This window comes from Paraburkholderia lycopersici, from assembly GCF_900096975.1.
Lineage (GTDB): Bacteria > Pseudomonadota > Gammaproteobacteria > Burkholderiales > Burkholderiaceae > Paraburkholderia > Paraburkholderia lycopersici.
Genome location: NZ_FMYQ01000015.1, coordinates 1 through 56,086 on the forward strand (window position 1 = coordinate 1; position 56,086 = coordinate 56,086).

Annotated in this window: 54 protein-coding genes and 1 pseudogene (1 of these 55 cut by a window edge); 25 read left to right on the top strand and 30 right to left on the bottom strand. The window is 66.1% G+C overall.

Annotated features, from left to right (window positions below):
- The 4 genes and pseudogenes from BLU17_RS17025 to BLU17_RS17040 all read right to left on the bottom strand — a co-directional run.
- Positions 1-437: pseudogene (locus BLU17_RS17025) on the bottom strand (electron transfer flavoprotein subunit alpha/FixB family protein); the annotation flags it as partial.
- Positions 438-451: 14 nt separating this feature from the next.
- A complete protein-coding gene (locus tag BLU17_RS17030; RefSeq protein ID WP_091998567.1) occupies positions 452-1,201 on the bottom strand; it encodes an electron transfer flavoprotein subunit beta/FixA family protein in 750 nt (249 codons plus the stop codon).
- Between the two features lie 26 nt (positions 1,202-1,227).
- Positions 1,228-2,367, bottom strand: coding sequence for an acyl-CoA dehydrogenase family protein (locus BLU17_RS17035; protein ID WP_091998569.1), 1,140 nt, complete (start codon positions 2,365-2,367; stop codon positions 1,228-1,230).
- On the bottom strand, positions 2,360-3,616 hold the full coding sequence (locus BLU17_RS17040) for a CaiB/BaiF CoA transferase family protein (protein ID WP_091998920.1): 1,257 nt from the start codon (positions 3,614-3,616) through the stop codon (positions 2,360-2,362). Before BLU17_RS17040 ends, BLU17_RS17035 begins: the two co-directional genes overlap by 8 nt.
- Before the next feature lie 108 nt (positions 3,617-3,724).
- On the opposite strand from BLU17_RS17040, the gene BLU17_RS17045 reads away from it, so the two are divergent.
- Positions 3,725-4,636, top strand: coding sequence for a LysR family transcriptional regulator (locus BLU17_RS17045; protein WP_091998573.1), 912 nt, complete (start codon positions 3,725-3,727; stop codon positions 4,634-4,636).
- Between the two features lie 121 nt (positions 4,637-4,757).
- Here BLU17_RS17045 and scpC read toward each other — a convergent pair whose 3' ends face one another.
- Positions 4,758-6,290: a succinyl-CoA:acetate CoA-transferase ScpC gene (scpC, locus tag BLU17_RS17050; RefSeq protein WP_091998576.1), complete on the bottom strand. Its 1,533-nt coding sequence runs from the start codon at positions 6,288-6,290 to the stop codon at positions 4,758-4,760.
- 168 nt (positions 6,291-6,458) lie between these two features.
- Between scpC and BLU17_RS17055 the strand changes: the two genes are divergently transcribed.
- Positions 6,459-7,373 carry a LysR family transcriptional regulator gene (locus BLU17_RS17055; RefSeq protein WP_091998579.1) on the top strand — a complete coding sequence of 305 codons (915 nt, stop codon included), beginning with the start codon at positions 6,459-6,461 and terminating at the stop codon, positions 7,371-7,373.
- Here BLU17_RS17055 and BLU17_RS17060 read toward each other — a convergent pair.
- The 3 genes from BLU17_RS17060 to BLU17_RS17070 form a co-directional block, all read right to left on the bottom strand.
- The gene (locus tag BLU17_RS17060) at positions 7,370-8,320 is read right to left on the bottom strand and encodes a LysR family transcriptional regulator (protein ID WP_091998582.1); all 951 of its coding nucleotides are present in this window, start codon (positions 8,318-8,320) and stop codon (positions 7,370-7,372) included. The two genes, BLU17_RS17055 and BLU17_RS17060, sit on opposite strands and share 4 nt — an antisense overlap.
- Before the next feature lie 320 nt (positions 8,321-8,640).
- Positions 8,641-10,239, bottom strand: coding sequence for a methyl-accepting chemotaxis protein (locus BLU17_RS17065; RefSeq protein ID WP_245746897.1), 1,599 nt, complete (start codon positions 10,237-10,239; stop codon positions 8,641-8,643).
- A 247-nt stretch (positions 10,240-10,486) separates the two neighbouring features.
- Entirely contained in the window at positions 10,487-11,497 is a 1,011-nt protein-coding gene (locus BLU17_RS17070; protein WP_091998589.1) for an AraC family transcriptional regulator, read from the bottom strand.
- A 142-nt stretch (positions 11,498-11,639) separates the two neighbouring features.
- Here BLU17_RS17070 and BLU17_RS17075 point away from each other — a divergent pair, with 142 nt between their 5' ends.
- The 5 genes from BLU17_RS17075 to BLU17_RS17095 are packed head-to-tail and all read left to right on the top strand — an operon-like array spanning position 11,640 to position 17,653.
- Positions 11,640-13,307: an acyl-CoA synthetase gene (locus tag BLU17_RS17075; protein WP_091998592.1), complete on the top strand. Its 1,668-nt coding sequence runs from the start codon at positions 11,640-11,642 to the stop codon at positions 13,305-13,307.
- A 13-nt stretch (positions 13,308-13,320) separates the two neighbouring features.
- Positions 13,321-14,088: a 3-hydroxyacyl-CoA dehydrogenase gene (locus BLU17_RS17080; RefSeq protein ID WP_091998595.1), complete on the top strand. Its 768-nt coding sequence runs from the start codon at positions 13,321-13,323 to the stop codon at positions 14,086-14,088.
- A 60-nt stretch (positions 14,089-14,148) separates the two neighbouring features.
- Positions 14,149-15,336: an acetyl-CoA C-acyltransferase gene (locus BLU17_RS17085; RefSeq protein WP_091998598.1), complete on the top strand. Its 1,188-nt coding sequence runs from the start codon at positions 14,149-14,151 to the stop codon at positions 15,334-15,336.
- A 34-nt stretch (positions 15,337-15,370) separates the two neighbouring features.
- On the top strand, positions 15,371-16,513 hold the full coding sequence (locus tag BLU17_RS17090; protein WP_091998601.1) for an acyl-CoA dehydrogenase family protein: 1,143 nt from the start codon (positions 15,371-15,373) through the stop codon (positions 16,511-16,513).
- Positions 16,514-16,549: 36 nt separating this feature from the next.
- On the top strand, positions 16,550-17,653 hold the full coding sequence (locus tag BLU17_RS17095) for a CaiB/BaiF CoA transferase family protein (protein ID WP_091998603.1): 1,104 nt from the start codon (positions 16,550-16,552) through the stop codon (positions 17,651-17,653).
- A gap of 39 nt (positions 17,654-17,692) precedes the next feature.
- On the opposite strand, the gene BLU17_RS17100 is transcribed toward BLU17_RS17095, so the two are convergent.
- Together BLU17_RS17100 and BLU17_RS17105 are read right to left on the bottom strand one after the other, a co-directional pair.
- Positions 17,693-18,841: a porin gene (locus BLU17_RS17100; protein ID WP_091998605.1), complete on the bottom strand. Its 1,149-nt coding sequence runs from the start codon at positions 18,839-18,841 to the stop codon at positions 17,693-17,695.
- Between the two features lie 305 nt (positions 18,842-19,146).
- Entirely contained in the window at positions 19,147-19,923 is a 777-nt protein-coding gene (locus BLU17_RS17105; protein ID WP_091998608.1) for a bestrophin-like domain, read from the bottom strand.
- A gap of 371 nt (positions 19,924-20,294) precedes the next feature.
- Between BLU17_RS17105 and BLU17_RS33200 the strand changes: the two genes are divergently transcribed.
- From BLU17_RS33200 to BLU17_RS33530, 4 genes are all read left to right on the top strand, one after another.
- Positions 20,295-20,447 carry a hypothetical protein gene (locus tag BLU17_RS33200; protein WP_176929122.1) on the top strand — a complete coding sequence of 51 codons (153 nt, stop codon included), beginning with the start codon at positions 20,295-20,297 and terminating at the stop codon, positions 20,445-20,447.
- 22 nt (positions 20,448-20,469) lie between these two features.
- Positions 20,470-21,120, top strand: coding sequence for a nitroreductase family protein (locus BLU17_RS17110; protein ID WP_091998923.1), 651 nt, complete (start codon positions 20,470-20,472; stop codon positions 21,118-21,120).
- Positions 21,121-21,191: 71 nt separating this feature from the next.
- Positions 21,192-21,632, top strand: coding sequence for a hypothetical protein (locus BLU17_RS17115; protein ID WP_091998611.1), 441 nt, complete (start codon positions 21,192-21,194; stop codon positions 21,630-21,632).
- A gap of 228 nt (positions 21,633-21,860) precedes the next feature.
- The gene (locus BLU17_RS33530) at positions 21,861-22,982 is read left to right on the top strand and encodes an RNA polymerase sigma factor RpoD/SigA (protein WP_091998614.1); all 1,122 of its coding nucleotides are present in this window, start codon (positions 21,861-21,863) and stop codon (positions 22,980-22,982) included.
- Here the strand turns inward: BLU17_RS33530 and ftsH are convergent.
- The 5 genes from ftsH to BLU17_RS17145 all read right to left on the bottom strand — a co-directional run bounded on the left by ftsH (position 22,961) and on the right by BLU17_RS17145 (position 29,517).
- Positions 22,961-24,949, bottom strand: coding sequence for an ATP-dependent zinc metalloprotease FtsH (gene ftsH, locus BLU17_RS17125; protein WP_091998617.1), 1,989 nt, complete (start codon positions 24,947-24,949; stop codon positions 22,961-22,963). The genes BLU17_RS33530 and ftsH overlap by 22 nt on opposite strands.
- Positions 24,950-25,094: 145 nt before the next feature.
- Positions 25,095-26,615: an efflux transporter outer membrane subunit gene (locus BLU17_RS17130; protein ID WP_091998621.1), complete on the bottom strand. Its 1,521-nt coding sequence runs from the start codon at positions 26,613-26,615 to the stop codon at positions 25,095-25,097.
- Entirely contained in the window at positions 26,593-27,678 is a 1,086-nt protein-coding gene (locus BLU17_RS17135) for an HlyD family secretion protein (RefSeq protein ID WP_091998623.1), read from the bottom strand. The genes BLU17_RS17130 and BLU17_RS17135 overlap by 23 nt, the downstream gene beginning before the upstream one ends.
- Entirely contained in the window at positions 27,675-28,376 is a 702-nt protein-coding gene (locus BLU17_RS17140; RefSeq protein ID WP_091998626.1) for an ABC transporter ATP-binding protein, read from the bottom strand. Before BLU17_RS17140 ends, BLU17_RS17135 begins: the two co-directional genes overlap by 4 nt.
- Positions 28,377-28,380: 4 nt before the next feature.
- Complete coding sequence (locus tag BLU17_RS17145) at positions 28,381-29,517, bottom strand: ABC transporter permease (protein WP_091998628.1); 1,137 nt, start codon at positions 29,515-29,517, stop codon at positions 28,381-28,383.
- A gap of 198 nt (positions 29,518-29,715) precedes the next feature.
- On the opposite strand from BLU17_RS17145, the gene BLU17_RS17150 reads away from it, so the two are divergent.
- Positions 29,716-30,558 carry a universal stress protein gene (locus BLU17_RS17150; RefSeq protein WP_091998631.1) on the top strand — a complete coding sequence of 281 codons (843 nt, stop codon included), beginning with the start codon at positions 29,716-29,718 and terminating at the stop codon, positions 30,556-30,558.
- Between the two features lie 27 nt (positions 30,559-30,585).
- On the opposite strand, the gene BLU17_RS17155 is transcribed toward BLU17_RS17150, so the two are convergent.
- Together BLU17_RS17155 and phbB are read right to left on the bottom strand one after the other, a co-directional pair.
- On the bottom strand, positions 30,586-31,530 hold the full coding sequence (locus tag BLU17_RS17155) for a 1-phosphofructokinase family hexose kinase (protein WP_245746898.1): 945 nt from the start codon (positions 31,528-31,530) through the stop codon (positions 30,586-30,588).
- 71 nt (positions 31,531-31,601) lie between these two features.
- The gene (gene phbB / locus BLU17_RS17160; RefSeq protein WP_091998925.1) at positions 31,602-32,348 is read right to left on the bottom strand and encodes an acetoacetyl-CoA reductase; all 747 of its coding nucleotides are present in this window, start codon (positions 32,346-32,348) and stop codon (positions 31,602-31,604) included.
- Positions 32,349-32,582: 234 nt separating this feature from the next.
- Here phbB and BLU17_RS17165 point away from each other — a divergent pair, with 234 nt between their 5' ends.
- The 4 genes from BLU17_RS17165 to BLU17_RS17180 all read left to right on the top strand — a co-directional run bounded on the left by BLU17_RS17165 (position 32,583) and on the right by BLU17_RS17180 (position 36,608).
- A complete protein-coding gene (locus BLU17_RS17165; RefSeq protein ID WP_091998636.1) occupies positions 32,583-33,401 on the top strand; it encodes a universal stress protein in 819 nt (272 codons plus the stop codon).
- A gap of 67 nt (positions 33,402-33,468) precedes the next feature.
- Entirely contained in the window at positions 33,469-34,260 is a 792-nt protein-coding gene (locus BLU17_RS17170; RefSeq protein WP_091998638.1) for a universal stress protein, read from the top strand.
- Between the two features lie 43 nt (positions 34,261-34,303).
- Positions 34,304-35,329, top strand: a complete 1,026-nt coding sequence (locus BLU17_RS17175) for an Acg family FMN-binding oxidoreductase (RefSeq protein ID WP_091998641.1) — start codon at positions 34,304-34,306, stop codon at positions 35,327-35,329.
- 154 nt (positions 35,330-35,483) lie between these two features.
- Positions 35,484-36,608: a PAS domain-containing sensor histidine kinase gene (locus BLU17_RS17180; RefSeq protein ID WP_091998642.1), complete on the top strand. Its 1,125-nt coding sequence runs from the start codon at positions 35,484-35,486 to the stop codon at positions 36,606-36,608.
- Between the two features lie 18 nt (positions 36,609-36,626).
- On the opposite strand, the gene BLU17_RS17185 is transcribed toward BLU17_RS17180, so the two are convergent.
- Positions 36,627-37,184, bottom strand: coding sequence for a hypothetical protein (locus BLU17_RS17185; RefSeq protein ID WP_245746899.1), 558 nt, complete (start codon positions 37,182-37,184; stop codon positions 36,627-36,629).
- 133 nt (positions 37,185-37,317) lie between these two features.
- Between BLU17_RS17185 and BLU17_RS17190 the strand changes: the two genes are divergently transcribed.
- The 7 genes from BLU17_RS17190 (at position 37,318) to BLU17_RS17220 (ending at position 44,091) form a co-directional block, all read left to right on the top strand.
- A complete protein-coding gene (locus BLU17_RS17190) occupies positions 37,318-38,748 on the top strand; it encodes an MBL fold metallo-hydrolase RNA specificity domain-containing protein (RefSeq protein WP_091998928.1) in 1,431 nt (476 codons plus the stop codon).
- Between the two features lie 213 nt (positions 38,749-38,961).
- Positions 38,962-41,046, top strand: coding sequence for a PAS domain-containing sensor histidine kinase (locus tag BLU17_RS17195; protein ID WP_091998647.1), 2,085 nt, complete (start codon positions 38,962-38,964; stop codon positions 41,044-41,046).
- Positions 41,046-41,699, top strand: a complete 654-nt coding sequence (locus BLU17_RS17200) for a response regulator (protein ID WP_091998931.1) — start codon at positions 41,046-41,048, stop codon at positions 41,697-41,699. Before BLU17_RS17195 ends, BLU17_RS17200 begins: the two co-directional genes overlap by 1 nt.
- Before the next feature lie 125 nt (positions 41,700-41,824).
- Positions 41,825-42,238, top strand: a complete 414-nt coding sequence (locus BLU17_RS17205) for a response regulator (RefSeq protein WP_091998650.1) — start codon at positions 41,825-41,827, stop codon at positions 42,236-42,238.
- 49 nt (positions 42,239-42,287) lie between these two features.
- On the top strand, positions 42,288-43,037 hold the full coding sequence (locus BLU17_RS17210) for a helix-turn-helix domain-containing protein (RefSeq protein WP_091998934.1): 750 nt from the start codon (positions 42,288-42,290) through the stop codon (positions 43,035-43,037).
- A 261-nt stretch (positions 43,038-43,298) separates the two neighbouring features.
- The gene (locus BLU17_RS17215; protein ID WP_245746900.1) at positions 43,299-43,697 is read left to right on the top strand and encodes a c-type cytochrome; all 399 of its coding nucleotides are present in this window, start codon (positions 43,299-43,301) and stop codon (positions 43,695-43,697) included.
- Between the two features lie 25 nt (positions 43,698-43,722).
- Entirely contained in the window at positions 43,723-44,091 is a 369-nt protein-coding gene (locus BLU17_RS17220) for a DUF3564 family protein (protein ID WP_091998651.1), read from the top strand.
- A 37-nt stretch (positions 44,092-44,128) separates the two neighbouring features.
- Here the strand turns inward: BLU17_RS17220 and BLU17_RS17225 are convergent, their stop codons facing one another.
- From BLU17_RS17225 to BLU17_RS17240, 4 genes are all read right to left on the bottom strand, one after another.
- Positions 44,129-44,479 carry a hypothetical protein gene (locus tag BLU17_RS17225; protein ID WP_091998654.1) on the bottom strand — a complete coding sequence of 117 codons (351 nt, stop codon included), beginning with the start codon at positions 44,477-44,479 and terminating at the stop codon, positions 44,129-44,131.
- A gap of 71 nt (positions 44,480-44,550) precedes the next feature.
- Entirely contained in the window at positions 44,551-44,790 is a 240-nt protein-coding gene (locus BLU17_RS17230) for a hypothetical protein (protein ID WP_091998657.1), read from the bottom strand.
- Between the two features lie 346 nt (positions 44,791-45,136).
- Positions 45,137-45,970, bottom strand: a complete 834-nt coding sequence (locus BLU17_RS17235; RefSeq protein WP_091998660.1) for a universal stress protein — start codon at positions 45,968-45,970, stop codon at positions 45,137-45,139.
- 178 nt (positions 45,971-46,148) lie between these two features.
- On the bottom strand, positions 46,149-46,583 hold the full coding sequence (locus BLU17_RS17240; protein ID WP_091998662.1) for an Hsp20/alpha crystallin family protein: 435 nt from the start codon (positions 46,581-46,583) through the stop codon (positions 46,149-46,151).
- A gap of 252 nt (positions 46,584-46,835) precedes the next feature.
- Here BLU17_RS17240 and BLU17_RS17245 point away from each other — a divergent pair, with 252 nt between their 5' ends.
- Both BLU17_RS17245 and BLU17_RS17250 read left to right on the top strand, forming a co-directional pair.
- The gene (locus tag BLU17_RS17245; RefSeq protein ID WP_091998664.1) at positions 46,836-47,675 is read left to right on the top strand and encodes a universal stress protein; all 840 of its coding nucleotides are present in this window, start codon (positions 46,836-46,838) and stop codon (positions 47,673-47,675) included.
- A gap of 54 nt (positions 47,676-47,729) precedes the next feature.
- Entirely contained in the window at positions 47,730-48,230 is a 501-nt protein-coding gene (locus tag BLU17_RS17250; RefSeq protein ID WP_091998666.1) for a universal stress protein, read from the top strand.
- A 214-nt stretch (positions 48,231-48,444) separates the two neighbouring features.
- Here the strand turns inward: BLU17_RS17250 and BLU17_RS17255 are convergent, their stop codons facing one another.
- The 8 genes from BLU17_RS17255 to BLU17_RS17290 form a co-directional block, all read right to left on the bottom strand.
- Positions 48,445-49,134, bottom strand: a complete 690-nt coding sequence (locus BLU17_RS17255) for a CBS domain-containing protein (protein ID WP_091998669.1) — start codon at positions 49,132-49,134, stop codon at positions 48,445-48,447.
- Positions 49,135-49,223: 89 nt separating this feature from the next.
- Positions 49,224-49,532, bottom strand: a complete 309-nt coding sequence (locus tag BLU17_RS17260) for a DUF1488 family protein (RefSeq protein WP_091998672.1) — start codon at positions 49,530-49,532, stop codon at positions 49,224-49,226.
- Between the two features lie 37 nt (positions 49,533-49,569).
- Positions 49,570-50,043 (bottom strand): hypothetical protein, encoded by a 474-nt coding sequence (locus tag BLU17_RS17265; RefSeq protein WP_091998675.1) that lies wholly within the window; start codon positions 50,041-50,043, stop codon positions 49,570-49,572.
- A 37-nt stretch (positions 50,044-50,080) separates the two neighbouring features.
- On the bottom strand, positions 50,081-51,016 hold the full coding sequence (locus tag BLU17_RS17270; protein WP_091998678.1) for an LOG family protein: 936 nt from the start codon (positions 51,014-51,016) through the stop codon (positions 50,081-50,083).
- A gap of 6 nt (positions 51,017-51,022) precedes the next feature.
- Positions 51,023-52,060 carry a zinc-dependent alcohol dehydrogenase family protein gene (locus BLU17_RS17275; RefSeq protein WP_091998681.1) on the bottom strand — a complete coding sequence of 346 codons (1,038 nt, stop codon included), beginning with the start codon at positions 52,058-52,060 and terminating at the stop codon, positions 51,023-51,025.
- A 124-nt stretch (positions 52,061-52,184) separates the two neighbouring features.
- The gene (locus BLU17_RS17280) at positions 52,185-53,519 is read right to left on the bottom strand and encodes an ABC transporter ATP-binding protein (RefSeq protein ID WP_245746901.1); all 1,335 of its coding nucleotides are present in this window, start codon (positions 53,517-53,519) and stop codon (positions 52,185-52,187) included.
- Positions 53,520-53,544: 25 nt separating this feature from the next.
- The gene (locus BLU17_RS17285; RefSeq protein ID WP_091998684.1) at positions 53,545-55,287 is read right to left on the bottom strand and encodes an ABC transporter permease; all 1,743 of its coding nucleotides are present in this window, start codon (positions 55,285-55,287) and stop codon (positions 53,545-53,547) included.
- 69 nt (positions 55,288-55,356) lie between these two features.
- Positions 55,357-56,086: the end of a PHA/PHB synthase family protein gene (locus BLU17_RS17290; RefSeq protein WP_091998944.1), read on the bottom strand. It continues 1,115 nt past the right edge of the window; the window shows 730 of its 1,845 coding nt (coding positions 1,116-1,845); its start codon lies off the right edge, out of view — the gene reads right to left on this strand; the stop codon is at positions 55,357-55,359.

The window sequence follows — 56,086 nt, forward strand, 5'->3', positions numbered from 1 at the left end:
GTGATGACCTTCACCGCATCCGCCGATTGCACCGTCGCGATCGCGTTGCCCGCGTAGATCGGGCGCTCGAACGTGTCGGGCGAATCGACTGCCGTAATGTCGCTGATCTGCGCGACGTCGAGCTTCGCGGCGATGCGCGGCGCGACGTTCTTGCCCGCCGCCGTCGCCGGAGCGAGGATGTGCGAGTAATTCTTCGCGATCGCGAGAACCGTCGCTTCGACGTTTTCCGCGAGACCCGCTTCGAGTTGCGGCGCATCGGCCAGCAGCACCTTCGCCACGCCCGCGATCTTCGCGGCCGCGTCGGCTGCGCCCTGTGCGTTGTGGCCCGCGACCAGCACGTGCACGTCGCCACCGATCTTCTGTGCTGCCGCAACCGTGTTCAGCGTCGCGGCCTTGATCGACTGATTGTCGTGTTCGGCTATTACCAGATTCGTCATTTTTTCAGCTCCCCTTACAGCACCTTGGCTTCCGTCTTCAGCTTCTCGACCAGCGTCTTCACGTCCGGCACCTTCACGCCGGCCGAACGCCTGGGCGGCTCGGCAACCTTCAGTGTCTTCAGACGCGGCGTCACGTCCACGCCGAGGTCCCCGGGCTTGATCGTTTCGAGCGGCTTCTTCTTCGCCTTCATGATGTTCGGCAGCGTCACGTAGCGCGGCTCGTTCAGGCGCAGGTCCGTCGTGACCACTGCGGGGAGCGTCAGCGACAGCGTTTCCGCACCCCCATCCACTTCGCGCGACACGGTGGCCTTGCCGTCAGCCACGACCACCTTCGACGCGAAGGTGGCCTGCGGCAAGCCGGCCAGCGCGGCGAGCATCTGGCCGGTCTGGTTCGAATCGTCGTCGATGGCCTGCTTGCCGAGGATGACCAGCGAAGGCTGCTCCCTGTCGACCAGCGCCTTCAGGAGCTTGGCGACCGCGAGCGGCTGGAGGTCTTCACTGGACTCGATGAGGATCGCGCGATCCGCGCCGATGGCGAGCGCCGTGCGCAGCGTTTCCTGCGCCTGGGCGACCCCTGCGGACACCGCGATCACTTCGGTCGCGACACCGGCTTCCTTCAACCGCACTGCTTCTTCCACGGCGATTTCGTCGAACGGGTTCATCGACATCTTCACGTTGGCGATGTCGACGCCCGTGCCGTCCGACTTCACACGGACCTTCACGTTGTAATCGACTACGCGTTTGACTGGCACAAGGACTTTCACTTTCTCACCCCTTCCATTGGCTGCCGTTACGCCAGGATCGATCGGGCAATGACCGTCCGCTGAATCTCCGATGACCCCTCGTAGATGCGCAGAATCCGTGCATCGCGCACCAGCCGCTCGATCCGCATCTCGCGCGTGAAGCCGTAGCCGCCGTGCATTTGCAGCGCGGCATCGGCGACGAATCCCACCATCTCCGACGCATAGAGCTTTGCCATCGACGCTGCTTCCGTGAACGGCTCGCCTGCCGCGCGCCGCACGGCTGCCTGCAGCGTCAGGAGCCACGCAGCCTCGAGGTGGGTTTTCATGTCCGCAAATTTCCATTGCAAGCCTTGCTTGTCAGCCAGCAATTCATTGCCGACATGCCGCGTCTTCGCCCACTCCACGGCATCGGCCAACGCGGCCTCCGCAAGGCCGAGACTCGTCGCCGCCACGTCGAGGCGGCTGTTGTCGAGCACTTTCATTGCCGTACGAAAGCCTGTGCCCTCTTCGCCCAGCCGGTTCATGGCCGGCACGAAGCAGTCGAGCGCGACTTCGTGCGCGGGCGCACCCCTGATACCCATCAGCATTTCCGCGGACGACACCGACACGCCCGGCGTATCGCGGTCCACCACAAAGGCGCTGATTCCCCGTGTGCCGAGTTCGGGCGCGGTCTTCGCATAGACCACGATGAATTGCGCCGCCGCTGCGTTCGAAATGAAATGCTTCACGCCGCGCAGGCGATAGCCATCGCGCTCGCGTACTGCCAGCGTCGTCATTCCCGCCGGATTGGAACCGGCTTGCGGTTCCGTCAGCGCGAATGCGCCGAGTTTCACGCCGGTCGCCGCGTCCGGCAGGTAGCGCGCCCGCAGTGCGTCGTCGCCGCCGATCAGGATCGAATCGGTCGCGAGATAGTGGGCGCCGATCATGGATGAAGTGGACGCGCACGCGGCCGCAATCTCCGCCAGCGCGAGAACGATCGCGGCAGGCGACGCGCCAACGCCGCCCCACCGCTCCGGCAGATTCATGCCCATCACGCCCAGATCGGCGAGCGCGGGAACGTAGCGTGTCGTGGAAATTTCTTCCCGGTCGATTTCTGCCGCATGCGGCGCCAGTTCCGCTTGCGCGAATCGCCGAATGGCTTCCGAGATCTCGACATCGGCGTCGGTAACACCCATTCTCTTACGCATTATTCGCGTTCCTGATCATTTCGCTTCGCGCACCTGCTGCGTCCGCGTGCTCATGGCCGAGCACGCCGCTTTCACGCAAGGCAGCGACACGTTCGGTGTCCAAATCAAGGTATTTTTCCAGCACTTGCTGCGTGTGTTCCCCAAGTCCTGGCGCACGCGTGGTTCGCGTGCCGGGCCACGCCGAGAAGTGAACCGGTTGCCTCGGCAGACGCAATGTGCCGCCGTCGGCGCTCCTCGTTTCGATCAGAAGTCCACGCTCACGCGCCTGCTCGCTTTCCAGCGCCTCGCTGATATTCTGGATCGGCGCGACCGGAATGCCCACGTCGCTCAGCCGCGCGTTGACCTCCGCAACGCTATGGAGTTCGGCCCATGACTCGATGCACGCGCGCAACGCGGCTTCGTTTTCACTGCGCATTGCATCGTCGGCAAAGCGCGCGTCGTCGATAAGTTCAGGATGACTTATCGCGTGAGCGAAGCGCTCGAACAAACGATTGTTGAGCACGGCCACCACGAAGTAGCCGTCTTTCGCACGATAGGCGCCGAATGGCGCCGACGAAGCGTGCCGGTTGCCCACGCGCCGCGGTGCGACGCCGCTGGTCGCGTAGCGGGCGACCATGCCGGCGGTGAGGCCGAGCGTCGCGTCGAACATCGCCACATCCACGTGCGTGCCCTTGCCGGTGCGCTCGCGTGCAAGCAGAGCGGCCAGCACGCCCCACGAGGCGAACAGGCCGCTGACCGCGTCCGAAATCGAATCGCCCACCAACGTCGGCGCGCCGTCGGGCGAGCCGGTCACATCCATGAGACCGCACATGGCTTGCAGGATGATGTCGTACGCAGGACGATGCGATTCGGGGCCGGTCTGGCCGAAGCCCGAAACGCTTGCGTAGACGAGCGCGGGATGCCGCGCGGAAAGTTCCGCGTAGCCGATGCCAAGGCGTTCGGCTACGCCCGGCCGAAAGTTCTCCACGACCACGTCGGCCTGCGCGCAGAGCGCCTGCGCGAGCGCACGACCTTCGTCGCGCTTCAGGTCGATCACGACGCTTTGCTTGTTGCGGTTCATCGCGTGAAAGAGTCCGCTTTCGCCCCCGGAAAATGGGCCAATCGCGCGGTAGTCGTCGCCGGTGGGCGGCTCGATCTTGATAACCTCGGCGCCCAGGTCGCCGAGCAGCGCGGAGCATAGCGGCCCCGCGAGAACACGGGAAAAGTCGATCACACGAATGCCGTCGAGCGGCAGCGCGGGCAGTGTCACAGCGTCTTCCTCCAGTACGGCCAACCCGTTCGGTTGGTGAGCTGATTCTGAGCTGGACAGGCAATAAGATAAAATACTGGAATAAATTAAGAGCTATATGAAAAACCTATGGCTTTGTCGCTCAGGCTCCTGCGCTACTTCGTCACCGCGGCCGAAACGGGCAGCACGACTACCGCCGCGAAACAGCTGAACGTCTCGCAGCCTTCGATCTCCGTGGCGATTCGTGAACTGGAAGCGCTATTCGACGCGCCGCTTTTCACGCGCGGCGCAGGCACGCGCATGACGCTCACGCAATTCGGGCAGCGTAAGCTGGACGAGGCTCGGCACCTGCTCGCGTCGGCCTCGGCCTTCGCTACCGACGACGTGGGGGAAGGCGATCGGGGTCTCGTGCAGATCGGCGTATTCCGCACGATCGCGCCCGTCTATCTGCCGCGCGTGCTTAAACTCGCGCAAACGCGCTATCCGGGTCTCACCGTCCAGTTCCGGGAGGGCGATCTCGCGCAACTCGACGAATGGCTGCACAAGCGTCTGATCGATTTCGCGCTCATGTACGACGTGGGCCTGCCCGGCGATATCGAGCGCGAATGTCTCGCGGAACTCAAACCCTATGCGCTCTTGCCGGGCGACTCGCCGCTGGCGAAGCGGCGCCGCGCGGTCTCGCTGCACGAGCTCGCTGCGCAGCCTTTTATCCAGATTGATTTGCCGCAGAGTCGCGACTTTTTGATGGCGCCGTTCTGGCAGCATGGCCTCTCGCCCGACGTACGCTATCGGGCTGCATCCATCGAACTCGTGCGTGCGATGGTGGCGGCCGGCCTCGGCGTGTCGTTGCTGATCACGCAAAGTCCGACCGTCGTGCAGACGGCCCTCGTCGTCGAGCGGCCGTTACGTGAAGCGACCGTAATCCAGCCGCTCGTAATTGCGCGCCCGGCACGCGTGCCCCACACACGCGCTTCCGAGTTGCTGACCGCGTGCGTGCGCGATGCGGTGGCGCAAGCCATGCGCGAGCACGTGGGCAGATGACCAAACGATGGGCGCGGGTTCCTTGCCGGTCCGCCGATCCTGCCCGCTGCGGCGAAACCGTATGTGGGATGCCTGGCTATGGTCCACCTACGGCCGCCCAACTACGCCGCGCCATTTACCTTCAGGCGGGTTCGGCGACCGGTTGCGAAGCCTGAGGCAAGGTCTGATCAGGTCGCATGCTGTGGCGCTCACGATAATGCGCGTGCCATGCGAGCGCTTCTTCGATCAGATGGGGTGTTTGTCCGCCGCGCTTACTTGCCTTTGCCACGTAATCGCGCAGTGCGTCCCGGTAGAGCGGGTCGGCGCAATGCGTGATGATCTGCTGCGCGCGTTCGCGCGGCGCGAGGCCGCGCAGGTCGGCCAACCCGTGCTCGGTGACGATGACGTCGACATCCTGCCCGATATGGTCGACGTGCGACACCATCGGGACGACGCTCGAAATGTCGCCGTCCTTCGCCAGCGACTTCGTGACGAACACCGACAGGTAAGCATTGCGCGCGAAGTCGCCCGAGCCCCCGATGCCGTTCATCATGTGCGTGCCGCCGACGTGCGTCGAGTTCACGTTACCGTAGATGTCGCATTCGAGCGCGGTGTTCACCGCGATGATGCCCAGCCGGCGAATAACCTCCGGATGATTGCTGATCTCCTGCGGCCGCAGCATGACGCGCGAGCGGTAGCGGTCCAGCCCCTCGAAAAAGCGGGTCTGATATTCGCTCGACAGCATGATCGCGGACGCACACGCGAAGTCGACACACCCCGCATCGAGCAACTCGATCGCTCCGTCCTGAAGCACCTCGGAATACATGCGCAAGCCGCTAAACCCCGAATCGACGAGACCGTGCAGCACCGCATTTGCGATGGAGCCGACACCGGCCTGAAGCGGCTGCAACGAGGCGCCAAGCCGACCCGCGCGAACTTCGTGCGCGAAAAAGCTGCTCAGGTGCCCGGCGATCTGCGTGGTGTCGGCATCCGGCGGAAGCACCTTGTTGGGGCTGTCGCCCTTGCGCGTGACGACGATCGCGGCAATCTTTTGGGGGTCCAGTGGAATATACGGAAGGCCGATTCGCTGTGCAGCGTTTGTCAGCGGGATAGGCTCGCGATTGGGACGGGACAGCGGCAGATAAACGTCATGCAGTCCCTCGAGTTCGAGCGGCATGTCCAGGTTGATCTCGACGATAACCTTCTTCGCGAGCGCGGCGAACACCGCTGAATTACCGACTGACATCGTCGGCACGATCCCGGCTTCGCTAACCGCCACTGCTTCGATCACCGCGACGTCGACCGGTCCGAGGTATCCGTCTCGCAGCTGCTCCGCCATTTCCGAGAGGTGCAGGTCGATGAACATCGCGTCGCCGGCGTTGATCTGCTTACGCAGTGTCCGGTCCGATTGAAAAGGCATGCGCCGACGAATCGCGCCTGCCTCGGCAAGCACGCCATCGACCTCGTACCCCACTGATGCACCCGTCATCAGCGTAATCTGCAGCGACTGCTTGCGGGCCCGTTCAGCCAGCGCAAGCGGGACTGCCTTGCAATCACCGGCGGCGCCAAAGCCGCTCATGCCGACGGTCATGCCGTCAAGAACCAGCGATGCGGCCTCCTCTGCCGTCATTATCCTGTCGCGAAGCTGCGCCAGGCGAATCCGCTCCTCAAGCACTTCTGCCTCCTTTGATATAGGACTTGTTGCCGATACGACGCTATCCGTACGATGAATGACGCGCGACCGGCTCCATACACCATGAAGTTTAATGAAGATTCATCGATGCAGAATGTGATTTAATGTCATAGATTCCAGTCGTTTTTTTCATACCATGGCGTTAGTGACATGCCCATCGATATCCGCGCGCTGCGCTACTTTGTCGAAACCGTTCAATTGGGCAGCTTCACCCAGGCGGCGGCGGCTGTCTTTGTCACCCAGTCGACAATCAGCAAGATGGTGCGGCAGCTTGAGGACGAAGTCGGTCAACCGCTGCTGATCCGCGATGGCAGACAGGTCCAGCTCACCGACGTGGGGCGTGTGGTTTACGAGCGCGGGTTGCAGGCGTTGTCGGTGATTCGCGAACTGCAACTGGAAGTCGCCGACGTCGCGCAGCTTGGCCGTGGCCAGCTAACCGTCGGCATGCCGCCGATGGGCAACCTGTTTTTTCCGGCTGCGGTCAGAGCCTTTCAGCAACGTTATCCGAAGCTCGAACTGCGGCTCGCCGAACATGGTGGGCAGTTGCTCGAGCAGAAGGTCGTCGCGGGTGAACTGGAGGTCGGGGCGACCGTGTTGCTGCCGGGAAGCAGCCAGGAAAAGCTCGCCACGCGCGTGATTGCGCGCTACACGATCTGGGCCGTGGGGCCGCGCGAGGTGCCGTGGGCGGGGCGCCGCACCGTCCGGCTCGCGGCGATGAAAGGACAGCCGCTAATCCTTCTCGACGACGGATTTGCCCTGACCCGCCGCCTTCATGCGGCATTTCGCGAAGCCGGCATCGAGCCGCATATCGTGGCGAGGAGCGGGCACTGGGACTTTCTTGCCGCGATGGCGGCGGCTGGGCTGGGCACGACATTCCTGCCCGAACCGTTTCTCGCGCGCCTTGACGTCAGCAATCTCGCGCTCGCGCGGGTGACGGAGCCCGCGCTCGACTGGACGCTCATGCACATCTGGTCCCCGGATCGCTATATGTCGCACGCCGCACGCGCATGGCTTGCCGTATGCGACGAAGTGCTGGGCAAGCCGGCACGCGTCGGCGCGCTTTAGGACCGGCCCACCGGCGCAGGCGTGATTTCGTCGAGAAGATCCATGTCGCGCTCGATGAACTGCGGAAGATGAGCGCGGAGAAAGTCCACCCATGTACGCGTTTTCGCGTCGACGAATTTGCGTGACGGATAAAGCGCGTAGACGTTGCTTCTCTGCAAAACGTACTGAGGCAGCACGCGTTCGAGCGTGCCGTTTTGCAGACCTTCGATCGCGGCGTAGACAGGCAATACGCCGATACCCATGCCCTCCCCGATCGCCATCGCAAGCGATTCCGCCATGTTGATCTTGACGGGGCCGTCCACGCGCATTTCGATACTTCCGTCCGGCCCCTCGAGAGCCCAGCAATTCCCGCGCTCAGACGGCGTTTTCAGAATCAGGCAGTTATGGCGCAATAGATCCGACGGCTTCCGTGGCGCCCCGTGAGCATTCACATAGGCAGGAGAGGCGCAAAGAATGCTGCAAACTGACCCCAGTTGATGGGAAACCATATCGGAGTTGGGCAGCGCGGGCGCCGTGACGACCGAGACGTCACTGGTGCCTTCGAACAGATCGGGCATGTCCTGCGAAAGCGTGAGTTCGATCGTGACCTCGGGATACAAGGTTCGGTAGATCGATAGCGCGGGCAGCACATACTGCTTGCCAAGGCTTGCGAAGCTATGCATGCGCAGCACGCCCATGGGGCGCTCGCGGGCGAAGCTGGCTTCCTCTTCGGCGCTGTTTACATCCGCGAGGATTTTTTCGCAGCGGATTTTGTAGCGTTCGCCCGTCTCGGTAAGCCCGAGGTGGCGCGTCGAGCGATTGAGGAGTCGCGTGCGCAAATGGGCTTCGAGTTCCGAGACCGCTCGTGAAATTGCGCCCGTTGTCGAACCCAGCGATCTGGCCGCTGCCGTGAAGCTCCCCGACTCCACGACGCAAACGAACGCCCGCATATTCTGTAACGTATCCATCCGACCTTCTATCTGCTGCAAGTTTTCAAGCTCGGCCCCACAGGGCGATGCGGACGCCGATAAACTGCGCGCGAACTGGATGAAACCGGCGTTTGAGCATGATTCCGCGGCCCGGAGCATAAAGTGTCCTTGTCCAGGAACAAATTGCGAGCGGTGAATCAGTGCCTTTCAAAATATGAAGGAATCGCGGCAATCGCGCCGCGTCGGAGCGTTCCCGATTCGATATACCGATATTGGGCGCTTCTTTGAGAGACGCGGCTCGATCTCGTCGAAAGGAAGGACCCGCGTCTACGCGCAGGTCCCGATAGCCGCTTTCTGGTTCAATTCCTGGCGACGAGAAATATCGAAACAGCGTTCTCCAGCTGGCTCGCCTGCTCCTTCAGCGACAGGGCTGCCGCCGATGCCTGCTCCACCAGCGCCGCATTTTGCTGGGTCACACGATCCATTTCGGAAACGGCTTGATTGACCTGTTCGATGTCCTTCGATTGAGCTTCCGATGCCGAGGTGATCTCGCTCATCAGCGAACTGGCGCTCTTGACCGAATCGAGTATTGCTTCCATGGTGCCGATCGCGCTGTCGGCTTGCCGCGCACCGGCTTCGACGCGCTTCAGGGAGTCGGTAATGAGATCCCTGATTTCCCTCGACGCCGTCGCGCTCCGTTGCGCAAGCGAGCGCACCTCGCCGGCGACCACCGCGAAGCCGCGTCCCTGTTCGCCGGCCCGGGCCGCCTCGACGGCCGCGTTCAGCGACAGGATATTGGTCTGAAATGCGATGCCTTCGATGGCGCCGATGATTTCGGCGATCTTTCCCGACGAATCGGAGAGGCCTCGCATCGTTTGCACGACTTCCTGCGTCGCCTGATTGCCCCGCTCGGTGAGTTGCGCCGTGCTTCTCACCACTTCGTTGGCCTGCTTCGCGTTTTCAGCGTTCTGGCGAACGGTCGAAGTCAGTTCATCCATCGACGCGGCCGTTTGCTCAAGCGACGCCGCCTGCTCTTCCGTCCGTTGCGAGAGGTCGAGATTGCCGGCCGAAATTTCCTGACTGGCGGTTTTGATCGACCGCGATCCTTCTCGCACTGCGCCGATGGTCCGAACGAGCTTGCTTTGCATCGCGTCCAGACCGGACATCAACTGCCCCATTTCGTCGCCCGAATGCACCTCGACGTCCGTCGTCAAGTCGCCGTCTGCAATTGCCTTGAAGTGTTCCATCGCGCGTGCGAGGGGCAAACCGATGGCCCGTTGCAGCGACCACCACGCGAGAGCAGCCGCGGCCAGCGCGATCGCGATACCGAGGACGGCGATCCCGACAAACCAGTGAAATCGCGCCTGGGCGGCATCGAACATCTCGCGCGCAGCCGTGACCTGGATCGCGCCCAGCGAATCCATGCCGTCGGACACGTCGATAAACAGCGAAGGAGGAAGACTTTTCCATACTTCGGGAATTTTCACGGCATCGTGGGTCGCAATCGCGCTGAACATCAGGTCGAGCCCGTTCGCGACGAATGCATCGAACTTGCCGTTGACGTCCGCCGCGCGCTGCGCCTCCTCGGGACCCGAAAAAGGCAGCGCGCGATAGGCATCCCATGCCTTCTTCGAAGTACTGAGCAGTTCGCGGGCGGTGCGGGTCTCCTGTTCGACGTCCGGACTGGTGGGATCGAGCGCGATGCGATACAGCCAAAGACGCGCTCTGGAGAGCGCCACGTTCGACTGGCTCAAAGCCTCCGACGAGGCCAGGCGGCTGGCGTACAGCTGCTTGACATCACCATTGCTCATCAAGACGCCCACGACTCCCATGAGACCGCCGACAACCAACAGTGCTGCGAGAAAACCCATCGCCAACGCGAGGCGGGCACGAATGCTGACATTTTTTATCATGGTGACAGTAGCTGGGAGCAGAGGATCTGTGATACGTCCGCTCATGCCCGTTCAACGCCGGTGCAGGACACGAAGATCACAGCTATCACTAACGTCCGTATTCGCAATTGCATTAGCAGGGAATGCGGAAGAGACTTTTATTCCCGCAATGACTTGTGGATGACGCATCACGGTGATATAAGCGCGCCGCGAAACGCGAACGCGGCAATAGCCCGCTCGACGAGCCATGCTCGTCGTCCATGGCCCACCGCCCCAAACCGTTACGCCCGATTGCCGTGCCGACCTGGCTCGATCAAGGCGAACGCGTCGGCCCGGCTTCGCGAAAGTCGCGGCGAAACGCGCCCGGGCTCGCGCCCGTCCATTTGCGAAACGCGCGATGAAATGCGCTCGGCTCCGTAAAACCCAGTTCGCTTGCGATCTCGGCCACGCTGAGCGTGCTCTCGCGCAGCAGCGACTGGGCTTGCGCGCTTCGCATCTCGTCCTTGAGCGAAGCAAAGCTCTGCCCCTCGCTGCGCAGGCGGCGGCGCAGCGTCGCGGGCGTCGTGCCCAACTGTCGGGTCAGCGCGTCGAAGTCGGGCCAGCTCGCCGCAGGCGTGGCCTTCAGGTGGGTGCGGATTTTTGCCACCCACCCGGCATCGTGACGGTAGCGCACGAGCAGATTGCCGGGCGTCCCGCGCAGAAAGATTTTCAGCGCCTGTTCCGAACGGATCGTGGGCAGGTCGAGCCAGGCGGAGTCGAAAACAAGGCGGCACTGCGGCTGGTCGAAGTGGACGGGCACGCCGAAGAACTGCAGGTAATCGGCGCGCTGCCCGGGGCGCGGGCACGCGAAATCGATGCGCTGCAGCGGGATGCGACGCCCGGTGAGCCAGCAGGCCACGCCCAGCAGGATCAGCCAGAACGTCCGGTACGCGAAGGCCGGGTAAGGCGCGGGCGCGCCCGTCAGCACGATCTGCGCCTGGCCGTCGACGACCGTCAGTTCGCCGTGCGGGTCGTCCAGCACCACGCGCAGGAACTGGAGTGCGCGCCGCAGCGCCTTGCCGAGCGTGCCCGCGTGCAGCACCGCATGACACAGCAGCGCGAAACTGCCGTGCCGCATCGGGCGCGCGGCCAGGCCGAAGAATTCGTCGTCGGTCGCTTTCGCGATGGCGAGCCAGAGCCGGCCATAGTCCTGCGGGGTCAGGCTCTCGTGCCCGGCGTCCGCCAGCCCCGCTGCCCGCAATACCGGTTCCGGCGCAAGTCCTTGCCGACGCAGACAGGCAAGCGCATCTTCGACGAAACCAGCCGGAATTGTTTGCCGCTCCACCTCGCTGACTCCTGATATGGCAAAACCAATCAGAATTCTAGATTCCGTTTGTCATTGATTGCAATGTCCGGGCTGCCTACCATTGAAGCCAATCTGCCGCGCACATTCGCATACAGGCGGAAATTCCAACAAGGAGACAGCCATGCCAGCCGGAGTCATTCCCCGGTCGATACCGGCTTACGAGGAGGCCGTAGCCCGCTTTTGCGTCGAGAACGAAGCCGCGCATCTGCACGGCGATCTCGAACACGGTCTGAACGCCTGCGTCGAATGCTGCGACCGCCATGCCGCCGCCGATGCGATCGCGCTCGACTGCATCGACGTCAACGGCCGCCACCGTAGCTTCAGCTTCGCGCAGTTGCAAGCGCTTTCGGCGCAGGTCGCCAACCTGCTGGCGGCGCAAGGCGTGAAACCCGGCGACGTGGTGGCCGGCCTGCTGCCGCGCACGCCCGAAATCGTCGCGACGATTCTCGGCACGTGGCGCGCGGGCGCCGTCTATCAACCGCTGTTCACCGCTTTCGGACCGAAGGCGATCGAGCACCGGCTGCGGATGAGCGAGGCGAAGGTGGTCGTCACCAACACCGCCAACCGCGGCAAGCTGGACGATGTCGCCAGTTGCCCGACGGTCATCACGGTGCGCGAGGCCGGCGAGCCGCTGCGCGAGCACGACATCGACTGGCACGACGCGCTCGAAGCGCAGTCCGCAGCATTCGAGCCGGTCATGCGCCAGGGCGCCGACCTGTTCATGATGATGTCCACCTCCGGCACGACGGGGCTGCCCAAGGGCGTGCCGGTGCCGCTGCGCGCCTTGCTGGCGTTCGGCGCCTACATGCGCGACGCCGTCGATCTGCGCCCCGAAGACCGCTTCTGGAACATCGCCGATCCGGGCTGGGCCTACGGGCTCTACTACGCGATCACCGGGCCGCTGCTGCTCGGCCACGCGACCACGCTTTACGAAGGCGGCTTCACCGTCGAGAGCACCTACGACCTGATCGAGCGGCTCGGCATCACGAGCCTCGCCGGCTCGCCCACCGCCTATCGGCTGCTGATGGCGGCCGGCGCGGACGCCGCGGCGCGCGTCAAGGGCAAGCTGCGTGTCGTCAGCAGCGCGGGAGAGCCGTTGAACCCGGAAGTGGTGCGCTGGTTCGATGCGGCGCTCGCCGCACCGATCCACGATCACTATGGCCAGACCGAGCTCGGCATGGTGGTGAACAACCATCACGGCCTCGCGCATCCGGTCCAGCCCGGCAGCGCGGGCTTCGCCATGCCCGGCTACCGCGTCGCCGTGCTCGACGACGCCGGCAACGAACTCGGTCCGAACCAGCCCGGCCAGCTCGCCGTCGACATCGCGCGCTCGCCGCTGCTCTGGTTTACCGGCTACTGGCATCAGGACACGCCCGCCATCGCGGGCGGCTACTACCGGACCGGCGACAACGTCGAGCTGGAGCCCGACGGCAGCATCAGCTTCATCGGCCGGGCGGACGACGTGATTACGTCGTCGGGCTACCGCATCGGCCCCTTCGACGTGGAAAGCGCGCTGATCGAGCATCCGGCCGTGTGCGAGACGGCGGTCATCGGCGTGCCCGACCCCGAGCGCACGGAAATCGTCAAAGCCTTCGTCGTGCTCGCGCAAGGCTACGCGGGCACCCCGGCGCTAGCCGAGGAACTGACCCAGCACGTCAAGCGGCGGCTCTCGGCGCACGCCTATCCGCGCGCGATCGAATTCGTCGAGGCATTGCCGAAGACGCCGAGCGGCAAAATCCAGCGCTTCCTGCTGCGCAAGCAGGAAGCCGACAAAGCAGCGAACACCTGAACGGGCGAAGCGAATGAACATCAGCAATCGAGTATTTGTCATCACTGGCGCGGGGTCGGGCCTCGGCGCCGCCGTGGCGCGCATGGTCGTGGCACAGCGGGGCAAGGCCGTGCTGCTCGACATCAACGCCGAAGCGGGCGCCGCGCTGGCGCGCGAACTGGGCGCCGCAGCCCGCTTCCAGGCCGCCGACGTCACCAGCGAAAGCGACGGGCAGGCCGCCATCGCCGCCGCGCTCGACGCGTTCGGGCGCATCGACGGCCTCGTCAACTGCGCGGGCGTCGCGCCCGGCGAGAAGGTGGTCGGCCGCGACGGGCCGCATCGGCTGGCGAGCTTCGCGCGCGCGGTGTCGATCAACCTCGTCGGCACGTTCAACATGATCCGCCTCGCGGCCGAAGCCATGTCGAAGCAGGACGCCGACGCCGAAGGCGAGCGCGGCGTGATCGTCAACACTGCGTCGATCGCGGCGTTCGACGGGCAGATCGGCCAGGCCGCCTATGCGGCATCGAAAAGCGGCGTGGTCGGCCTGACGCTGCCCGTGGCGCGCGAGCTTGCGCGCTTCGGCATCCGCGTGGTGACGATCGCGCCGGGAATCTTCGCGACGCCGATGATGTCGGCGATGCCGCAGGACGTGCAGGAAGCGCTCGGCAAGAGCGTGCCGTTTCCTTCGCGTCTCGGGCGGCCCGAGGAATTCGCGGCGCTGGTGCGCCACATCGCCGAGAACACGATGCTGAACGGCGAAGTGATCCGGCTCGACGGCGCGCTGCGCATGGCGCCGCGCTAACAGGTCTAACGGGTCTACGGGCCTTGCGGTCTTGCAGGCTTGAAACAGGAGAAATGGGAAATGACGACATACGATCCGATAGTCATCGTTGGGGCGGCGCGCACGCCGATGGGCGGTTTTCAGGGCGAACTGGGCGGCGTCAGCGCCAGCGAACTGGGCGCCGTGTCGATTCGCGCCGCCATCGAGCGCGCCGGCCTGCCGCCGGAGCAGATCGACGAGATCATCTTCGGCTGCGTGCTGCCGGCGGGCCAGGGCCAGGCGCCGGCGCGACAGGCCGCGCTGAAGGCGGGGCTGCCGTTCTCGGCGGGCGCGACGACGATCAACAAGATGTGCGGCTCGGGCATGAAGGCCGCGATGTTCGCGCACGATCTGCTGCTCGCCGGCGCGGCGAACGCGATGATCGCCGGCGGCATGGAGAACATGACGCAGGCCCCTTACCTGCTGCCCAAGGCGCGCGGCGGCTACCGCATGGGCCACGGCCAGGTGCTCGATCACATGTTCCTCGACGGGCTCGAAGACGCCTACGACAAGGGCCGGCTGATGGGCACGTTCGCCGAGGACTGCGCGGCGGCGCTCCAGTTCACGCGCGAAGCCCAGGATGCATTCGCGATCGCCTCGCTCACGCGTGCGCAACATGCGATTGCCGACGGCAGCTTCAAGGAGGAAATCGCGCCCGTGCCCGTGCGCGCGGGCAAGACGGAAACGCTGGCCGCGATCGACGAACAGCCGGGCAAGGCGAAGCTCGACAAGATCGCCACGCTCAAGCCGGCATTCCGCGAGGGCGGGACGGTGACGGCAGCGAACTCGTCGTCGATTTCGGACGGCGCAGCCGCCCTCGTGCTGATGCGGCGCTCGGAGGCCGAGCGGCGCGGCCTGACGCCGAGAGCCGTGATCGTCGGGCACGCGACCCATGCCGACAGGCCGAACCTGTTTCCCACGGCCCCTATCGGGGCCATGCGCAAGCTCTCGGAGAAGACCGGGTGGAATCTGCGCGACGTCGACCTCTTCGAGATCAACGAGGCATTCGCCGTAGTGGCGATGGTGGCGATGCGCGAACTCGACTTGCCGCACGACAAGGTCAACGTACATGGCGGCGCGTGCGCGCTCGGGCATCCGATCGGCGCATCGGGCGCCCGCATCATCGTGACGCTGATGCACGCCCTGCGCGCGCGCGGGCTCAAACGCGGCGTGGCGAGCCTGTGCATCGGCGGCGGCGAGGCCACCGCCATCGCCATCGAAACCGTTTGATGCGACGCCCCCACATGCCGCCGAGGATGCCCCGATGATCATTTCGCAAGAGCAACAGATGCTGCGCGACTCGCTGCGCGAGTTTTGCCGCGAGCGGATCGCACCGTTTTCCGCCGACTGGGACCGGCGCCACGCCTTTCCGGCCACCGCGCTCAAGGAACTCGCCGCGCTTGGCGTGATGGGCATGACCGTGCCCGAGCAGTGGCGCGGCGCCGGCATGGACTATCTGTCGCTCGCGCTGGCGATCGAGGAAATCGCGGCGGCGGACGCGTCGACGTCCACGATCGTCAGCGTCCAGAATTCGCTCGCGTGCGGCATTCTGATGAACTACGGCAACGACGCGCAGAAGGACCGCTACCTGAGCCGTCTCGCGAGCGGCGAATGGCTCGGCTGCTTCTGCCTGACCGAGCCGCACGCCGGCTCGGACGCATCAGCGCTTCGCACCACCGCGGTCAGGGACGGCGACGCCTGGGTGCTCAACGGCGTGAAGCAGTTCATCACGAGCGGCAAGCATGCGCAACTCGCGCTCGTCCTCGCCGTCACCGACAAGGCCGCGGGCAAGAAAGGCATCTCCTGCTTCCTCGTGCCGACGGACACGCCCGGGTATGTCGTCGGCCGTCTGGAAGAAAAGCTCGGGCAGCACGCATCGGATACCGCGCAGATCGTTTTCGAAGACTGCCGCGTACCCGCCGAGCAGGTGATCGGCATGCCTGGCGACGGCTACCGGATCGCCCTGTCGAATCTCGAAGCGGGCCGGATCGGCATTGCGGCCCAGTCGGTCGGCATCGCGCGTGCCGCGTTGAGCGCCGCGCTCGCGTATGCGAAGGAGCGCGAAACGTTCGGCACGCCGCTGATCGGGCATCAGGCAGTGAACTTCCGGCTCGCTGACATGGCCACGCGCATCGAGGCCGCGCGCCAGTTGACGTGGCATGCCGCCGCGCTCAAGGATGCGGGCCGGCCTTGCCTGCAGGAGGCGTCGATGGCCAAGCTGTTTGCTTCCGAAATGGCCGAGCGGGTCTGCTCCGACGCGATACAGATTCACGGCGGCAGCGGCTACGTGGCCGACTTCCCCGTGGAACGCCTGTACCGCGACGTGCGCGTCACGCAGATCTACGAAGGCGCTTCCGATATCCAGCGCATGGTGATCGGCAAGGCGCTCGCGGCCGGGCAGATCTAACGGCCTTATCCACAAACGCACAGGACAGTCCATCTCATGAAGCCGCCTCTTGCCGGCATCCGCGTGGTCGAATTCGAGGGACTCGGACCGTGCCCGTTGACGGGCCTCATGCTTGCCGACATGGGCGCGCAGGTCGAGGTCATCGCCCGGCCGGTACGGGGGGCCGTTAACGAACGCTTCGGCAGCGCGCACGACGATCCGTTGCGCCGCGGCAAAACGGCGTTGACGCTCGATCTGAAACAGAAAGTGGGCGTCGAGGCGGCGCTCGCGCGGATAGCGGGCGCCGACGCGCTCATCGAAGGCAATCGCCCCGGCGTGATGGAACGGCTCGGCCTCGGCCCCGCCGATTGCGCGGCGCGCAACCCACGCCTCGTCTATGGCCGCATGACGGGCTGGGGGCAGCACGGACCGCTCGCCCAGGCCGCCGGGCACGATTTGAATTACGTTGCGCTAACCGGATTGCTGTCGCTCTCGGCGCGCAACGGCGAGCCGCCCAGGGTGCCGCCCACCGTCGTCGGCGATGCGAGCGGCGCATTGGGACTCGCATTCGGCGTGGTCTGCGCGATCCTGGAGGCGCGCACGAGCGGCCGTGGCCGCGTGGTGGACGCCGCGATTGTCGACGTCCTGGCCATGCTCGGCACCATTGCGCAGTGGATACGCGCCAGCGGCCAGCTCGACGGCGCGCAGCCCAGCCCGTTCCACGACTCGCCCTTTTACGACAGCTATGCCTGCGCGGACGGCCGCTACATCACGATCGGCGCGCTGGAGCCGCAGTTCTATGCCCTGCTGCTCGACAAGCTGGGGCTCGCCGACGTGGATCCCGCCGGGCAGTACGACACCGCGACCTGGCCGCGGCTCAAGCAACGCTTTGCGGCGCTGTTCGCCAGCCGGCCGCGCAGCCATTGGTGCGCGCTGCTCGAGGGTAGCGATGCGTGCTTTGCGCCCGTACTGACGCTGGACGAGGCGGCCGCCCATCCGCACAACGTTGCGCGCGGCATTTATAGCGTGGCGCGCGGAGGCGCCATTCAGGCAGCGGGCGCGCCGCGGTTTCTTCCATTGCAACCGGAAGAAGCCGCGGCGTCCGCCGGGCTTGCGGCTTCAGGCAAGACGGCCGCTTCGCACCGGGGGGACGGCACGTAGGGGCGGCGGCGGCGCCCGAAGCGCGTCCGTTTTTGCAAATCAGAACATCTGGCGCATGCCGATCGCGACACCGACGTTGTTGGTGCGACCGATCCGGTCGACCAGGCCGGTGGTCGGATTGGTCACGCCCGGGTAGTCGGCTGCAAACGCACCGTTGCCACGCGCGAAGTCCGCGGTGCCGTACACCTCGGTGTGCTTCGACAGCGAGTACTCGGCAAGCACGGTGGCCGAGTAGTTGATACCCGTACCGAGCGTGCCGTCGAGCAGTTCGGCATTGCGTGTGTGGCCGTAGTAGCCGGCCACGGTGATGAGCAACGGGTCCATGGCCTGCCAGTTGCCGCCAACGTAGAACGTATCGTCGATACGGTTCGGGCTGCCGCCGTGGAGCGCCGGTGCGCCGGCTTGCTGCATGTTGAGATCCGTCGTGCCCGTCCTGTCCTGACCGCGCAGCCAGCCGGCCAGCAGACGGACGCTTTGGGTGATCTGGTATGCGCCGCTCACGTGCAGAAAGTTGACCTTCGCGCCATTGACCGAACTGCCGTTCACGGACGAGACCGAGGTCTGCTGGAAGCCCGCGTTGATCGATGCCGGGCCGTGCGTGTATGTCAATTCCACGCCGTACGTGCTGTCGAGGCCCATGGCGCCGGCATGGTTGCCGAAGCCGTAGATCGCATCGAGGCTCAGTCCGTTGGACGAGAACTTGTACTTGACAGAATTCGGAACGGTAAGGTAGTTGCCGATACCGTTGTACATCCAGCTGTCTTGCCAGTAGTCGCCGACCGTCATCGGGTCGAAGATGTCGCCCATGGTGTCATAAAGGGGCGCGTACTGGTTACCGAACGTCACCGAGCCGTACTGGTTGCTCGACAGGCCAACGAACGCCTGCCGGCTGAACAGCGTGTTCGGCACGTGCAGTTTCCCGTCGCCGAGTTCGAAGCCGTTCTCGAGGCGGAAGATCGCGGAGAGACCGCCACCCAGATCTTCGGTGCCGCGCAGGCCCCAGCGGCTGTGCGTTTCCGGACCGACCGTCATACCGATCAGGTCTTTGCCATCCGGGGCCGCGTTCGTCTGATAGCGGATTGCCGTATCCACAAGGCCATACAGCGTGACGGAACTCTGCGCGAAAGCCGACGACGCGGCAACGGCGAAAAGGGCGCCAACGGCGCTGGAAATGATGACTTTCTTCATTGGATTAGCCTCCCCGAATAGATGATTTTGTCGGCAGCTCAACGCGCGTGCCAGTTGGGCGATCGAAATCGTGGCGGGAGCATAGTTTGCCGCCATTTTGACTTATATGGCCCAATCTGGATTAAACCTTTCCAGAATCGGCAAGAATCGCGGGGCCGCGACGGCTTGACGGCTAACGCCGCCAGGGGGGCTTCCCGCGCAAACGGGACAGCCGGACCGGAACACTACCGAACGTGCAAGGTCACCTTCCAATCGAGCCGGAAATCGCAACCTTCGACCGTGAGCCGATCCGCCTGGAAGCCAGGTCAATTCATGCCTTTTAGCGTTTCAACGAGTATCTGCTCGATGGAATCGGGGTTGAAGAATCCGGACCCCGGATATTCCATATCGATGATCACGTACATCGTGATTGCCATCGCGGCAGAAAATACCATCACACGCAGCAACGGCATGGTGTGCAGAGAACCCATGCCGTAACCGGCGATCAATGCGGCCATCATCGCAAGCACAAACATGAGGGAACTGATGACGGCCGGCGGATGACCGCTTTGGGCGGCGTGCTGCCTGGCGGGAAAATCGAACATGCGGTCCAGCGAATCGCTGACCTGGCTGAGGACAGCCGCGCTTCCCGAGTCCTTGGCGACGAGCATCGCCTTCGTCCACATTTCGTCCTGCAATTCCCGCCCGCGCGCGAAGGCGGTGTTCTCGTCGTGCGAATCGTAGATGGCGCGGTATGCGTCGATACGCGCTTGTACATACTGGCGCATCAGCGAACGCAACGCCGGCTGGGAGGTGGGCGGGAGCAAGTCCAGTCTCGCATAGGACCCTGTGATGGCGCTGGCCTCCTCGACGAGAAGATTGCGATACATGTCGTAGCGGGTGATGGCCCCCGAAAAACTGAACGCGAGCAGCAGGCCCACCAACCCGTATACCGCGCCATCTATCGCGCCGGACCCGCCGTCGGCCGGTTCGCCATCGCGTATATGCCGCCTTCTTCCGACGATATGGCCGACCTTGATGCATGCCAGCAATCCAAAGAACAACCCCAGTGAATAAGTCAGTGCGTAAGCAAAAAAAATCATGTCGGAAAATTCCAGTATCTTCGGTCTCGTCTCGCCAACTGTATTGGATCGCCATTGATTTTGTGGCGTGCTTTTAGGGAAAAATCGATCGCGCATTGAATGCGCAGCGACCCGGCAGGCGGGCGCTCTCCCTGCCGGGGCAGAGCGATGTTACAGAAGCTTTCCGAGGTCTGCGGCATCGACGGAAAACCGGGAATGCGAGTCGTTGCGGTCAACGTGCCCGAGTCCGTTAGCGTGAGGTCCCCATCCGATGGCAACCGCGACGCCCGATCTCGACGCAATCAGCACCGCGCGATGACGACCGCGAACGCCCGATTATTCTGCTGTCCGAATTTGCGCGGTCGCCTCTGCGCAAAAGCGGCTGATTTCGCATGAGCAAAATCCTGGTTGATCTGAGTCAACCGCGTTCACGGGCGAGCCATGAGACTGAAACCGCAAGCGGCGCAAAGGCTAGTCGTGACCGCCGCCGAATTGCGCTGGCCAGCGCCGCCGCCGGCGATCTCGCCGGTGCGCGCGCCGCCTGAATTCGAATGTCCGGAGAACCCCATGACAGAGCTTCCACGCATCGACTACGAACCCGCGCCGTTGCTGCCGCCCGCCCCGGTGAGCGGCGAGTCGGCCGAGTTCATCGCCCTCCCGCGCCCCCGCCTCGAGGCCGGCGCCCCCCTCATGGCGGCTCTCGCCCGCCGCAAAAGCACGCGCACGTACGCGGACGCACCCATGGCGCTCGACACGCTCGGCGAACTGCTTTGGGCCGCCAACGGCATCAACCGGCCCGAGACCGGCGGACACACCGCGCCTTCCGCACACGGCTTCCACGAGATCGACATTTATGCCGCGCTCCCGCACGGTGTCTATCGCTACGAGCCCGCGCTCCACCATCTCGTGCTCAAGCATCTCGTCGATGCGCGGAACATGACCGGCTATCAGGACTTCGTGGGCAAGGCCCCGCTCGACCTCGTGTACGTGCTGCGCGGCTCCCAGGTGCTCGATACGCCGCCGCATCAGCGCGAACAATTCGCCGCCGTTGCCGTGGGAGCGATTTGCCAGAACGTTTCGCTCTACTGTGCATCCGAAGGGCTCGCGACCGTGGTGCGCGGCTGGATCAACCGGAGGCTGCTCGGCGATGCGCTGCGCCTGAACGAGGACGAAGTGCCGCTTCTCGCGCAGACGGTCGGCAGGCCCGGAGCGAACTGACCTGCGGCCTGCGGGGTCGGGAGATCGGAAGATCAAGGCGCCGCGGCACCGGGCCGCGAAAGGAAGCAACGATGTTCACACGCGTCGATTTGAGCGCCGTCCAAACCGTTTATCGGCTTTGTTATGTGCGCACGCCCTGGGCGTGGTTCACGCGCATCCCGCTCGACCAGCAGTGGGGCGAACACTGGGAGCGCGCGCCGTATATGCGCGAGGCCGGCTTGCCCTACTCCGATAAACCCGACCAGATCCTCAAGGTCGGCTTCGACGGGCCGCTGCTGAGCCCCGAAGAGGGGGAGCACGCCCACCCGTGCAGCGTGCAGGAGGTCAACGCGAGACACGTGCCGTGGCTGCGCACCGAGAGCTACCTCGGCGGCCCCACCATTCACATCATGGCGGGCGTGACGCTGCGGCGATTTACGGAACTGGTGGAACTGGCGGGGGGGATGGTCTACGCCCCGCTCGGCTGGGGCGAATTGCCCGAGGTGCAGCCCATGTCGCATGCCGCCAGTTGAACGCCCGTTGACCGCCCGGCATACGCTTCGAATTGCGCCCCGAATTGCGCCGCAGCGACGCAAAAAAAACCGGCCGGCGTTGATTGAATCGCGGACGTTCGCCTCAAGATCGGTGTCGTAAGGCGGTCCGTAGCGAATGGCGATTCGCGAAGCGAAGCCCGCCGGAATGCCGGAGCACTCGGGTACCCGGCGCCCGCGATCAGCCATGCGGATGAATCCGCCAGCGCCATGAAGACGAAACGCCGCCAGCCACGACCCCACACCCGCACGGAGCGGGACGACGCCACGCTCGAATTCGATGCGGGCCCGCAGGATATTCGCGTATCCGACGATACGCTCGATCTCTTTCGCGCGCGCATGGCGGCGGTGCCGCTCTTGTCGCGCGAACAGGAAGTCGAACTGGCGCGCGAGATCGAAACGAGCCGTCAGGACCTGTGGCGCTGTCTCGAGGCGTGTCCTCATGCGCGCGAAATTCTCGCGGCCACGGAGCACGACATCCATGACTGGCCCGCCGACGCTATCGAAGCAGCCTGCGACGCATTCGTCGCGCACTGCGGCGAAACGCGGGAGCGCACGCAGGCGGGCGGCCTGACCGGCGAAATGAACGCGGCCCGCTGCCGGCTGCGCGCGGCGACGCGCAAGATGTTCGAAGCCAACATGCGGCTCGTGCTTTCCATCGCGCGGCGCTATGAGAATCGCGGCATCGACCTGCCCGATCTCGTCCAGGAAGGCAGCCTGGGTTTGATGCGCGCAATCGAGAAGTTCGAGTATCGGCGCGGTTTCAAGTTTTCCACCTATGCGACATGGTGGATCCGCCAGGCCGTGTCGCGCGCCGTGGCCGAACGCGCGCGCACGATCCGGCTGCCCGTTCATGTGGGCGACGAGTTCGCGCGTATCTGGCGCGAGCGCGAACGCATCCGCCAGCAGACGGGGCGCGACGCCACCCCGGAAGAACTGGCCCGCGCGAGCGGCATGGCCGAGCCAAAGGTGCGCCGCCTGCTGACGCTTCCCGTGGAACCCGCTTCGCTCGACATCGTGCTGCCCGATGGGGAAACGGAGTTGATCGAGCTGATTCCCGACGATGCCCCGACGCAGATCGAAGCGCTGGCTCACGTGCGCATGTGCGAGTTCGTGAACGCGCTGTTCGAGGACATGTCTCCGGCGGAGGCGAACATCGTGCGGCGGCGCTTCGGCATCGGCGACGGCGAACCGCAAACGTACGAGGAAATTGCGCAAAGCACGGGCATTTCGCGCGAGCAGGTGCGCCGTATCGAAAAGCGGGCGCTGGAGGCGTTGCGCGTGTCGGACCGCATGCGCTCCGCCCACGATTATCTGGAAGGCGAACACTGACGCGATTGCGCGCCCTGCGAAACGTCTGCCGTGAGCGCGGCCGCGGCCGGCGCGCTGCCGGCGGGAAGCTGCGCCGGCGCGGGCGTGGCGGGCTGCGTGACGCCATGCTCGCCCGCGCCCGCGTCTGCTGGCTGTGTGCCCGCAATCAGCGCGAGCAGCTCGTCGTGCTCGATCACTTCCCGCTCGAGCAGACGCCCGGCGATCCGGTCGAGTGCGGCGCGCTGATCGGCGAGCGTGCGCGTCACGCGTTCATGGGCTTCGCTCAGCAGCCGGCGTACTTCGTCGTCGACGAGCTGGGCCGTGCGCGCAGCCGGATGCAGCGCTTCGGCGCCCGCCGCTGTCTGTGCCATGGCGCCATCGTCGGCGCAATTCGCAAGGCCCAGGCGCTCGCTCATGCCATAGCGGGCCACCATGTGCCACGCCATCGCGGTGGCCCTTTCGAGATCGTTCTCCGCGCCGGTGGAGACGTCGCCGAACACGAGTTCCTCCGACACCCTGCCGCCGATCAACACGTCCAGCCGGTCAAGCAGTTCGCTGCGCCGGAGCACGTAGCGGTCCTCGGTCGGCACCTGCTGCGTGTAGCCCAACGCCGCCACCCCGCGCGGAATTATCGACACCTTCTTGACCGGATCGCAGTGCGCACGGCTCTGGGCGACGAGGGCATGGCCTGCCTCGTGGTACGCAATGGTCACCTTCTCCTGCGCGTTCATCACCCGGCTCTTGCGCTCGGAGCCCGCCAGCGCCCGGTCGATGGCTTCGTCGAAGTCCGCCATGCCTACGTTCGTGCGATCGGCTTCGGCTGCATGGAGTGCCGCTTCGTTCACGATGTTCGCGAGATCCGCGCCCACGCAGCCGGGCGTGCGCGCGGCCAGTTGCTCGAGGTCGACGTCGGGCGCGAGCGGCACCCCGCGCGCGTGCACCGCCAGGATCTGCCGGCGGCCGTTCAGGTCGGGGCGGTCGATCGCGATGTGGCGATCGAACCGCCCCGGGCGCAGCAACGCCGGGTCGAGCGTCTCCGGACGGTTGGTCGCGGCGAGCAGGATGACGCCGGCGTTGGGCTGAAAGCCATCCATTTCGACGAGTAGCTGGTTGAGCGTCTGCTCGCGCTCGTCGTTGCCCGAAACGGGATTCGCGCCGCGCACTTTGCCGAGCGCGTCGAGTTCGTCGATGAAGACGATGCACGGCGCCTGACGCTGCGCCTGTTCGAACAGATCGCGCACGCGCGCCGCCCCGACGCCCACGAACATTTCCACGAACGAGGAACCGCTGATCGAAAAGAACGGCACCCCGGCCTCGCCCGCCAGTGCCTTCGCGAGCAAGGTCTTGCCGGTTCCCGGCGCGCCGACGATCAGAATGCCTTTGGGAATCTTTCCCCCGAGCCGGCGATAGCGTTCGGGATGGCAAAGGAACGAGACGATTTGCTGAAGTTCCTTCTTGGCTTCGTCGATGCCGGCAATGTCGTTGAACGTCGTGCCGGTTGCCTGCTGCAGGTAAATGTGCGCGCGGCTTCTGCCGATGCTCATGAAGTCTCGCGCGCCGCCGCTGCGACGCATCAGGAATTGCCACACGATCACGAAGAACACGAGCGGTACAACCCACGCGAGCACCAGATCGCCCCAGTTGTTGTCGAGCGCTCCGCGATAGCGCACGCCGGCGGCAGCAAGACGCGCGGGCAGCGACTCGTCGGCGACGCGTATCGTCGTGAACGGATACGGCGGCTTGCCGGCCGTGAAAGCGGCGGCGTCGGAGGCCGGCAGCGTAGCCTTCGCCTGCTCAGAGCGCAGCTCGCCGCTGATGCGCGTAGGGGTGATCACGAGGTTGTCGATGTCGTGCGTGGCGAGCAGGCGCTGAAAGTCGCTGTAGGCGATCGTGGGCGCCGTGGGCGCAAACCAGAGCATCTGCGCGACGAGCACGAGCAGGACGCCGATAAACAGCACGATGCTGCCGGAATCGAACTTCTTCTCCATGCCCAATTCGCTCCACGTTGGCTAACCGTTCGCGCGTCGCCCGTTGGTTCGGGCTCGTACGTCCCCCATCATCTTCGAAGCCGCAGGCACTCTGCGCTTGACTTGCATCAAGGAACGAGGTGTCGCGAAAACCTGCTCGCGGTCGTCAGTGCGCTCCCGCCACGCCCTCGCCGCTTGCCGGTTCGTCGTGCCAGCCGCCGCCCAGCGCCGCATAAAGCGCCACGGTATCCTGCAGCCGCTGCGCGGCGGCCTCCAGCCACGCGATCTGCGCCTGATGCAACTGGCCGTCGGCGACGAGAATCTGCAGATAGTCCACCGTCCCCGCGCGATAGTCGGCTCGCAGCAGCCGCAGCGCTTCCTGCGCCGCCGCGAGCGCGCGCGACTGCGCGTCGAGCGCGCCCGCGTCGTATTCGAGCGCGTAGAGGACGTCCGCAACCTGGGCGAAAGCCGAGAGCACCGTTTGGCGATACTGCGCGCGCGAGGCCGCGTAGGCCTCCTGGGCGGCCTTGCGGCCGTACCACAGCGTCCCGCCCTGAAAGAGTGGCGCGGTAACGTCCGCCGCGAGGCTCCACGATTGCCCCATGCGCTCCGCAACCGACGCGGGCGACGCACCCGAAAGCCCACCCGCGGCGGAGAGCGTGACGTTCGGCAACATCGCCGCCGTCGCCACGCCGACCTGCGCACTTGCCGCATGCAGCAGCGCTTCGGCCTGCAGCACGTCAGGCCGCTGCCGCACGAGTTGCGACGGCACGGTTCGCGGCAGATCCGGCGGCAGCGTGACATCGCGCAGCGAGAGCTCGGGCGAACGCCATTGGGCGGGCAGCGTGCCCGTGAGCGAAGCCAGCAGGTCGCCGGCCTGCGCGCGCTTTTGCTCCAGCGCAGGCAATGTCGCCTCCAGCGTGGCCTGCTCGTTCTGCAGCGTGAGCACCGCTGCGTAAGCGGCCGTGCCGGCGTGCGCGCGCTCCTCGGCAATGCGCACCTGCTCGCGCACGAGGCCGATCATCTCCTGTGTCGCGTCGATCTCGTCGCGCCATGCCGCGCGCGCGATCATGGCGTTGACGACGTTCGACGCGATCGTCAGCCAGGCCGCCTCCAGCGCGTAGCGCTGCGCGTCGCGTTCGGCCGCGAGACCTTCCACATAGCGCCGGTTGCCGCCCCACAGGTCGATGGCATAGCTGATCGAGGCGGACAGCGTAAAGAGATTGAAGAGGGAAGGCGCCGCCTGCGAACCCAGGTGCAGCGGCGAATAGCGTTCGCGCGACGCGCCCGCCTCGGCGGCGGCCTGGGGATAGAAGACGCCCGCTCCCGCGCGCAACTGGTCCTCGGCGCGGCGCAGCGAGGCTTGCGCCTGGACGAAGGTGGCGTTGTCGGTGAGCGCGTCGTCCACGGCGTCGTCGATGGCGAGGCTGCCGAACTGCGTCCACCAGTCGTCGCGCACGCTCACGTCCGCGCGCAGGGTTTGCTGCGCCCCGGCGGCCGCGAAGGCGGCCGGGGCGCCGCCTGGCAGGAAGGCATCGACTTTGGGGGGCGGCGGCCGGGAGAAGTCCGGCCCGACCGCGCAACCGGCGAGCCATCCCGCACAAAGCATCGCGGCGAGGCGTGCCGTGAGGCGTGCCCCGCGTCGCGTCCGCGCGTGCGGCGGGTCATCGGGCCGAGATATAGACATCGACGATCTGCCCAGGGTAGACATGGAGCCCCGCCTTCGGCACGACGCGAAAGATGACCGGCAACACGCGCAGGTCGACGCGCTCGGTGCGCTGGTCGGAGAGTTCGATCTTCGGCGTGACATAGGGCTGGATGCGCTCGAACTCGAGGTCGGCGTCGATGCTCGCCCCGCGCACCGACATGCGCGCCTTGAGCCGCGCCGGCTCCGGCAGCCGCGCGATCAGGATCTCGTCGACGTAGCAGCGCACCGCGAGGCGCTCCGGCGCGGTGCCGAGCACGATCGCCGGTGCCATGCCTTGCGTGTAGGTGTCGTAGACGCCCTGCTGCGAAAGATAGGAACCCTGCGCGGTGTTGACGGCGAGCACCACGCCGTCGGCCGGCGCGCGCAGCGTGTAGTGGGCAAGCAGCGCTTCGGCGGACGCCGCGGCCTTGCGCAGCGCCTCGACCTGGCCCTGCTGGTTGCGCACGTCGTACACCCATGCGCCCGCGCGCGTGAGGCGGTCCTGGCGCGTGACGACGGCGAGGTTCGCGCGCGCCACCCGCATGCCGTTCTCGGCGTTGTCGAGCACGTCGCGGCTCACGGCTTTCGGGTCGATGTCCCATGCCTGCTTTTGCTTCGCCCAGGTGTCCTCGGCCATCTTCAGGCTGGCCTCGGCCGCGCTCACCTGGGCGTCCGCGACATCGCGCGTTTCCGGCCGTGGCTGTGCCCGCAATTCCTCGAGCAACGCCTGTGCGGCATCGGCTTGCGCCGCGAGTTGCTGGGCGTTGGCGCGCTGCACGGAATCGTCGATGGTCAACAGCACGTCGCCGGCCTTCACGGGCTGGCCGTCGTGCACGTAGAGCCGCGTGACGGCGCCTCCCACGTCGGGGTAGATGTTTACGTTCGCGCCCGCGGGCTGGTCGCTTTCCACGATGCCCGTCGCATATACGCCGTGCTCATAGGGATTGGCCGCCGGCTGGAATACGGGCGGCTGCGGCGCCTGCTGGATGCCGAAGACCCACGCGGCCACGACGCTGGCAACGAAGCCGGCGACGGCGGCGGCGAACAGGATGCGATGCTTCATCGCGCGCCTCCGGCGTCGATGCCCTTGAGCCTGCCGTCTTCCATGCGCAGGATGCGGTCGGCGTATTCGAAGATGCGGCTGTCGTGCGTGACGATCACGATGCAGCGGCGCGTATTGAGCACCTGATGCTTGACGAATTCGATGATGGTCCTCCCCGTGTCGCCGTCGAGCGAAGCGGTCGGTTCGTCGAGCACGAGAATGTCGGGCTGGCTCACGATCGCGCGCGCGATCGCCACGCGCTGCTGCTCGCCGCCCGAAAGCTTCACGGGCGGCAGCGCCGCGCGGCCCGCGAGGCCCACCACCTCGAGGTAGCGCGCCGCCTCGGCCAGCGCTTCGTCCCAGGGCCGGCGCTTGAGGATCAGCGGAATCGCCACGTTCTCGGCCGTCGTGAGGCGCGGAAACAGGTGGTAGTCCTGAAACACGAAACCGATGCGGTTGAGCCGGAAGTCGGCGAGCCCGTCGTCGGGCTGCGCCCAGAGGTCCACGCCGTCGATCGTGACGGAGCCGCCGTCGGGCCGCAGAATGCCGGAGATGACGCTGAGCAGCGTCGTCTTGCCGCTGCCCGACGGCCCGACGATGAGCACCATTTCGCCGAAGTGCGCCTGCATCGAAACGCCCCGCAGCGCCTGGGTGCGCGCCGCGCCTTCGCCGAACCACTTGTCGAGCGCGCGGGCGTCGATGGCGATCGAATCCGTCATCGCCTCAGCCCCGGAAGATGTCGAACGGCTCGATGCGCAGCACGCGGCGCACGCCGAGATAGCTCGAAAGCGAGGCGATCACCACCACCATCGCGAATGCCAGCGCAAGGTTGCCATACGTGATCATGGCCGCGTAGTCGCGGATGCGCAGGCGCGCGAGCGTGATGGAGGCGGCGCACAGGCCCACGCCCAGGCCATAGCCCGTGAGCGCCGTGAATGCCGCCTGAAACAGGATCATCGCGACGAGCTCGCGGCGCTTCGCGCCGATCGCCTTGAGCGCGCCGAATTTTTCGAGGTTTTCGAGAATGAACGTGTAAAACGTCTGCCCCGAAATCGACAATCCGACAACGAAGCTGATCGCCGTCATCAAAAGGATGTTGGTGCCGAGACTCGTCTCGTATTTGTAGAAGTTGGCAATGCGCTGCATGAACTCCTCTTTCGTATAGGCGATGTAGCCGAGCGAGGCCACGACGGCCTTGATGTGCGCGATATCGCGCTCCGACTTCGGCTCGACGAGGATGTACGACGTGGTGTAGCGCGTGGACGGGATGTACTGGATGGCGCGGCTGTACGTGGTGTAGAGCGTGGGCGTGCCGAAGAGCCCGCTGCTCGCCACGGTGGCGATGCCGACCACGACGGCGCGGTGGTCGTTGAGCTCGAAGTCGGTGCCGGGCGCGGGGTTGCCGAGCTTGTAGAACTCGGCGTCCTGGACCGCGATGAAGCCGTTCTCCGCGTAGATGTCCTCGATGCGCCCGCGCGTCATGCGCGGCCAGCCGTAGAGCGTGGTGTCGTCGAGCCCGATGACCGTGGTGGCCTGGTACGTGCCGTCGCGCAGCTTGACGAGCGCCGCGCCCGAGTAAAGCGGCACGGCGTACTTCACGCCGTCGATGCTGCGCACGGCGTCGAGCACGTAGTCGGGCATGCCGATGCTGCTGGCGATCGTCTGCACGGCGGGGTCCATGACCCAGATCTTCGCGCCCACGTTGATGACCGTGGACGACGAGCGATTGAGAATGCCGGCGAACATCGACATCATCTCGACCATCAGGAATACGGCGAACGTAATGCCGATCAGGAGCGCCGTGAATTTGGCGCTGTCGTTGACGAGCAGCTTGAACGCGAGGCGCAGGATGCCCGGCATGACGACCCGTTTAGCCATGATTGAGCAGCCCCCGATCGAAAAGGATGACCCACCATGCCGCGCAGACTTCCGGCGCGACCGTGAGCCGATTCTCGGACAGGCGCTCCGCGTCCCGTTGACGTGTGTCAACTGAACGAAGCCTGCCCGGAGGGACTAATAGCGAAATCGACGGATTCCATCCCCGGAGGAGACGCCGCCATGTCGTACAAGACCGTGCTCACCTACCTCGACCCCGGCGACCGCGCCCAGGCGCGGCTCGATTTCTCGCTGCAGCTCGCAAGGGAATTCGACGCGCATCTCATCGGGCTGTACACGACCTTCATGCCCGAGGCGCGGGAGTATTTCGCGGTTGCCGGCTGCGCGCGCCATTACGACGGCTTGTGCGATACGCGGCGCGGCCGGCGCGACGCGGCCGAGGAGGCGTTTCGTCATGCGCTGGGCGCCGCGGGTCGTGGCGGCGAATGGATCGCGTTCGACGATCATGCGGAACAGCCCCTGATCCGGCGCAGCCGTCACGCCGATCTGCTGATCGCGGGTCAAGCGGGGCCCGACGACGATGCGCAGGCGTTGCGCAAGGGGTTCCTGGAAGAGGTGGTGTTGACTTCGGGCCGGCCTGTGCTGGTTCTGCCGTATGCCGGAGCCCTGCGGCCGGCGGGCAAATCGATCGCGATCGCATGGGACGGCAGCCGCGAAGCGGCGCGCGCCGTGCACGACGCCATGCCGTTCCTCGCACGCGCCGGACGTGTGACGGTGCTGCGCATCCGCACCGCGGACTCCGCGCGGCCTGCGGCGCTGGGTGCGCAAGGCAAGGAGATCGACCTCATGCTGGCGAGGCACGCGGTGAACGTCGATTATGCGCAAGCAACCAGCGACTCGGACGAGACGGCGGGCGACACCCTGCTTTCATGGTTGGCCTCGAGCGGCTGCGACCTCGTCGTGGCGGGCGCCTATAGTCATCCGCAGTGGAAGGAACATTGGCTTGGCGGCGTGACGCGCGCCCTGCTCGAATCGGCGACTGTCCCCGTGCTGCTGTCGCATTGAAGCGCGGGCCGGCGCTTGCCGGGGGCGTCAGACCAGCTCTTGCGTGATTGCATAGAGCCGCTTCACCTCATCCGCGTCGCACAGCGCCGTGCCGCCCGAGAGCAGGGCCGCGGCCGCGGCCGCCTGGGCGAGGCGCGCGGCATCCCGCAGGGCGTCGCCGCGGCGCAGTGCGACAAGGAGCCCCGCAAGGAAGCTGTCGCCGGCACCCGTTGCGCCCGATACGCGCACGGGCAACGCCGGCACGCGGATCGTTTCCCCGGTCGAGACGAGCAGCGCGCCGCGCTCGCCCAGCGTCAACGCGACGATCTGCGCGCGCTTTTCCGCGACGAGCCGGCGGGCCGCGGCGAGCCACGCCGCTTCATCCGCGAGCGGCTTTTCCGCCAGCGCGGCCAGTTCGCCAAGGCTGGGCTTCACGAGATACACACCCGCATCCAGGGCGAGCGCGAGCGGCGGGCCGGAAGTGTCGAGCACCACGCGCACGCCGCGCTGGCTGGCGCGGCGCGCCAGATCCGCGTAGGCCGTCGGGGGCAATCCGGGCGGCAGGCTGCCGCTCAGCACGAGATAGCGCGGCGCGGGCGTGAGTGTGTCGAAAGCGGCGAGCACGTCCGACCATTCGTCGGCGCTCACTTGCGGTCCTGGCAGGACGAAGCGGAACTCGCGGCCCGTCGCGCGCTCGGTCACCGAAAAGTTCTCGCGCGTTTCGCCCGCAATGCGCAACCGCCGGCTCGGCACACGCTCGGCCGAGAGCATCTGTTCGAGCTGACTTCCCGAAGCGCCTCCAGCCAGATAGAGCGCAAGGCAACTGGCCTGCCTCCCGTCGAGCCGCTGGATCACGCGCGCCACGTTGATGCCGCCGCCGCCCGGATAGCGGCGCGCGGCATCGCAGCGCAGCTTGTGCGTATCGACGACGCATTCCACCGCCGTCGAGACATCGACGGCAGGATTGAGCGTGAGTGTCACAATTTCGACCAACGTTGCCTCCTTGCACGGACCTTTGCCTGTACGCCCCGAACCGCGAGCGATACAGGCGCGTGCGCGACATCCTAATGCATATGCATGCCGCCATTGGCGGCAAGATTGGCCCCCGTCACGAACGCGCCGTCGTCCGAGCACAAATAGGCCACCAGCGACGCGATTTCCTCGGGCCGGCCGAGCCGCCCCACGGGGATCTGCGGCAGGATGCGCGTGTCCATGATTTCCTGCGGGACGGTCTCCACCATTGCGGTGGCGAGGTAGCCCGGCGAGACGGTGTTCACGGTCACGCCGTGCCTGGCGACTTCGAGCGCGAGCGACATCGTGAACCCATGTATTCCCGCCTTCGCCGCCGCGTAGTTCGTCTGACCAAACGACCCGCGCGACCCGTTCACGGAGCCGATGTTGACGACGCGGCCGAACCGCCGCTCGACCATGCCGGGCAGAAACGGCTTCGTGAGGTTGAACATGCTGTCGAGGTTCGTGCGCATCACCGCATCCCACTGGGGCTTCGAAAGCTTCATGAAGCTCGCGTCGCGCGTGATGCCGGCGTTGTTGATGAGAACATCCACGCCGCCGAACTCGGCGATCACCTTGCGCGCGCACTCCTCGCACGAGTCGTAACTGGCCACGTCGAGCTCGAACGCGTGAAATGTGCGGCCCGCTTCGCGTTCGCCGTGCAGCCATGTGGCCACGTGGTCATTCTGCTCCGAATGGGAAACGACGACCGTTATGCCCGCATCGTACAGTCGCCGGCTGATGGCGGCGCCCAGCCCTCCCATTCCGCCGCTCACGAAGGCAATCCGATCCTTTTGCATCATGCTTCTCCTCGCAGATGGGTGATCGGCCGCGGATCGGCACGATCGAAGTGTCGCTTCACTATAAGAACGGGCCTTTACCCTCGATTGATATGTGTCAATTGAAGGCCCGCTCGGCGACGCGCGCCGGCTTCCGCGGCGGCTTGATTCAAGTCAATGGTGCCCCGATGCCGGAATCTAGACTGATCGCACGCAACCCTTGTTCGCGGTTTTCTCAATCGTGGAGCGCCGATCATGGAGTACCGCAGCATCCTTGTTCATCTGGACGGCAGCGAACGCGCGAGCGCCTGCCTCGATCTGGCGCTGCTCGTCGCCCGACGGCACGGCGCCCACGTCAACGCGCTTTTCGCGCCTGAGCCGATCGAGCACGAGAGCGCCTGGTCGATGACGCTCGACGTCGGGTATCGCGGGCAGACGCGGGAAGACAGCCGCCGGGCGCTGGAGCACCAATTCTTCAACGGGCTCTCGCAGGCGAAGCTCGAAGGCACGTGGCGGACTGCCACGGCTCCCGCGCTGGAGGCGTTGCTCGCGCTCTCGCCGTTCGCCGATCTCATCGTGATGAGCCAAAGCGATCCGGCCGCCCTGGACACTTCGCTCGCCAACCGGCTGCAGGCCCGGGTGACGCTGGCTGCGGGAAGACCCGTCCTGTGGGTGCCCTTTGCCGGGACATTCCCCACCGTAGGCGAGCGCATCGTCGTCGCGTGGGACGCGGGCCAGTCCGCCACGCGGGCGCTGTACGACGCCCTGCCCTTCATGCGGCTCGCTGCGCACACCACGATCGTCACGCTCAACGCCGAGCGCGAAGGCCGCATTCCGGGCGCCGATATTGCCCTCGTCCTCGCCCGCCACGGCATCGGCGTGGAAGTCACGCAGTTGCACACACCTCCGACGGTGTCGGTCGCCAGCGCCCTTCTTGCGCGCGTGGAAAAGCTGTGCGGCGATCTGCTCGTCATGGGGGCATATGGCCACGCGCGCTGGAAGGAACTCTTGCTCGGCGGCGTCACGCAAACCGTTCTCGGGGCGATGCCGGTCCCGGTGTTGATGTCGCATTGAGCGCATTGCGCGTCCGGTTTTCGGGCGCGCTCGCTCAGGTTCAACGTTAGGTTCAAGGAAAATCGCCATGTGCTACAAGAGCCTGCTCGTCCATCTGGACGACTCGGAACGATGCGCGGTGCGCCTTGCGCTCTCGCTCGAACTGGCGGAACGCTTCGACGCGCATCTGACCGGGCTTTACCTGCCGCGTGCCCGCTCGCAGGCGCCCGCCGACGCACGCCTCACACAAACGCGCGAGCATTTTCTTCTCGTAGCGGAACGTGCGGGCCGGACCGTCGAATGGCGTGCGCCGCAGCCTTACGACGCCGCGATTGCGACGATGCACGCGCGCCATGCCGACCTGCTCGTGCTCGGTCAGCCCGAAGCCGGAGATTGGATCGCGCAGAGCGCCGGCGGCCTGGTGGCGGACCTGCTGATGACAGCCGGGCGGCCAGCCATTGTCGTGCCGCATACCGGCGCCTTCGAGGAATTCGCGCAGAACGTTCTGGTTGCATGGGACGGCAGCCGCGAGGCGGCACGCGCCGTCTCCGACGCGCTGCCGTTGCTGCAGCAGGCCCAGTGCGTGTCGATCGAAGTAATCGCCTCGCGCCATGGCGCGAAGCGCGACCAGGCTGCAAACCAGGCCATCGAGGCGGCCGCGTGGCTCGATCTGCACGGCGTGCAGGCATCGTTTCACGAGCGCGCCGGCGACCCGGCCGTGCAGACCGGCGCGGCGTTGCTGAGCCGCGCGAGCGATCTGCGCGCGGACCTGATGGTGGCGGGCGCATACGCGCATTCGCGGGTTCACGAATACGTCCTGGGCGGCGTGACGCGCACACTGCTGGAAGCGATGACGGTTCCGGTCCTCATGTCGCACTGATTTCATCCGGCGCGCCGCGCCGTCGCAAAGGCGGGAGTTCACCATGCTCGACAAGCCCCAGGCGTTCGCCGCCGGCACCGGCCCGGCCGACAAGCTCGACGACGACGCGTTGCGCCACGTCTTGCGCCACGCAACGCTCGCACCGTCGAGCCACAACAGCCAGCCGTGGCGTTTCGTACCCGGCGGCGACAGGATCCTGCTGTGCGCCGACCGCCTGCGAGCGCTGCCCGTTGTCGATCCGTTCGATCGGGAGCTGATCATCAGTTGCGGCGCGGCGCTCTTCAATCTGCGCGTGGCGCTCGCGAGTCTCGGCACCGGTTATGCCATCACGCTTTTTCCATCCAGCCTCGATCCCGACCTGCTCGCCGACGTGCGCCTGCTTCCGAAACATCCCGTCGGCGCGGAACTGGCTCCGCTCGTCGACGCCATTTCGCGCCGGGTGACCACGCGTCACGCGTTTTCGCCGAAGCCGGTCGAGGCGGCCGTCGAGCGCGAACTGGTCGAGGCGGCCCGGGCCGAAGGCGTCGACGTCGCGTGCGCAACCGAGGCGGGCACGCGCGACGCGATCGCGGACCTCGTGGCCGAGGCCGACCAGCACCAGTTCGCCGACCCCAGGTTCCGGCGCGAACTCGCGAAATGGATCCATCCGGCTCGCACCGGCGACGGCATGCCGGCCTATGCAGCGGGGCTCAACTCCCTGCTCGACTTCGCGACGCCGCTCGTCGCTTCCGCCATCCGCACGTTCGACGTCGGCGGCGGCATAGCGGCGACGCATCGCGAGCTTGCGGCGGGCTCGCCCTTGCTGCTGTGCCTCGCGACGAGCGTCGATGACGCACAGTCCTGGCTCGCTACCGGCGAGGCGCTCGAGCGCGTGCTGCTCGTGCTGACGTCGCACGGGCTCTGCGCCTCCTATCTGAACCAGCCGATCGAAGTAGGCGAGTTGCGCGCGCGGCTGGGTGCGTTGCTCGGCATGCCGAAATCCGCTTGCCCGCAGATCCTGTTGCGCATCGGGCATGGAACGCCCGATGAACCGTCGCCGCGCCGGCCGCTGAGCGACGTCATCGCGTAAGTCTTCAGTGCCCGCACGACGTCAGCAAACCAGGGCGTGCAACCGGCCTGAACGCAGACGGAATTTGCCCTACCATGTCATGTCGGTATGACACGCCTGGCGCGCCAGGATGCGGCCGATACTTCGTGACTCGGCACATCATCCGGAGCGCGTCATGCAAACGGCAAGGCCCAGGTCCTGGCTTGAACGCAACCACAGCGAGATTGCAATCGTCGACCGGTACCGTCTTTTGATCGACGCCGTACGCGACTACGCGATTTTCATGCTCGAACCCGGCGGACGCGTCGCGAGCTGGAACCCCGGTGCGCGGCGCATCAAGGGCTATTTCTCGGACGAAATTATCGGCACGCATTTCTCCGTGTTCTATACGTCGGACGAAATTGCGTCGGGCAAGCCCGAGCAGTTGCTCGAGGCGGCTGCGTTTCACGGGCGCGTCGAGGACGAGGGCTGGCGCGTGCGCAAGGATGGTAGCCGCTTCTGGGCAAATGTCGTGATTACCGCCGTGCGCGACGACAAGAATGCGCTCGTCGGCTTCGCCAAGATCACGCGCGATCTGACCGAGCGCCGCCGACTCGAAGCGCTCGAACGCGCTCATGTGGCGTCGGCGCTCGTCGAGCAGGCACGCGAGAACGAGCAAAAGCGCATCGCCCGCGAGTTGCACGACGATCTCGGGCAACGGATCGCGGCGCTGAAAATGGCGCTCGGCCTCCGCGGAACCGAATTCGCCAGCGCATTGCCTGCGCAAACGCGTGCCGAACGGCAAGCCGTCGCGCAGATCGGCCCGCAGATCGACGCGCTTGCGGTTGCGGTGCGACGCATCGCCGCCGACCTGCGTCCCGCCGTGCTCGACGATCTCGGACTCGAGGCCGCGCTCGAATGGCTGGCGGAAGACTTTGGCGGCCGCTACGGCGTGGCCGTCCAATGCGAACTGGACGTTTCGGAGCCTGACCTCGGCGAATTTGCCTCGACTGCTCTCTTTCGCGTCGTGCAGGAAGCGCTCACGAATGTCGCGCGCCACGCCCGCGCGCACCATGTGACGATCGCGCTTAAGAACGATGGGAACCAATGCCGCTTTCGCATCAGCGACGACGGTGCCGGCTTCGACCCGTTGTCCGTCTCGCGTCCCGACGCGTTCGGGCTCATCGGCATGCGCGAGCGCATTGTGCAGCTTGGCGGCTCGCTGACGGTCGAAGGCCGTCCTGGCGCGGGCGTCACCCTTTCGGCGGCGTTTCGCTTGCCGGTGGACATTCGCACGGCTGCCGCCAACGCCGAACGCTAGCCGGCGCGCGCACGCGCTTTACCGGACTCCCCCCACGTCGCGCACGAATTCGAGTTGCGCCTGCAGCAACTGCCCGGCGCAGCGCGCATAGGTCCAGCCGGGGCCGTTGTCGGTGCTGTACATGCCGCGGCACATGCCCTTGAGCCTTATCGTCGTCGTTCCGTCCTCCGCCGTCTGCCGTACCGCCCAGAAGTACGCGATGCCGAATTCATGCGGCATGCGTGTCTCGATCGTGTCGTCGGTCGAATTCGCGATGGGCGTGGGCGAGTGCGTCTGGACGAAGAGCCGGGCGCGGGACCAGGCCTGTGCGCAGTCGGCGGGCGTGGCGCATTTGACTGCACTGCGCTCACGCGACGCCTCCAGTTCGGTCTCCGAGCGGCGGAAGGCATCGTTTTCGTCGCGATGCGTATCACGGTACGTATCGCGGTACCCCGTGCAAGCCGGCAACAACGCGATCAAGAGCATCAGCCCCAGCGCCCGGCCCAGGAACAACCTGCTCGACATTTTTTCTCCCGCCCGAAAATCCGGCCCGCGACCGCGCGCCACTGACTTCAATGTAAGAATCGGCCGGCTCATTTCGGTTGATCTGCCTCAAGTAGAGGTGCCACAGGTCAATGCCCGTTCCTCTGACTCAGGTCAAATGCGCAGCGCCAGCGCGCGCTCCAATCCATTCATGCACATACATGACGCGTGAAGCGAGGAGAGCATGATGAAGCTGACGTTTCTGGGCGCGGCGCAGACGGTGACCGGGTCGCGCTACCTGCTGGAAGCGGCGGGTAAACGGGTGCTGATCGACTGCGGGCTGTTCCAGGGCACCAAGAACCTCCGTCTGCGTAACTGGGATGCGCTGCCCTTTCCCGCCGACTCTCTCGACGCCGTCATCCTGACCCACGCCCACATCGACCATTGCGGCTATTTGCCCGTCCTTGCGCGCAACGGTTATCGCGGTCCGGTTTATTGCACGCCGGGAACCGCGGACCTCTGCGGCATCATGCTGCGCGACAGTGCGCGGCTGCAGGAGGAAGACGCGGCGTTCGCGAACCGCCACGGCTTCTCGAAACACCATCCCGCCCTGCCGCTCTACACGCTGGAGGACGCCGAACAGGCGCTGCGGCTCATCGCGCCACGCCCGTTCGACGAACCCGTCCCGCTCGACGCGCAACTGAATTTCCGCCTGCTGCCCGCCGGCCATATCCTGGGCGCGGCGAGCGTCGTGCTCTGCAACGGGCATACGGTCATCGCGTTTTCCGGCGACCTCGGGCGCCCCGACGATCCGATCGTGCGCGCCCCGGCCGCGCCTGTGCACGCGGACTACCTGGTGGTCGAATCGACCTACGGCGACCGGCTGCACGACGCCCTCAATCCCGAAAACGAACTCGCCGAGATGTTCGCGCGCACCTTCGCGCGCGGCGGACTCGTGGTGATGCCCTGCTTCGCGGTGGGGCGCGCGCAGGAAATCCTCTACTACATCGCGCGATTGAAGCAGTCGGAGCGCATGGCCAACGTGCCGGTCTACCTCGACAGCCCGATGGCGATCAGCGTGACCGACCTTTACCGGCGGCACATGAGCGACCATCGGTTGACGGTGTCCCAATTGCACGCGATCGATCATGCGGCGTTCATGGTGCGGACCGTGGACGAGTCGAAGGCCATTGCCTCGCGCAACGGCCCCATGGTCATCATTGCGGGCAGCGGCATGGTGACGGGCGGCCGGGTGCTGCACCACCTGAGCCTTTACGCTTCCGACCCGCGCAACACGATCGCGCTCGTCGGTTACCAGGCGCCCGGCACGCGCGGCGCGGCGCTCGAGGCCCACGCGCCGGCCATCAAGCTGCACGGCGACTACGTGCGCGTGCGCGCCGAGGTCTCGTCGATCACGTCCCTCTCCGCGCATAGCGACTACAGCGAAACCCTGCGCTGGCTGGCCAGCATGAGCTGCCCGCCCATCCATACGTTCGTCACACACGGCGAACCCGCGGCGGCCGATGCCTTGCGCCGGCGCATCGTCGAGACGTTGCACTGGGAGTGCAGCGTGCCGGAGTATCGCGATTCGGTCGAACTGGCGGAGCAAACCGTGCGCCGGGATCCGGGGCCGCCGGGCGACCCGGCGCCCGCCCGGGCGGCGGGCGGGGCGTCCTGAAAAACTGGCGAACGCGGATAGGCGCCAAAGGGCTTGCGCCTTACCCGCGAGAGCGCCAAACTTTTTCGGGACACGTACGCGCGTGGGCCATAAAATAGGGCGAGCATCGTGCATCCCAGCGGGTGCCGGTGTCCCTTCCATCGAGCCTGGTACTTCATACGCGCATGGCCTACGCAATACATTTGCACACGCGTTCCGCTTCGGATTTTCGCCATGAGCGCAAGCGCTAAGCGAGATTTGCGCGGCGGAGCACGCGCGCGCCCGGGGATCGTCTCGCGCCTGCGTGATCCGGCCGTCTCGGCCGCGCTGGCGTTCATCGTGGCTTGCGCGCTTGCCGGCGCCGTTGCGACGTTCGTCACGCGGCAGTGGCAGGCGGCGGCGGAGCAACGGTTCACGCGGCGCGCAGCGGCGCTGCGCGCAACGCTCGAGCAAACGCTCATTGCCGACGAGGCCATGTTGCGCGGCGCGCGGGCCCTGCTCGCGCAAACGCCTCCCCCCGATCCCGCAGCCTGGAAACGCTATGTGTCGGCGATCGATCTGGACCGGGCCCGCTCGGCGGTCATCGCGCTTGGCTACGATGCCCTGCGGGCCGACCCGGCGGCGGCTGCGGGCGCCGGCACCGGCGCCACGACGCAATGGGCCGGTCTGACCTCCACCGTGCCCGAGAACGCGCTTGTGGAAACCGTCGCGACGCGTGCCGCGCGACGCTACGCCGCCGAGACGGGCAACGCCGCGCTCGCGGCCGTGCCCGGCCTCGCCAACGCGCCGCCGCTTCTCACGCTCTGGCTGCCCGTGTACGCAGCATCGTCCGAAGCGCAAGGCGATGCGCGCAAGGTCGTCGGCTTCGCCGTAGCCTTGCTGGACGCAAGGAGACTGTTCGAGCCGCTCGTCGCCGCCGACCCCGGGATCACCGTCAGTGCCCGGATCGGAACGCCGCCGCTGGACCTGTACACGAGCGCGCGCGGCGAGGAAGACGAGGTTTTGCCCGGTATCCGCTTCCGGCGCAGCGATTCGTTCGTGTTCGGCGGCGCGACGCTCACGCTCGCCGTCAGCGCCGACGGGAGCCCGCTGCTCACGGGCGCGGCCGCTTGCGCCACGGCCATCCTTCTCGCGGGAGTCCTCGCCGCCGCCGCGTTCGCGCTTCTCGTGCATCGCCTCATGCGCGCTGCCCCGTCGCCCGCGGTGGTCGCAGGCGACGCGCGGCTCAACGAAGCCCGCATGATGGGCATCATCCGCTCGTCGATGGAGGCGATCGTCACCGTCGACGAAACCCAGTGCGTGGTGATCTTCAACCCCGCCGCCGAACAGGTGTTCGGCATTTCCGCCATGGAGGCGATCGGCTCGCCGCTCTCGCGCTTCATTCCCGAGCGGTTCCGGGCCGCGCACGCGCAGCATGTCGAGCAGTTTGGCGTGACGGGCGTCACCGAGCGCCAGATGGGCCGCCCGCAACGGGTGCTCTATGGACTGCGCGCCAACGGCGAGGAATTTCCCATCGAGGCGTCGATTTCGCAGATCCGGGACCACTCGGGCAAGCTTTTCACGGTCATGATGCGAGACATCACGCAACGCGTGCGCGCGGAGGAGGCGATCACGCGCTCGCGCGAAGAGCTCCGCGAACTGTCGGCCAACCTGCAGAACGTGCGCGAGGCCGAAAAGACGCGCATCGCGCGCGAGCTTCACGACGATCTCGGCCAGCAGCTCACCGCGCTCAAGATCGATCTCTCGGCGCTGGAGCGCAGGCTCGGCGAGAATCTCGCTTCCGACGTCCCCGCGCGGCTTGCCGGCATGCGCAACCTGATCGATTCGACCGTGGCGGCCTTGCGGCGCATCGCGGCCGACCTGCGGCCGGTCATGCTCGACGACCTCGGCCTCGTGCCGGCCATCGAGTGGCTCGCGAACGACTTCACGGACCGCTACGGCATCGTGGTCGAGCGCGACCTGGACACGGACGCCGCGATGTTTTCGAACGCCGCCGCCTCGGCGCTCTTTCGCATCGTTCAGGAAGCGCTGACCAATGTCGCCCGTCATGCCGATGCGAGCTTCGTCGAGATCACACTCAGGGTGGAGGGGCCAAGCTGCGTCCTGCGCATCGCCGACGACGGCCTTGGCGCAACCGGCGACCCCGCCGACAGGCAGCGCAACGCCTTGCGGGACAAGTCGTTTGGCCTGCTCGGCATTCGCGAGCGCGCCCATATGCTCGACGGAACCGTTTCAATCGATACCGCGCCCGGAAAGGGCTTTGCCATGACGATCACATTTGCCGTCCACGCCCTTCAGTCCGAAGAGGCCGCATCATGATGATCAAGGTAATCATCGCCGACGACCACGCGCTCATGCGCGACGGTCTGCGACGGATTCTCGAAAGCGCGCGCGACGTCCAGTTCGAAGTCGTCGGCGAAGGCTGCGACAGCGCCACCACGCTCGCGCTGGTGCGCGAGCGCGCCGCCCAGGTGCTGGTGCTCGACCTCTCGATGCCGGGCCGCAGCGGCGTGGATCTCATCAAGCAGATCAAGGACGAAAAGCCTGCGCTGCGCATCCTCGTGCTGACCATGCACGCCGAGCAGCAATATGCGGTGCGCGCCTTCAAGGCGGGCGCTTCGGGCTATCTCACCAAGGAATGCGCGAGCGCGGAACTGGTCAGCGCCGTGACGAAGATCGCCTCCGGCGGCGTGTACATCAGCATGACGATGGCCGAGCGCTTCGCGCAAAGCCTGAACGAGCCCGCCGAGACCCTCCCCCACCAACGGCTTTCCGACCGCGAGTTCGAAGTATTCCGGCGTATCGCGGCCGGGCAGACCATCACCGAAATCGCGCAGGAACTCTGCGTGAGCGCGAAGACCGTCAGCACTTACAAGGTGCGCATTCTCGAGAAGATGCAGATGCCGCACGAAGCCGCGCTCGTGCGCTATGCGATGCGCCACAAGCTGCTCGACGATCCGGACGAACCCTGACCCGCCAGTGCCGCGGCTGATTGCCACGCGAGCGTAGGAATCGCCCTACACGCCTTCCGTTTCACCTACGCCATTTTCCATCGGCGCCGATATTTTTTCGAGATGGCGCCGTCGATACTGGCTACATGAATGCCAGTCACAGTCCTGTCCGCCAGACACTGCAAGTCTTTCTCGTCGAGGATGCGATTGCCGTGCGCAGGAAAATCGCCGAAACCTTGTCGGCCATTCCTGATGTGACCGTGATTGGAGAAGCCGAGGACGAAGCGACCGCCCTGGCCGGCATTGCCGAAAGCGGCGCCGACGTCGCGGTGGTCGACCTGAGGCTCGCGAGCGGCAGCGGCATCGAATTGCTCAGCCTGCTGGCCCGCGAGCAGCCCTCGGTCGTGACCGTCGTGCTGACTAACCACGCCGGCGAACCGTTTCGCGCTGCCTGCCGGAGGGCGGGAGCCGATTTCTTCTTCGACAAGACGTCGGAATTCGACGCCGCCTGCAAAGCCATTGAAGCGTTAGTGAAACGGCGCGCCGCCCCCGCGCCCTGAACTGGAGACGATCATGTATGCTGAGCCCGCCTGCGAATCCACCCTGTCCATGCCGACGCCTTCGCGCTGGCCTGTTGTGCCCATAGAGCCAGCCGTGCGTGAAGCCGCGCCGCGCCCCGCTCCACGTTGCTCCGCCTGTTCGCTGCGTCCGGCCTGCATGCCGCCGGACCTCACGTCCAGCGAACTCCAGCAACTCGATACCGTGGTCCTCACCACGCGCAACGTCCGCCGCGGCGAAACGCTGTTTCGTGCGCATGACCCGTTCCAGAGCCTCTACGCCGTGCGCACCGGCTCGTTCAAGACGATCGTCATGCATCGCGACGGCCGCGAGCAGGTCACGGGCTTCCAGATTCCCGGCGAGCCGCTGGGGCTCGACGGCGTGTGCTCCGGCACGCATAGCTGCGACGCCATCGCGCTCGAAGACAGCACGGTTTGCATCATCCCGTTCGTCCAGCTCGAAACGTTCTGCCGCGAGAGCCGCCGCATGCAGCGCCATCTTTATCAACTCATGAGCGGCGAAATCGTGCGCGAATCCAGCCTGATGATGCTGCTCGGCACGATGACCGCCGAACAGCGCCTCGCCGCATTCCTGCTCGATCTCGCGGCGCGCTTCCAGAAGCGCGGCTATTCCGGTGCGCACTTCAACCTGAAGATGAGCCGCGAGGAAATCGGCTGCTTTCTCGGCATGAAGCTCGAGACCGTGAGCCGGATGTTCTCGCGCTTTCAGCGCGAAGGTCTCGTCGAGCCGAACGGCAAGCAGATCCGCATCGTCGATCTGGAGGGACTTGCACGCGTGTGACGCCGAAGGCGGCGGCGTTGCCGCTGCCCGTCGTCGCAGACCGTTGCTGATCGTTGCTGGCACAACGAGCCTCGAAGCCGAGGCGCGTGTGTTTTACGGCGCCAGGTACCCGGCGCCGTCTTTTTTGACTTCGTGCCGCGAAACCCGGCGAATGCAATCCTGCACCGCTTGACGCACATCAACGGAACGATGAGCGTCGATGAGACCATGAATTCCGGCGGACCGCCTTCTGCTCCCTGTCTGCATTCGAGGAGACCATCGATGCCACGTACCATCCACCCGGCCGCTTGCGCCCTCGTGGTTCCCCCGCTCCACGCGCGGCGGGCAAACCTGTTCCTGCTTCACGCGGCGACGGCATGCGCGCTTGCGTTGCATGCCATCGGCGCACACGCGCAGCTTCCCGAGCCCACCGAACTCGTCGATCAGCAGCACTGCATGTTCTGCCATACGTCGGACGCGCCTTTCCTCGCGCCGTCGTTCCACCAGATCGCCGAGCGCTACCGCGACAATCCGGATGCGCACATCATGCTCGAAGAAAAGCTCAGGCACGGCGGCAAGGCGCACTGGGGCGACATGGCCATGCCCCTGGCGGCAGACCGCGGCGGGCCGCTATCGGCCAAGGATGCGCGTACGCTCGTTCGGTGGGTGCTGAGCCAGTAACCGCACGTTTTGAGGGAGCATCGCCATGCGCGTCACCGTCCATCTCGACAGCTTCGACCGGCTCGACCCATCCGCCTACGCGATCATCTGGATCGACACGGAAACGAAGAAGTGGTCCCGCGAAGGCCATGCGGGCGTGAGTCTGCCCGAATGGGGGCAATGCCGTCCCTCGCCGGACGGCACCGGCCTGCTGGCATGCGAGGACCCGCTCGCCGTTTGTACGCTCGAAGGCCTTGACCTTCAGGCGGGCAGCGGTCCCTTCGAAGGCGAATGCGGCCGCGCGAGTTTGCAGCCGGACACGAACGCCGAAGCGCTCGAAGGACACTGGCACGTGCAATGTGTCGACGAAAGCTTGCCCAATCCCGAAGACGGACTCTTCGCTAACGAAGTCTGACGGGGACCGGGGCTTGCCCTATCCGGCCTCGCTCGCCTCAGTGATCGCGGCGCGCCGCGCCGCTACGGGAAAAAGCGCTCGAGGACGCGGCGGAACCGAGCTGTCGTTCCGCCGCGTCGAACGCCGCGCGTATGGCGGCCACGGGGTCGTCTCCCTCGCAATGGCCGAGCGGCGCAAGTTCGCGCGAAGTCGAAACGAGGTCGAGACGAACGTCGTACATCGGCTGGCTGTCTCCGGGCTGCAAGGCGTGTAGTTTCTCGATCGCGAGATGACAGCCCGACAGCACGCCGCTGAACCGCTCGAGGCGCAGCAACTGGATGCCTGCTTCCGCCTCGAGAGCCGATGATCCGGCGAAACCCAGATAGACGATTTGCATCCCGAGTCCCATCGCCGTGCCCCCTCGAAAATCGGCGTCGTTGCGGCCCGCAGGCCCGTTATCGCTATTGACTCTGCACGCGGCTAGACGTCGAACGCGTGACGGACTTTCAGGTCGATCCACAGCATGCCTTCGCGCAGCCCCTCGATCACGGCCTCCCTTTCGCTCTCGAAGACGCGATGATGCTTGAAGGCGTGGGTGAAGCGCTGCGTTTGCGAGCCGTGCATGACGGTGACCTCGCACTGGAAGCCGCCGTGCGGTGCCGGCGACGTGGCGGCTTCGACGCTCCAGGCGCCCGAGTCGACATGGCCATTGAGTGACATGATTCCGATCTCCTTGATACGTCATGGACCCGGGGACGTGGCCTCGTGCAACGTGGCGAGCGACCGGACCTGCGATTGAATTCAGAATAGGGCGCCGCCATCGGCGCCAATTGATTCACGTCAACCTGACCTGTCCCGCCCGGCAATGGCCCGACGAGCCGGCTCGACGCATCTCGGGCTTGCGGGGCAAGGGGCAAACGCCACGAACGAAGCGAGGCCGCTGCCTTCCCCCGGCGGCGGCAACGAGGCGCCGGGAAGGCTCCGGCACGCGCTTCGTGAACGTGCTCCGTTCAGGCTAAACGTGAACCACGCCGGCACAGCGCACTGCCGCGCCTGGCGCATGCGATTACGTCAGTATCGACGCTCCCGAAGCCTGCGGCACGAGAAGCAGCGGCAGCACCGTCTGCTGCGCGACGTCGGCGGCAACGCTTGCGTAGCGCCACCGGCCGCCTTCATGGCCGCCGCGCGTGCCGAGCACCAGCAGATCCGCTCGCCATTGCAGCGCTGCCTGGATGATCGCGTGGGCGGCCGGCTCGCCGTCGTGTTCGGCTTCGAGAATGGCCGCGTCGAAGTCCTCGGGATGCTGCGCCGCAGCCGGATCGCACGCGAGATAACCCACGCGCACCGCCGTGCCCGGCGCGGCCAGCCTCGCCGCTTCCCGCACGGCGCAAGCCGACGCCGCGCTTCCGTCGCTCGCCACGAAAATGCGCCGGGGCGGCACCGAGCAGTAGCGTGCGGTGGGGGTGGGCAGCAAGAGCACCGGGCAGTCCGTTTCGCCCGCGAGCGCGACCGGATTTGCCGGCGCGCCGATCGTCAGGTCGGCCTTCCAGTCGCGCACCGCACGCGCGAGCGCCTCGGTGCGCGCCGCGCTGTCCGGCCCGGTGCCGAGGAATTCGCAGTCCGCCTCGATTCCGCGCAGCGCGAGCAATTCGCGGGAGGCGTCGAGCGTGGCGGCAAGCGTGATCCGGTTGGAGAAGTGCTGCGCCGCCCGCTGGTCCGTATCAGCCAGCGAAGCCGCGGGAGCCAGTCCCGCGAGTCGGACGTGCGCACCGCGTTCGGCCCAGCCCGCTACGCAGTCGAGCAGCGCGGCGACGCGCTCCATTCCCGTAAACAGGACGTAGAGACGCGAATAAGGCGCAACGTGCTGCATTCTGGCGCTCGCGGCAGTCAGTCGTTTCATTTTTTTGACCCCCCTGGTTCATGCGCCTGCGACGCGTTGCGCCGCACCAAAGTCGGGTTGCGCAGACACCAAAAAAAGAAGGCGCGGAGCCATTGCCCCTGCGCCGTAATGGCGCGCGCCGTGCTTTTGTGCCCGGATCGACGCGCCCTCTCCCCCTCTTCCCGAAGACGTCAGGCACTCACTGGATCTGTAGCCGCTTCTGTTCGGCGGGCGCCTTTTTCGGCAGCGTGAGCGAAAGCACGCCGTCCTGATACTGCGCATTGGCGCCGCTTTCGTCGATATCGCTGGCGAGCGAGAACGAGCGCGCGAAGGAGCCGCTGTAACGCTCGCGGCGAATCACACGCTCGCCTTCCTTCTGCTCCGTCTTGCGCTCGACCTTCGCCTGAATCGACACCACGTTTCCGTCGATCTTGACGTCGATATCCTTCTTGTCCACGCCCGGCATCTCGGCCTTTACCGTGTAGGCCTTGTCGTTCTCGGTGACGTCGAGCTTCATCGCCGAGAGTTCGTTCTCGTCGGCGGCGAGCATGCCGCGCATCGGCCGGAACAACCCCTGGAAGAGGTCCGAAACGGGCTCAATGGAGAACGGGTCATAACGTGTCAGATTGCTCATTGCATTGCCTCCTTTAGGCGTTCGTGGCGCACGAACCCTGCGATGAGTCGCGCCGTATTTAATCTAAGCAGGGCACGCGTTTTCCGGTTGATCTGCCTCAACGTCTCCTGCTTCCGAAATCCGTGCGCGTCGGTAGTAATCTACGAAGAGATGGTTGATTCAAATCAAGCGTAACGAGGCCCCCGTTCTTAGACTCGAATTACTTCCTCCGCCCGAGAGGCGGCGCAACCATCCCGTTCGCTGGAGATCACGATGAGCTACAAGACCATCATGGTGCATATGGACACGAGCACACGCGCCAACGCGCGGCTCTCGCTTGCGCTCAAACTGGCCCGCAGGTTCGGCGCGCATCTGGATGGGCTGTTCGCGACGTTCGAGCCGAACCCGCGCGAGTTCTACGTGATGGCCGGCACGGCCGACTATTACGACACGCATCGCAAGCTGCGCCGCGAACAGCGCGGCGCGATCGAACGGCTCTTTCGCGCCGAGCTCGCGCGTGCCCAGGTCGATGGCGCCTGGATTGCCCCGGAGGGCAACCCGATTACGGCGGCCATGCAACGCAGCCGTACCGCCGACCTCACGATACTCGGACAGCTCAATCAGGACGATCCGGAATCCTATGTTGCGGAAAATTTTCCGGAGACCGTTCTGCTGGGCGCGGGCGGCCCCGTGCTGTTGATGCCGTACACCGGCAACTTCGAATCGATCGGCGAACGCGTGCTCGTGGCCTGGAACGGCAGCCGCGAGTCCGCTCGCGCGGTTCATGACGCCATGCCGTTCATCACGCGGGCCGCTCACGTGACCATCGGGGCCGCTTCCACGACCTTTGCGCCAGCCGAGTCGCAGGCGTCGTGCACGGACCTCGCGGCCATGCTGGCGCGCCATGGCGCGACGACGGTAGACATTACCCGGTTCGATCGCGACGCCACCGAATCCACCGGCGACGCGCTGCTCAGCTACGCAGCCGACGGCGGCTACGATCTGCTCGTGATGGGCGGATACGGCCACGCACGGCTTCAGGAGCTCGTCCTGGGCGGCGCCACGCGCTCGATACTTGCTACGATGACGCTACCGGTATTCATGTCCCATTGACGGGCCGGCCCCTGCATTCACCCGATTCCAGACAGACTCACCAGGAGCCCTACCATGTACTCGCGCATTCTGGTCGCCCTCGACGGCAGCAAGACTGCCTCGCATGCCCTCGACACCGCCATCGGACTCGCGCGCGATACCGGCGCTGAACTTCAGGCGCTCTACGTGATTGACCTTCCGGTCATGGCGTACGACGTGCCCGGCTACGATCCCTCGATCGTGCGCGACGCCTATATCGAGGAAGGCCGCGTGATTCGCGCCGATGCCGAGGCACGTATGGCGCAGCAAGGCGTGAAAGGCGCATCGCGCTCGGTCGAAGTCGAACTCCCCGCTCAAGACGTGGCGCAGTGCATCGAGCGCGCCGCCGCGCAATGGCATGCCGATTTGATCGTCATGGGCACGCATGGGCGCCGTGGCGTACGCCGTCTCGTGCTGGGCAGCGTCGCCGAGCGCGTGCTGCGGAGCGCTTGCCGCCCCGTATTGCTCGTGCCGGAGCGGGCGGCCTCGCCTGCGCAGGAAGCGCCGTCGCAAGACAACGCAAAAGTTCCGGCGTGAATGACCGATTGAATGGCCGCCCGCCCCGCCCATGAGGCGCGTCCGAGTGGCCGTTCGTCGCTCGTGAGCCACGTTTGGCCGATGTGGGCCGCGAGCGGCGACGGGCGACGCCGGCCGCGAGCGCAAGCGGAACAGACGGCGAGACGGCGGCAGAAGCAGAACAGGCTGGGGCACCCGGATTCCGCCCCAGCCTTTGCCGCGCATCGGCAACGTCTTACATCGGCGTGAATACCACCGGGTAGCCGAGATGGTCCTCGATACCCTTGACGCCCGGCACGCGCTCCGCCGAGACGAGTATCGCCTTGCGTTCCTCTTCGGAGTTCACCGTGCCCCAGAAGTGGACGATCCCCTCCTTGACGACGACGTTGTCCGCCGCCATCGCCCAGCGATGGCCATCCAGCGCGTGCAGGACGTGGCGGTGGATCGTCTCGTCCGAAGCGAGCCCCGCTTCATCGGGCCGCGAGGCGTCCGCCAGCGCGCGTATCAGGTTCGCACGGCTCACGATGCCCACGAGCTTGCCCTGATCGATCACCGGCACGCGCTTGATACGCAGGCGTGCGAGCAGGTCGGCGATGTCGCTGAGCGGCGTGGAAGGCGAAACCGACACGACGTTGCTCGTCATGACGTCGCCGACTTTCACGGCGTTTTCCTTGAGGTATTCGCCCGCGAGCTTGCGCGTCGAATGAAGGAATTCGCCCAGCCAGCTACGCTGCGGCTTGCCGGTTCCCGTTTCCACGCGGTGCAGCAGATCGCTCTCGCTGAGAATGCCGACCACCGCACCGCCGTCGTCGACGACCGGAATGCCGCTGATGTGATGTTCGGTGAGCAGCGTCGCCGCTTCGAAAATCGACGCATTGGGGCGCACGGTGATGACGTCTGTCGTCATGATGTCTGATGCTTGCATGAGGTCCTCCGTTAAGGGCCAACGCCCCGATGAAACTCAATTTAGAGATTGCCAAGGCACGCACGTTGACTTGAGTCAATCATGCGGCCTCACCGCGCGCGGTCTTTCGGCGCCTCGCCGGAATCGCCGTACATGCGAAAGTAGCCGCTGTGAAGCGTGACCGCGTCGGACCCCGTCGCCTCGATCATGCGCGCTGCCGCGCTTTCGATCGCGGCCCGGTGTGCAACGAATGCGGCGCGCAGATCCGCCTCGCGCGGGGACGCCGCGCCGAAATGATCTTCGAGCGCCTCGGCGGTGATTGCGCATTCGACGTTCATGCCGCCGGCCGTGGCGGGAAACGTGAGCGCGAGCCGGTTGGCATCGTAGTACGGCGGCCGGTCGGGAAAGGTGATGTTCATGCTGATGAACTCCCTCGCATGGGCGCGAGCGAACGCGCTAGATCGTAATGTAGCCCTGGAACGACCAGGGCAGCGCCATTTGGGAATCGCCCGGCGCACCGGCCGCGCGCTCCGTGCAGGTGCCGGAAAAACCGGGCGCGCCGTCGGCCGAAAAGACCGGCACGAACGCGAGCGAATCGTTGATCGTGACGAGGATGTCCGGGTTGTAGCGGGACGGCGCGAAGATCTTCACCGATTCGAAGAAGGCCGAGCCATCGGCTTTGCGCGCCCATTCCGTCGCCTGCGAGGGCGTCGGCGCGCGCATTTCGTAGCACGCCGGCAACTCGACGTTTTGTTCGCCTTGGGAAATCCGCCCCCCCGGCCGGAAAACGAGCGTCGCACCGGGATAGGGCAGGCAGCGCGGCGATTGAAGCACCGGCCCTTCGGGCCCGAGGCGCAGCGGCGGCCACGCCGCGAGCGAAATGCTCAACGCGGGCGTGCGTTGAGCGAAATAATCAGCGAGCCAGTTCATCTCTCACTCCTTGTGTCGGACCGGTTGACGTACCGCCTCAGTCCGCCTCGCCATACCAGTTTCGAATTGCGCCCCAGACTTCCTCGGCCGATTCGCAAAACCGAAAGAGCGCGAGATCGTCCGGGTCGATCATGCCGGCCTCGGCCATTGCGTCGAAGTCGATTACGCTACGCCACCATGTCTCTCCCACGAGGAGAACCGGGATCGGCGCAATTTTCCCCGTCTGCAGAAGCGTCAGGACTTCGAAGAGTTCGTCGCAGGTTCCGTATCCGCCGGGAAAGAACACGGTCGCCTTCGCGCGTTCGAGCAGGTGAAGCTTGCGTATGGCGAAGTAATGAAAGCGGAAACACAGTTCCGGCGTCAGATACGGATTCGGAAACTGTTCGCGCGGCAACGCGATGTTCATCCCCACCGTGGGTGCGCCGGCATCGAACGCGCCACGGTTGGCCGCTTCCATGATGCCGGGACCGCCGCCCGTCACGACCGTGAGCCTGGGGAGCTTGCTGGTGGCTCGAGCATGGCCGACCAGCGCGCCGAACTTGCACGCGACATCGTAGTAGATGCTGCGCTGGAGCAGCGCTTTCGCCACGCGCAACTCGCGTTGCTGTGCGTCGCCGGCGTCAGCCTGGGCGAGGCGGCGCGCCGCGGCCAGACGCTTGCGCGCCCGCGCCGGGCTCGTGACGCGCGTGCTTCCGTAGACGACCACCGTGTGGGCAATGCCGAGTTGCTGCAGGCGCTCCTCGGTCTTCCAGTAGTCGAGCTGAAGGCGCACCCCGCACATTTCCGGGCGCCGCAGGAACGCGTCGTCCTCGTCGGCCTGCACGTAGCTCTGACTTTCGATCAGTCGGCGCACGCGCGGCGGCAGCCGCGATGCTTCCTTGCGCTTCGTCTGACGCTTGCGTCGCGACGGACGCGTCAGACGATCTCCGACGCGCGCGAGGCGCACTGCGGTGGAAAGCCCCCGGTTACTCATGGCGCATCACATCTCGATGATTACTTTCAGCGCCTGCGTGCTCGCGGCGTGCGAAAACGTCTCGTAGGCCTTGAGCACGTCGCCGAACGCGAAGCGATGCGTGATGAGCCGGCTCGGATCGATCCGCCCGGCGCACACGGTCTTGAGCAGCATGGGCGTGCTGACCGTATCGACGAGACGCGTCGTGATCGCCACGTTGCGGTCCCAGAGCTTGTCGAGAAAGATCGACGCCGGCACGCCGTGCACGCCGACGTTCGCGATGGTGCCGCCGGGTCCCACGATCTGCTGGCACAGCTCGAACGTCGCGGGCACGCCGACCGCCTCGATGGCGCAGTCCACGCCCACGCCGTCCGTGAGCTTCATCACGGCATCGACGGCGTCGCCCGCGCGCGGATCGACGCACGCCGTGGCGCCAAATCGCTTCGCACACTCGAGCCGGTTGGCGTCCATGTCGACCATGATGATCTGTGCGGGCGAATAGAACTGCGCGGTGAGCAGCGCGGCCAGCCCGATCGGACCCGAGCCGACGATCGCGACCGTGCTGCCCGGCTCGACCTTGCCGTTGAGCACGCCGCATTCGAAGCCCGTCGGCAGGATGTCCGAGAGCATGACGAGCGCCGCCTCGTCGAGGCCGTCCGGAATCCGGTAGAGGCTCGTTTGCGCGTGCGGAATGCGCACGTACTCGGCCTGGGTGCCGTCGATGCGATTGCCGAGAATCCAGCCGCCCGTCTTGCAGTGCGAATACATGGCGCGGCGGCAGTATTCGCACTGGCCGCAACTCGATATGCACGACACGAGCACGCGATCGCCGGCTTTCAGCGTCGACACGCCGCTGCCGGTTTCGTGGACCACGCCCACGCCTTCATGGCCGAGAATGCGGCCCGGCTCGCAAGTCGGCACGTCGCCCTTGAGAATGTGGAGATCGGTACCGCAGATCGTCGTTTTCGAGATCTTGACGATGGCGTCGCCGGGTTCCTGCAAGACGGGCATCGGCCGCGTTTCGACCGCGAACTTGCCCGGACCGTTGTAGACCAGTGCTTTCATGTTCCCTCCTGGAATTGTCGGAGCCACGGCCGGCGTGGCCGTGACGATATTGCGCCAATTTCATGATGAGCGGCCGCAAGGTTGTCCGATTGACGCCGATCAAGCACTCGCCCGGCCGGCGGACTCAGTCGCCGAACGTGCGCGTGTGGTCGTCGTAGCTGAACAGGCCGGCGTACCTGCCCCAGTCGATCGCGGTGCGCAGCGTCGTTTCGGCATCGGCCCGATGCAGGTGGTCCTCCAGTTCGAGCTCGAATCGCGCGCGCGGCGCGCGGTGCTCTTCCCGCTCGTCGAGCACCTCGCGAATGTGGGCGACGAGCGGCACGAACTGCACCACGTGTTCGCGAAAAAGCCGCTTGCGCTCGCTGTCGCCTGCGCGGACGAACAGGCGCCCCGCCGCCGTGAGCTTGATCGTGCGGTCCACGAGCTCCGCGAACCCCAGCAGATGCAACGCCGCCGCCACCGGGAACAGTTCGTCGGGCTTGAGCATCAGCGCGGCGGCCATCGCCGCGAGTTCCGCATGGCCGTCGTGCGTGGCTGCCGCGAGCGCGTCGATGAAGCCGACGAGACGATGGCTCAATACGTGCGGCAAGCGCAGCCCGAACGCGCCGCGCACCGTGCCCGAGCCGTCGGGGAATTCGGCGATCCGGGCAGTCAGGATTCCATAAAGCTTGTCGACGATGGCGCGAAACGCCGGATCGAGCCGGTTGCGCGGGCGCGGCAGCGGCACGTTCAGGGTCGCCACGATATGCCCCGGATGGCCGCCCAGCACGTGAACGCGGTCGCACATCAGCACCGCCTCCTCGATGTTGTGCGTGACCATGAGCACCGCCTCGATCGGCGTTTGCCGCTGGGTCCAGAGGTCGAGAAAATCGCTGCGCAGCGTTTCGGCGGTGAGCACGTCGAGCGCCGAAAACGGCTCGTCCATGAGCAGCAGTTTCGGCTCGCTCACGAGCGCGCGCGCAAACCCCACGCGCTGGCGCATGCCGCCCGAAAGCTCGCGCGGAAACGCGGATTCGAAGCCGTCGAGCCCGATCATCTCGATAGCGGACATCGCGCGCTCGCGCACCGCGTCGGCGCCGAGCCCCGATGCATCGAGCCCCAGTTCGACGTTGGCGAGCACGGTCAGCCACGGATAAAGCGCGAAGGTCTGGAACACCACGGCGATACCTTCGGCAGGGCCCCCGAGCGGAGCCCCCCGATACAGCGCGCGGCCCGCCGAGGGGAGCGCGAGCCCGGCCGCCACGCGCAGGAGCGTCGACTTGCCCGAGCCCGAACGCCCCAGCAAGCCGAGGATTTCGCCCTCGCGCAACGTCACGTCGATATCGACGAGCACCGGCAGCGGATCGCCGGAGGGCCGCGCGAACGACATGCCGACATGGTCGAGTTCGAGCACCGGCGCAGCGGGGCCCGCATGGGGCGTGTCGTCGCGTGTCGTTGCGGGGCGGGCGAAACCGGGCATTGGTGCGCGTTCCATGACAAGGCGTTCAGGCAAGCCGGGTACGGCGTTCGGCGAATACATAAAGGGGCCGCCATATCAGCCGGTTGGCGGTAACGACCATGAGCGACATGACGGCGATGCCGAGCGCGATGCGCGGGTAGTCTCCCCTTGCGGTCATCTGCGCGATGTATGCGCCAAGGCCGCCCGCGCTCAGGCGGGTCGTCCCCCAGTTGACGGTTTCGGCCACGATGCTCGCGTTCCATGCGCCGCCGCTCGCCGTGATCGCGCCCGTCACGTAGTAGGGAAAGATGCCGGGCAGCAGCACCTCCAGCCACCGCGCGCGCCGTCGCAGCCGCAGGCTCGTCGCGGCCTCGCGCAAATCGCCCGGCAAGGCCATGGCGCCCGCGATCACATTGAAGAGGATGTACCACTGCGCGCCGAGGATCATCAGCGGGCACAACCAGACGTCCGGGGCGAGCCCGAAGCGCACGATGCAGAACGCGACGACGGGAAACAGCAGATTGGCGGGAAACGCAGCCAGAAATTGCGCGACCGGCTGGACCCAGGCGGCGAGCCGCGGGCGCAGCCCCACCGCCACGCCGACCGGCACCCAGATCGCCGAGGCGAGCACAACCAGCACCGTGACCCGCAGCAGGGTGAGCAGGCCGTTGCGCGACGCGTCCGCCACGTCGGTCCATGCGAGAGCCGGCGCGGCGAAGCGCAGCACGGCCGCGCCCGCACCGGCCACGGCCACGGCGCACAGCGCGAACCAGAGCCTGTCGCCCGCGCGCCGCGAGAACGAACGGTTTGCCCATACGAAACCGCGCCAATGCGCGCCGGGCGACAGCCGCAGACGCGCGGCGCGAGCGAGCGCCGCGCCGGCCGGACGGCACGCATGCTGAATCCACGGCGAACGCTGGAACAGATCGAGCAGCCAGCTGCGCGGGCAGGCCTGAACCGCTGCGTCGCCACAACGAAAGCGGTCGGCCCAGGCCACCAGCGGACGAAACAGCAACTGGTCATAGAGCACGATCGCCATGCTCATGGCGAGTATCGCCCAGCCCACTGCCGCCAGATCGCGCTTCATGATCGCCTGCGCCACCCACGACCCGACGCCGGGCAGCGCCACCTGCACGTCGCCCACCGAGATGGCCTCCGAAGCCACCACGAAGAACCAGCCGCCCGACATGGACATCATCGCGTTCCAGACGAGCCCCGGCATGGCGAACGGCACTTCGAGCCGCCAGAAACGCTGCCAGCCCGAAAGGCGAAAGCTGCGGCTCGCCTCGTCGAGATCGGCGGGCACGGTGCGCAGCGCCTGATAGAAGCTGAACGCCATGTTCCACGCCTGGCTCGTGAAGATCGCGAAGATCGAGGCCAGTTCGGCGCCGAGCACGTCGCCCGGGAAACGCGACATGAAGAACACCACGGTGAACGACAGATAGCCGAGTATCGGCACCGACTGCAGTACGTCGAGCAGCGGGATGAGGATGCGCTCGGCCCGGCGGCTCCTCGCGGCGAGCGTGGCATACGTGAAGGTGAAGACGAACGAGGCGACGAGCGCGATCAGCATGCGCAGCACGGTGCGCAGCGTATAGCCGGGCAGCGCCGCGGGCGAGAGCGAGATGGCCGGTCCGTGGCCGCCCGCCAGCGGGCCCGTCATCTGGCGCGCGCCGTGGCCCAGCAACACGATCGCGCCGAGCACCAGAACCACGGCCGCCACGTCGCGCCAGCCCGGCATGCGCGGGTACCACCGCAGTCCTCTCAATACTTCGGCGTGGTGCTCCACGACGCTCCTCCGTTCAGCTGGCGGCGCTCGGCCTCGATCCATCGCGCGGGCTGCGCGCCGCCCGCGCGTTCACGTTTCGAGCACATATTCGCCGGGCGCCGGTCCGAACCCCGCTTCCGGCACGCGCGCGGGCACCTTGTCCGTCGAGCGCTCGCGCAGCCAGTCGCGCCAGCAGGTCCACCACGACCCGTCGGTCGCGGGCGTGCCGCTCACGTACTCGTGGCGGCTGCGGTACGGCGCGCCGGGCTCGCGCGTCGCGCATCGGAAGTAGCGCCCTCGATGGCCGGGCTCGGACACGATGCCGGCGTTGTGGCCGCCCGCCGTGAGCACGAACGTGAGTGCGTTGTGCGTGAGCAGATGCAGCTTGTAGACCGAGCGCCACGGCGAAACGTGATCGCGCTCGGTCCCGACGACGAACATCGGCGCCTCGATGTCCGAGAGCGCGATGGGCCGGCCGTCCACGCAATAGCGGCCTGCCGCGAGATCGTTGTCGAGAAAGAGCTGTGTCAGGTACTCGGCGTGCATACGGTACGGCATGCGGGTCGTGTCGGCGTTCCACGACATCAGGTCGTTCGGCTTCGTGCGGCGGCCAAGCAGATACTCGCTCATCATGCGCGACCAGATCAGGTCGCGCGCATTGAGCAACTGGAACGCCGCCGACATCTGCGCACCGTCGAGGTAGCCCTGCCGCCACATCAGCGCATCGAGCGCGGCGAGTTCGCTCGCGTCGATGAACAAGCCGAGCTCGCCGGGTTCGCTGAAATCGGTCAGCGCGGCCAGCAGCGTGATGGAGCGCAGC

Coding starts and splice junctions, on each gene's coding strand:
- BLU17_RS17035 (WP_091998569.1), bottom strand. CDS start 2,367: ATGCGTAAGAGAATGGGTGTTACCGACGCCGATGTCGAGATCTCGGAA.
- BLU17_RS17045 (WP_091998573.1), top strand. CDS start 3,725: ATGGCTTTGTCGCTCAGGCTCCTGCGCTACTTCGTCACCGCGGCCGAA.
- BLU17_RS17055 (WP_091998579.1), top strand. CDS start 6,459: ATGCCCATCGATATCCGCGCGCTGCGCTACTTTGTCGAAACCGTTCAA.
- BLU17_RS17060 (WP_091998582.1), bottom strand. CDS start 8,320: ATGGATACGTTACAGAATATGCGGGCGTTCGTTTGCGTCGTGGAGTCG.
- BLU17_RS17065 (WP_245746897.1), bottom strand. CDS start 10,239: ATGAGCGGACGTATCACAGATCCTCTGCTCCCAGCTACTGTCACCATG.
- BLU17_RS17075 (WP_091998592.1), top strand. CDS start 11,640: ATGCCAGCCGGAGTCATTCCCCGGTCGATACCGGCTTACGAGGAGGCC.
- BLU17_RS17080 (WP_091998595.1), top strand. CDS start 13,321: ATGAACATCAGCAATCGAGTATTTGTCATCACTGGCGCGGGGTCGGGC.
- BLU17_RS17085 (WP_091998598.1), top strand. CDS start 14,149: ATGACGACATACGATCCGATAGTCATCGTTGGGGCGGCGCGCACGCCG.
- BLU17_RS17090 (WP_091998601.1), top strand. CDS start 15,371: ATGATCATTTCGCAAGAGCAACAGATGCTGCGCGACTCGCTGCGCGAG.
- BLU17_RS17095 (WP_091998603.1), top strand. CDS start 16,550: ATGAAGCCGCCTCTTGCCGGCATCCGCGTGGTCGAATTCGAGGGACTC.
- BLU17_RS17100 (WP_091998605.1), bottom strand. CDS start 18,841: ATGAAGAAAGTCATCATTTCCAGCGCCGTTGGCGCCCTTTTCGCCGTT.
- BLU17_RS17105 (WP_091998608.1), bottom strand. CDS start 19,923: ATGATTTTTTTTGCTTACGCACTGACTTATTCACTGGGGTTGTTCTTT.
- BLU17_RS33200 (WP_176929122.1), top strand. CDS start 20,295: ATGAGCAAAATCCTGGTTGATCTGAGTCAACCGCGTTCACGGGCGAGC.
- BLU17_RS17110 (WP_091998923.1), top strand. CDS start 20,470: ATGACAGAGCTTCCACGCATCGACTACGAACCCGCGCCGTTGCTGCCG.
- BLU17_RS17115 (WP_091998611.1), top strand. CDS start 21,192: ATGTTCACACGCGTCGATTTGAGCGCCGTCCAAACCGTTTATCGGCTT.
- BLU17_RS33530 (WP_091998614.1), top strand. CDS start 21,861: ATGAAGACGAAACGCCGCCAGCCACGACCCCACACCCGCACGGAGCGG.
- ftsH (WP_091998617.1), bottom strand. CDS start 24,949: ATGGAGAAGAAGTTCGATTCCGGCAGCATCGTGCTGTTTATCGGCGTC.
- BLU17_RS17130 (WP_091998621.1), bottom strand. CDS start 26,615: ATGTCTATATCTCGGCCCGATGACCCGCCGCACGCGCGGACGCGACGC.
- BLU17_RS17135 (WP_091998623.1), bottom strand. CDS start 27,678: ATGAAGCATCGCATCCTGTTCGCCGCCGCCGTCGCCGGCTTCGTTGCC.
- BLU17_RS17140 (WP_091998626.1), bottom strand. CDS start 28,376: ATGACGGATTCGATCGCCATCGACGCCCGCGCGCTCGACAAGTGGTTC.
- BLU17_RS17145 (WP_091998628.1), bottom strand. CDS start 29,517: ATGCCGGGCATCCTGCGCCTCGCGTTCAAGCTGCTCGTCAACGACAGC.
- BLU17_RS17150 (WP_091998631.1), top strand. CDS start 29,716: ATGTCGTACAAGACCGTGCTCACCTACCTCGACCCCGGCGACCGCGCC.
- phbB (WP_091998925.1), bottom strand. CDS start 32,348: ATGCAAAAGGATCGGATTGCCTTCGTGAGCGGCGGAATGGGAGGGCTG.
- BLU17_RS17165 (WP_091998636.1), top strand. CDS start 32,583: ATGGAGTACCGCAGCATCCTTGTTCATCTGGACGGCAGCGAACGCGCG.
- BLU17_RS17170 (WP_091998638.1), top strand. CDS start 33,469: ATGTGCTACAAGAGCCTGCTCGTCCATCTGGACGACTCGGAACGATGC.
- BLU17_RS17175 (WP_091998641.1), top strand. CDS start 34,304: ATGCTCGACAAGCCCCAGGCGTTCGCCGCCGGCACCGGCCCGGCCGAC.
- BLU17_RS17180 (WP_091998642.1), top strand. CDS start 35,484: ATGCAAACGGCAAGGCCCAGGTCCTGGCTTGAACGCAACCACAGCGAG.
- BLU17_RS17185 (WP_245746899.1), bottom strand. CDS start 37,184: ATGAGCCGGCCGATTCTTACATTGAAGTCAGTGGCGCGCGGTCGCGGG.
- BLU17_RS17190 (WP_091998928.1), top strand. CDS start 37,318: ATGAAGCTGACGTTTCTGGGCGCGGCGCAGACGGTGACCGGGTCGCGC.
- BLU17_RS17195 (WP_091998647.1), top strand. CDS start 38,962: ATGAGCGCAAGCGCTAAGCGAGATTTGCGCGGCGGAGCACGCGCGCGC.
- BLU17_RS17200 (WP_091998931.1), top strand. CDS start 41,046: ATGATCAAGGTAATCATCGCCGACGACCACGCGCTCATGCGCGACGGT.
- BLU17_RS17205 (WP_091998650.1), top strand. CDS start 41,825: ATGAATGCCAGTCACAGTCCTGTCCGCCAGACACTGCAAGTCTTTCTC.
- BLU17_RS17210 (WP_091998934.1), top strand. CDS start 42,288: ATGCCGACGCCTTCGCGCTGGCCTGTTGTGCCCATAGAGCCAGCCGTG.
- BLU17_RS17215 (WP_245746900.1), top strand. CDS start 43,299: ATGCCACGTACCATCCACCCGGCCGCTTGCGCCCTCGTGGTTCCCCCG.
- BLU17_RS17220 (WP_091998651.1), top strand. CDS start 43,723: ATGCGCGTCACCGTCCATCTCGACAGCTTCGACCGGCTCGACCCATCC.
- BLU17_RS17225 (WP_091998654.1), bottom strand. CDS start 44,479: ATGGGACTCGGGATGCAAATCGTCTATCTGGGTTTCGCCGGATCATCG.
- BLU17_RS17230 (WP_091998657.1), bottom strand. CDS start 44,790: ATGTCACTCAATGGCCATGTCGACTCGGGCGCCTGGAGCGTCGAAGCC.
- BLU17_RS17235 (WP_091998660.1), bottom strand. CDS start 45,970: ATGAAACGACTGACTGCCGCGAGCGCCAGAATGCAGCACGTTGCGCCT.
- BLU17_RS17240 (WP_091998662.1), bottom strand. CDS start 46,583: ATGAGCAATCTGACACGTTATGACCCGTTCTCCATTGAGCCCGTTTCG.
- BLU17_RS17245 (WP_091998664.1), top strand. CDS start 46,836: ATGAGCTACAAGACCATCATGGTGCATATGGACACGAGCACACGCGCC.
- BLU17_RS17250 (WP_091998666.1), top strand. CDS start 47,730: ATGTACTCGCGCATTCTGGTCGCCCTCGACGGCAGCAAGACTGCCTCG.
- BLU17_RS17255 (WP_091998669.1), bottom strand. CDS start 49,134: ATGCAAGCATCAGACATCATGACGACAGACGTCATCACCGTGCGCCCC.
- BLU17_RS17260 (WP_091998672.1), bottom strand. CDS start 49,532: ATGAACATCACCTTTCCCGACCGGCCGCCGTACTACGATGCCAACCGG.
- BLU17_RS17265 (WP_091998675.1), bottom strand. CDS start 50,043: ATGAACTGGCTCGCTGATTATTTCGCTCAACGCACGCCCGCGTTGAGC.
- BLU17_RS17270 (WP_091998678.1), bottom strand. CDS start 51,016: ATGAGTAACCGGGGGCTTTCCACCGCAGTGCGCCTCGCGCGCGTCGGA.
- BLU17_RS17275 (WP_091998681.1), bottom strand. CDS start 52,060: ATGAAAGCACTGGTCTACAACGGTCCGGGCAAGTTCGCGGTCGAAACG.
- BLU17_RS17280 (WP_245746901.1), bottom strand. CDS start 53,519: ATGCCCGGTTTCGCCCGCCCCGCAACGACACGCGACGACACGCCCCAT.